General features: G+C 68.1%; 55 protein-coding genes (2 of these 55 cut by a window edge). 36 read left to right on the top strand and 19 right to left on the bottom strand.

The features are described from left to right. Both drmD and MNZ27_RS01235 read right to left on the bottom strand, forming a co-directional pair. A protein-coding gene (drmD, locus tag MNZ27_RS01240; protein WP_242392200.1) for a DISARM system SNF2-like helicase DrmD crosses the window boundary here: on the bottom strand, positions 1-532 show its start. The gene continues 2615 nt to the left of window position 1, outside the view; the window shows 532 of its 3147 coding nt (coding positions 1-532); it begins with the start codon at positions 530-532; its stop codon lies beyond the left edge, outside the window. 10 nt (positions 533-542) lie between these two features. After that, positions 543-1742: a PDDEXK family nuclease gene (locus MNZ27_RS01235; RefSeq protein ID WP_242392199.1), complete on the bottom strand. Its 1200-nt coding sequence runs from the start codon at positions 1740-1742 to the stop codon at positions 543-545. A 189-nt stretch (positions 1743-1931) separates the two neighbouring features. Here MNZ27_RS01235 and MNZ27_RS01230 point away from each other — a divergent pair, with 189 nt between their 5' ends. Then, positions 1932-3404, top strand: coding sequence for a DUF2779 domain-containing protein (locus MNZ27_RS01230; protein WP_242392198.1), 1473 nt, complete (start codon positions 1932-1934; stop codon positions 3402-3404). Positions 3405-3642: 238 nt separating this feature from the next. Here MNZ27_RS01230 and MNZ27_RS01225 read toward each other — a convergent pair whose 3' ends face one another. From MNZ27_RS01225 to MNZ27_RS01205, 5 genes are read right to left on the bottom strand one after another with little or no spacing between them, the layout of a single operon-like run. Continuing rightward, positions 3643-4869, bottom strand: a complete 1227-nt coding sequence (locus MNZ27_RS01225) for a beta-ketoacyl-ACP synthase (protein ID WP_242392197.1) — start codon at positions 4867-4869, stop codon at positions 3643-3645. Between the two features lie 29 nt (positions 4870-4898). Beyond that, entirely contained in the window at positions 4899-5624 is a 726-nt protein-coding gene (gene fabG, locus MNZ27_RS01220) for a 3-oxoacyl-ACP reductase FabG (protein ID WP_242392196.1), read from the bottom strand. Continuing rightward, entirely contained in the window at positions 5621-6058 is a 438-nt protein-coding gene (locus MNZ27_RS01215) for an ApeP family dehydratase (protein ID WP_242392195.1), read from the bottom strand. The genes fabG and MNZ27_RS01215 overlap by 4 nt, the downstream gene beginning before the upstream one ends. Next, entirely contained in the window at positions 6055-6774 is a 720-nt protein-coding gene (locus tag MNZ27_RS01210) for a beta-ketoacyl synthase chain length factor (protein ID WP_308197889.1), read from the bottom strand. Before MNZ27_RS01210 ends, MNZ27_RS01215 begins: the two co-directional genes overlap by 4 nt. A gap of 20 nt (positions 6775-6794) precedes the next feature. Further along, entirely contained in the window at positions 6795-7943 is a 1149-nt protein-coding gene (locus MNZ27_RS01205; protein WP_242392193.1) for a beta-ketoacyl-ACP synthase, read from the bottom strand. A 210-nt stretch (positions 7944-8153) separates the two neighbouring features. On the opposite strand from MNZ27_RS01205, the gene acpS reads away from it, so the two are divergent. From acpS to MNZ27_RS01135, 14 genes are read left to right on the top strand one after another with little or no spacing between them, the layout of a single operon-like run. Beyond that, complete coding sequence (gene acpS / locus MNZ27_RS01200; protein ID WP_277957438.1) at positions 8154-8588, top strand: holo-ACP synthase; 435 nt, start codon at positions 8154-8156, stop codon at positions 8586-8588. Next, a complete protein-coding gene (locus MNZ27_RS01195) occupies positions 8588-9451 on the top strand; it encodes a lysophospholipid acyltransferase family protein (RefSeq protein ID WP_242392191.1) in 864 nt (287 codons plus the stop codon). Before acpS ends, MNZ27_RS01195 begins: the two co-directional genes overlap by 1 nt. Further along, positions 9403-9672 carry a phosphopantetheine-binding protein gene (locus MNZ27_RS01190; protein WP_242392190.1) on the top strand — a complete coding sequence of 90 codons (270 nt, stop codon included), beginning with the start codon at positions 9403-9405 and terminating at the stop codon, positions 9670-9672. Before MNZ27_RS01195 ends, MNZ27_RS01190 begins: the two co-directional genes overlap by 49 nt. A 5-nt stretch (positions 9673-9677) precedes the next feature. Next, positions 9678-9935, top strand: a complete 258-nt coding sequence (locus MNZ27_RS01185) for an acyl carrier protein (RefSeq protein ID WP_242392189.1) — start codon at positions 9678-9680, stop codon at positions 9933-9935. Between the two features lie 10 nt (positions 9936-9945). Next, the gene (locus tag MNZ27_RS01180) at positions 9946-11307 is read left to right on the top strand and encodes a B12-binding domain-containing radical SAM protein (protein WP_242392188.1); all 1362 of its coding nucleotides are present in this window, start codon (positions 9946-9948) and stop codon (positions 11305-11307) included. Next, positions 11307-12761 (top strand): polysaccharide deacetylase family protein, encoded by a 1455-nt coding sequence (locus MNZ27_RS01175; protein ID WP_242392187.1) that lies wholly within the window; start codon positions 11307-11309, stop codon positions 12759-12761. Before MNZ27_RS01180 ends, MNZ27_RS01175 begins: the two co-directional genes overlap by 1 nt. Next, on the top strand, positions 12758-14443 hold the full coding sequence (locus MNZ27_RS01170) for a class I adenylate-forming enzyme family protein (RefSeq protein ID WP_242392186.1): 1686 nt from the start codon (positions 12758-12760) through the stop codon (positions 14441-14443). Before MNZ27_RS01175 ends, MNZ27_RS01170 begins: the two co-directional genes overlap by 4 nt. Further along, positions 14440-15180, top strand: a complete 741-nt coding sequence (locus MNZ27_RS01165; RefSeq protein ID WP_277957453.1) for a glycosyltransferase family 2 protein — start codon at positions 14440-14442, stop codon at positions 15178-15180. Before MNZ27_RS01170 ends, MNZ27_RS01165 begins: the two co-directional genes overlap by 4 nt. After that, a complete protein-coding gene (locus MNZ27_RS01160; RefSeq protein ID WP_242392184.1) occupies positions 15177-16082 on the top strand; it encodes an LpxL/LpxP family acyltransferase in 906 nt (301 codons plus the stop codon). Before MNZ27_RS01165 ends, MNZ27_RS01160 begins: the two co-directional genes overlap by 4 nt. Further along, positions 16079-17638, top strand: a complete 1560-nt coding sequence (locus MNZ27_RS01155; RefSeq protein ID WP_242392183.1) for an HAL/PAL/TAL family ammonia-lyase — start codon at positions 16079-16081, stop codon at positions 17636-17638. Before MNZ27_RS01160 ends, MNZ27_RS01155 begins: the two co-directional genes overlap by 4 nt. Then, a complete protein-coding gene (locus MNZ27_RS01150) occupies positions 17635-18087 on the top strand; it encodes an acyl-CoA thioesterase (RefSeq protein WP_242392182.1) in 453 nt (150 codons plus the stop codon). Before MNZ27_RS01155 ends, MNZ27_RS01150 begins: the two co-directional genes overlap by 4 nt. Then, positions 18084-18641, top strand: a complete 558-nt coding sequence (locus MNZ27_RS01145) for a LolA family protein (protein WP_242392181.1) — start codon at positions 18084-18086, stop codon at positions 18639-18641. The genes MNZ27_RS01150 and MNZ27_RS01145 overlap by 4 nt, the downstream gene beginning before the upstream one ends. Beyond that, positions 18638-20755: an MMPL family transporter gene (locus MNZ27_RS01140; RefSeq protein WP_242392180.1), complete on the top strand. Its 2118-nt coding sequence runs from the start codon at positions 18638-18640 to the stop codon at positions 20753-20755. Before MNZ27_RS01145 ends, MNZ27_RS01140 begins: the two co-directional genes overlap by 4 nt. Then, positions 20752-21264, top strand: coding sequence for a hypothetical protein (locus tag MNZ27_RS01135; RefSeq protein WP_242392179.1), 513 nt, complete (start codon positions 20752-20754; stop codon positions 21262-21264). The genes MNZ27_RS01140 and MNZ27_RS01135 overlap by 4 nt, the downstream gene beginning before the upstream one ends. 15 nt (positions 21265-21279) lie before the next feature. Here the strand turns inward: MNZ27_RS01135 and MNZ27_RS23840 are convergent, their stop codons facing one another. Beyond that, positions 21280-22386 carry an esterase/lipase family protein gene (locus MNZ27_RS23840; protein WP_242392178.1) on the bottom strand — a complete coding sequence of 369 codons (1107 nt, stop codon included), beginning with the start codon at positions 22384-22386 and terminating at the stop codon, positions 21280-21282. A 551-nt stretch (positions 22387-22937) separates the two neighbouring features. Between MNZ27_RS23840 and MNZ27_RS01125 the strand changes: the two genes are divergently transcribed. Both MNZ27_RS01125 and MNZ27_RS01120 read left to right on the top strand, forming a co-directional pair. Continuing rightward, entirely contained in the window at positions 22938-23186 is a 249-nt protein-coding gene (locus tag MNZ27_RS01125; RefSeq protein WP_242392177.1) for a hypothetical protein, read from the top strand. A 455-nt stretch (positions 23187-23641) separates the two neighbouring features. Then, positions 23642-24535 (top strand): alpha/beta hydrolase, encoded by an 894-nt coding sequence (locus MNZ27_RS01120; protein ID WP_242392176.1) that lies wholly within the window; start codon positions 23642-23644, stop codon positions 24533-24535. 390 nt (positions 24536-24925) lie between these two features. Here MNZ27_RS01120 and MNZ27_RS01115 read toward each other — a convergent pair whose 3' ends face one another. Next, positions 24926-25396, bottom strand: coding sequence for a YajG family lipoprotein (locus MNZ27_RS01115; RefSeq protein WP_242392175.1), 471 nt, complete (start codon positions 25394-25396; stop codon positions 24926-24928). A gap of 461 nt (positions 25397-25857) precedes the next feature. On the opposite strand from MNZ27_RS01115, the gene MNZ27_RS01110 reads away from it, so the two are divergent. Both MNZ27_RS01110 and MNZ27_RS24180 read left to right on the top strand, forming a co-directional pair. After that, positions 25858-26202, top strand: a complete 345-nt coding sequence (locus MNZ27_RS01110; RefSeq protein ID WP_308197888.1) for a tyrosine-type recombinase/integrase — start codon at positions 25858-25860, stop codon at positions 26200-26202. A 435-nt stretch (positions 26203-26637) separates the two neighbouring features. Continuing rightward, entirely contained in the window at positions 26638-27165 is a 528-nt protein-coding gene (locus MNZ27_RS24180; protein ID WP_408629668.1) for a transposase, read from the top strand. Here the strand turns inward: MNZ27_RS24180 and MNZ27_RS01100 are convergent. Next, a complete protein-coding gene (locus MNZ27_RS01100) occupies positions 27068-27637 on the bottom strand; it encodes a TIGR02265 family protein (RefSeq protein WP_242392173.1) in 570 nt (189 codons plus the stop codon). The two genes, MNZ27_RS24180 and MNZ27_RS01100, sit on opposite strands and share 98 nt — an antisense overlap. Before the next feature lie 313 nt (positions 27638-27950). On the opposite strand from MNZ27_RS01100, the gene MNZ27_RS01095 reads away from it, so the two are divergent. Continuing rightward, positions 27951-28235 (top strand): helix-turn-helix domain-containing protein, encoded by a 285-nt coding sequence (locus tag MNZ27_RS01095; protein ID WP_242392172.1) that lies wholly within the window; start codon positions 27951-27953, stop codon positions 28233-28235. 99 nt (positions 28236-28334) lie between these two features. Here the strand turns inward: MNZ27_RS01095 and MNZ27_RS01090 are convergent, their stop codons facing one another. After that, positions 28335-28586 carry a helix-turn-helix domain-containing protein gene (locus MNZ27_RS01090; protein ID WP_242392171.1) on the bottom strand — a complete coding sequence of 84 codons (252 nt, stop codon included), beginning with the start codon at positions 28584-28586 and terminating at the stop codon, positions 28335-28337. Positions 28587-29143: 557 nt separating this feature from the next. Between MNZ27_RS01090 and MNZ27_RS01085 the strand changes: the two genes are divergently transcribed. The 11 genes from MNZ27_RS01085 (at position 29144) to MNZ27_RS01035 (ending at position 45698) form a co-directional block, all read left to right on the top strand. Next, on the top strand, positions 29144-29563 hold the full coding sequence (locus tag MNZ27_RS01085; RefSeq protein WP_242392170.1) for a hypothetical protein: 420 nt from the start codon (positions 29144-29146) through the stop codon (positions 29561-29563). 477 nt (positions 29564-30040) lie between these two features. Continuing rightward, positions 30041-30361, top strand: a complete 321-nt coding sequence (locus MNZ27_RS01080) for a hypothetical protein (protein WP_242392169.1) — start codon at positions 30041-30043, stop codon at positions 30359-30361. Between the two features lie 11 nt (positions 30362-30372). Continuing rightward, complete coding sequence (locus MNZ27_RS01075) at positions 30373-30750, top strand: hypothetical protein (protein ID WP_242392168.1); 378 nt, start codon at positions 30373-30375, stop codon at positions 30748-30750. Further along, on the top strand, positions 30747-33341 hold the full coding sequence (locus MNZ27_RS01070; protein WP_242392167.1) for a TraG/VirB4 family ATPase: 2595 nt from the start codon (positions 30747-30749) through the stop codon (positions 33339-33341). The genes MNZ27_RS01075 and MNZ27_RS01070 overlap by 4 nt, the downstream gene beginning before the upstream one ends. Before the next feature lie 24 nt (positions 33342-33365). Continuing rightward, positions 33366-34355, top strand: a complete 990-nt coding sequence (locus MNZ27_RS01065) for a hypothetical protein (RefSeq protein WP_242392166.1) — start codon at positions 33366-33368, stop codon at positions 34353-34355. Positions 34356-34384: 29 nt separating this feature from the next. Continuing rightward, positions 34385-35617, top strand: coding sequence for a hypothetical protein (locus tag MNZ27_RS01060; protein WP_242392165.1), 1233 nt, complete (start codon positions 34385-34387; stop codon positions 35615-35617). Positions 35618-35659: 42 nt separating this feature from the next. Then, positions 35660-36394, top strand: a complete 735-nt coding sequence (locus MNZ27_RS01055) for a hypothetical protein (RefSeq protein ID WP_242392164.1) — start codon at positions 35660-35662, stop codon at positions 36392-36394. Further along, positions 36384-37313, top strand: a complete 930-nt coding sequence (locus MNZ27_RS01050) for a DUF2381 family protein (protein WP_242392163.1) — start codon at positions 36384-36386, stop codon at positions 37311-37313. The genes MNZ27_RS01055 and MNZ27_RS01050 overlap by 11 nt, the downstream gene beginning before the upstream one ends. Before the next feature lie 8 nt (positions 37314-37321). Then, positions 37322-39610, top strand: coding sequence for a protein kinase domain-containing protein (locus MNZ27_RS01045; RefSeq protein WP_242392162.1), 2289 nt, complete (start codon positions 37322-37324; stop codon positions 39608-39610). 76 nt (positions 39611-39686) lie between these two features. Next, positions 39687-44570, top strand: coding sequence for an Ig-like domain-containing protein (locus tag MNZ27_RS01040; RefSeq protein WP_242392161.1), 4884 nt, complete (start codon positions 39687-39689; stop codon positions 44568-44570). Between the two features lie 465 nt (positions 44571-45035). Next, entirely contained in the window at positions 45036-45698 is a 663-nt protein-coding gene (locus MNZ27_RS01035) for a hypothetical protein (protein ID WP_242392160.1), read from the top strand. A 135-nt stretch (positions 45699-45833) separates the two neighbouring features. Here the strand turns inward: MNZ27_RS01035 and MNZ27_RS01030 are convergent, their stop codons facing one another. Both MNZ27_RS01030 and MNZ27_RS01025 read right to left on the bottom strand, forming a co-directional pair. Continuing rightward, positions 45834-46184, bottom strand: coding sequence for a hypothetical protein (locus MNZ27_RS01030; RefSeq protein ID WP_242392159.1), 351 nt, complete (start codon positions 46182-46184; stop codon positions 45834-45836). 1352 nt (positions 46185-47536) lie between these two features. Further along, positions 47537-48475, bottom strand: a complete 939-nt coding sequence (locus MNZ27_RS01025) for a GGDEF domain-containing protein (RefSeq protein WP_242392158.1) — start codon at positions 48473-48475, stop codon at positions 47537-47539. Positions 48476-48596: 121 nt separating this feature from the next. Here MNZ27_RS01025 and MNZ27_RS01020 point away from each other — a divergent pair, with 121 nt between their 5' ends. The 5 genes from MNZ27_RS01020 to MNZ27_RS01000 all read left to right on the top strand — a co-directional run bounded on the left by MNZ27_RS01020 (position 48597) and on the right by MNZ27_RS01000 (position 53268). Continuing rightward, on the top strand, positions 48597-48920 hold the full coding sequence (locus MNZ27_RS01020) for a hypothetical protein (RefSeq protein ID WP_242392157.1): 324 nt from the start codon (positions 48597-48599) through the stop codon (positions 48918-48920). A gap of 22 nt (positions 48921-48942) precedes the next feature. After that, positions 48943-50799 carry a type IV secretory system conjugative DNA transfer family protein gene (locus tag MNZ27_RS01015; protein ID WP_242392156.1) on the top strand — a complete coding sequence of 619 codons (1857 nt, stop codon included), beginning with the start codon at positions 48943-48945 and terminating at the stop codon, positions 50797-50799. Positions 50800-50900: 101 nt separating this feature from the next. Next, positions 50901-52259 (top strand): DNA primase, encoded by a 1359-nt coding sequence (gene dnaG, locus MNZ27_RS01010; protein ID WP_242392154.1) that lies wholly within the window; start codon positions 50901-50903, stop codon positions 52257-52259. Next, on the top strand, positions 52256-52699 hold the full coding sequence (locus MNZ27_RS01005; protein ID WP_242392153.1) for a ParD-like family protein: 444 nt from the start codon (positions 52256-52258) through the stop codon (positions 52697-52699). Before dnaG ends, MNZ27_RS01005 begins: the two co-directional genes overlap by 4 nt. After that, positions 52696-53268, top strand: coding sequence for a zeta toxin family protein (locus MNZ27_RS01000; RefSeq protein ID WP_242392152.1), 573 nt, complete (start codon positions 52696-52698; stop codon positions 53266-53268). The genes MNZ27_RS01005 and MNZ27_RS01000 overlap by 4 nt, the downstream gene beginning before the upstream one ends. A 43-nt stretch (positions 53269-53311) precedes the next feature. Here MNZ27_RS01000 and MNZ27_RS00995 read toward each other — a convergent pair whose 3' ends face one another. The 6 genes from MNZ27_RS00995 to radC form a co-directional block, all read right to left on the bottom strand. Then, complete coding sequence (locus MNZ27_RS00995) at positions 53312-53848, bottom strand: lytic transglycosylase domain-containing protein (protein WP_242392151.1); 537 nt, start codon at positions 53846-53848, stop codon at positions 53312-53314. 37 nt (positions 53849-53885) lie between these two features. Next, positions 53886-54380, bottom strand: a complete 495-nt coding sequence (ssb, locus tag MNZ27_RS00990) for a single-stranded DNA-binding protein (RefSeq protein ID WP_242392150.1) — start codon at positions 54378-54380, stop codon at positions 53886-53888. A 4-nt stretch (positions 54381-54384) separates the two neighbouring features. Next, a complete protein-coding gene (locus MNZ27_RS00985; RefSeq protein WP_242392149.1) occupies positions 54385-54684 on the bottom strand; it encodes a hypothetical protein in 300 nt (99 codons plus the stop codon). Between the two features lie 315 nt (positions 54685-54999). Beyond that, positions 55000-55929 carry an ATP-dependent DNA ligase gene (locus MNZ27_RS00980; protein WP_242392148.1) on the bottom strand — a complete coding sequence of 310 codons (930 nt, stop codon included), beginning with the start codon at positions 55927-55929 and terminating at the stop codon, positions 55000-55002. Positions 55930-56292: 363 nt separating this feature from the next. Continuing rightward, complete coding sequence (locus MNZ27_RS00975; RefSeq protein WP_408629672.1) at positions 56293-56448, bottom strand: JAB domain-containing protein; 156 nt, start codon at positions 56446-56448, stop codon at positions 56293-56295. A gap of 126 nt (positions 56449-56574) precedes the next feature. Continuing rightward, a protein-coding gene (gene radC, locus MNZ27_RS00970; RefSeq protein WP_242392146.1) for a RadC family protein crosses the window boundary here: on the bottom strand, positions 56575-56707 show its 3' portion. Its footprint extends 536 nt past the window's final position; 133 of the gene's 669 nt are visible here — the last part of the coding sequence; its start codon lies off the right edge, out of view; it ends in the stop codon at positions 56575-56577.

The following is a 56707-nucleotide window of genomic DNA, read 5'->3' as shown; positions in this document are numbered from 1 at the left end:
GGAGCTGCAGTCCGGCCGGGCAAACCACGAGGACGCTGCGGGCGCGGTGCCGGAGCAGCAGCTCCTGCACGACGAGGCCCGCTTCGATGGTCTTCCCGAGGCCGACGTCGTCCGCGACGAGCAGGTTCGCGCGCGGCATCTGGAGCGCGCGGACGACCGGATCGAGCTGGTAGTCCTCGATCTGGATGCCACTCCGGTACGGCGCGTGGAGGTGCTTCTGGTCCGCGGAGGCCACCGCTCCCCAGCGGATCGCGTCGAGGAAGGCGTCCAGGCGGCGCGGCTCATCGAAACCTTTCGGCTCGGGGAGCGTTTCCTCCCCGATCACGCGGGCGCCAGGCTCGAGCTCCCAGATGACGCGCAGCTCCTCCCCGTGGCCATCGTCGTCGACGGACGAGAGTTGTACGAGGTGCTGCGGCGGACGGGGAACCTTGAGAGGCGGAGGCGGAAGGGCGCTCTCCGCGATCTCCTGGACGACGTAACGGCGCTGGCGGACTTGGACGAGCTGGCCGGGGGCGAGATCGGACACGGGCATCGGTGGAATCCTACCGCGTCCCGGGAAGACGCTCGGTCTCGGACTGCTCGAGCACTCGATCGACGAGCGCGAGCAGCTCTTCAAGGCGAGCTTCCGGCTTCGAGTGCCAGATCAACGGCTGACTCTGGTTCGCCATCAGCTCGGGATAGAGCTTACGGAGGCCGTCCATGTAAGTGAGCGCCGCTCTGTCACCGAGGGCGGTCGGGAACGACCGCGGAGTCAGCTTGATAAAGCGGTCCAGGCAGAGCTTCAGAATGGTGGCCTGGTTCTTCTTCAGGAGAAGGGTTCCGTACTTCCCCTCCCCGCCCTCCAACTGGATGGTCGGGTGGCGCTGGATGAGGGTGCGAAGCCCGCGCCCGAATCGCTTCACGGCCTCTGGCACCGCTCCTGCGTCGAGCTCTGCGAAGAACTGCGGGACAGACCACGCCGGCTCGGCGCTGGCGTCCTCAAGCAGGGGTGCGGCAGCGGCTACGCGCGGCGCGGAGACGCTCGCCGCCTGCGGGGTCCCACCGGAGATGGCCGCTCGATGGCGCCCGTCGGAGTCGACCGTGACCTTCAGTACTTGCCGGATCTCGTGTTCGAGCAGTCCGCGGAGGTGCGGAACGAGGAGGTACCCAGCGCCCCCGTTCTTCACGAGCGGCTCGAAGATCGATAGCTCGACCAGCGCCAGATCCCACGTGCTAAGCATGTGCTGCGCAAGGAACGCCTGGCTGAGCTTCACGGCGCGCGAGTCTAGGCTGTCACCGGCGACGACGAGGAGGAAGTCGGCCTCCTCGATCCGCCGCTCCACCTGATGAACCGTGATCCCGGAGTCCGCGGGCAGCCCGGGTAGCTGGTCAGAGCGGAGTTCCGCAAGGTGAGCTGCGTAGTCGAGAAGCTGAGCGACGACTTTCCTGCGCCCCTCGGGGTTGTACGCGAGCTTCGTCTCCACGATGCAGACGCGTCCTGATTCAGAGACGAGCAAGACGTCGATCGGACCGACCTCCGTCTCAACCTCGCGGCCCCAAAACCACCAGTTCTCGTCTGTGAGGCCTGCCTCGATGCAGGGCTCGATTACGAGGCGAGGATTCGTCGCGATCGCGTTCTGGAACCAGTCTTCTTTGAGCTTTAGCTGTGCAGCCGTCCGTCTTTCGTAGGCAACCTGAGAAGACTTGGCACCGGTCTGAAAAACGCTCGCGGTGAAAAGCAGCGGACTCACAGTTCGCTTCATCTTTGAACCTCTGGCTGGTGCTTCGCCCGCCACCGCGGCAGCATAGTCAGCGTAGCATCGTGAGAACGCCGAGGGCTTGATCGCGGTTGTCGCCAGCTTCGCGTCGTGCTTCAGACAACTGCGGCATCTTGGCCGAGGGCCTCCTCACCGGGGCGCGCGTGTCGGCCCACGGTGTACGCTGTCTTCCGAATGCCGCGCCGCCGCAACATCTCCAAGTCCCGCTTCTGCGTCGGCCTTCAGTGTCTGCGCCGACTGTGGTGGGAGGTCCACGAGCCCGACGCGCCTGAGCTCAACCCCGACGGTCGGTTGCAGGCCATCTTCGATCGCGGCCATCGCGTCGGCGAGCTCGCGCGCGAGCGCTTCGCGGTCGGAACGCTGATCGACTTCGAGCCGTGGAAGGTCACCGAACGCCTCGAGGCCACAGCCGCAGCGCTCCGAGACGGCGCGAACGTGGTGTTCGAGGCGAGTTTCGCCGCGCGCGGCGTGTTCGCGGCGCTGGACGTGCTCGAGAGGCAGAGGCGCGGCTGGGGCCTTGTCGAGGTGAAGGCCACGCTCGACGTGAAGGATCAGTTCCTGCCCGATGTCGCTGTCCAGCTCTACGCCGCGCGAGCATCGGGCGTGGACGTCCGTCGCGCGGAGCTGATGCACCTTAACCGCGACTGCGCTTACCCTAACCTGGACAACCTCTTCGTTCGCGAGGACGTGACCAACGATGTCGAGGAGCTGATCCCAGCGATCCCGGGGCAGGTCCGGAACATGCGTGCCACGCTCGACGGCAAGCTCCCGGAAATCGAGCCCGGGGCACAGTGCAGCTCACCGTACGACTGCCCCTTCGCGCAGCGTTGCCATCCCGAGCTGCCCGAGCACCACGTTTCGACTCTCTATCGCCTTCACGCGAAGCGGCTCGCCGAATTCATCGGGGCGGGCATCGAGACGATCCACGAACTTCCAGAGGATGTCCGTCTGTCGGACGTCGCGGCGCGACAGGTTCGCGCCGTCAAGGCGGGCGAGCTCGTCGTCGAGAACGGACTCGCGGACGCGCTCGCAGCCATCGAGTACCCCGCCGCGTTCCTCGACTTCGAATCGATCAACCCGGCCGTGCCGGTCTGGAACGGTTGCCATCCCTACGAGACCGTGCCGGTCCAGGTGAGCTGCCACGTCGCTGGCGCGCGCGGCCGAGCCGAGCACTACGAGCACCTCGCCGAGGATGCCGACGATCCCCGGCCCCTGCTAGCCGAGGCGGTCGTACGTGCGTGCGGGAACACCCGGACGGTGGTCGCTTACAACGCTGGGTTCGAGGCGAGGTGCCTCGAGCACCTGGCGGAAGTGGTCCCGAAGCTCAAGAAGCCGCTCCGCACGATCCGCGGCCGGCTCGTGGACCTGCTTCCGATCGTGCGCGATCACGTCTACCATCCCGCGTTTCATGGCGGATTCGGTCTGAAGGCCGTCCTGCCCGCGCTCGTGCCCGCGCTCTCCTACGACGATCTCGAGATCGCCGACGGCGACGCGGCATCGACCGCTCTCGAGGCGCTCATCCTAGCGCCTGATTCGATCACAGCACCGGAGCGCAGGACGCTTCGGAAGCAGTTGCTCGCGTACTGCGAACGGGACACGCTCGCGCTCGTGAAGCTCACAGAGCGACTGAGACAGATGACGACTTGACGGTCGCGCTCGCTACCGAACCGTGGGCTCACCGTCGTCGACGTCGCCCGATCGGCTATGTTCGTCGCCCGTCGCCCCGTGCCACTCGCAGTGGTACTCGCAGCAGGGTGCGCCAGCCGCGCGGCACGCCGTTTCCGTGACGAGCACCGTTTCCGCACCGGATAACTCAAGCCCGCGCTGCAGACATCCGGCAACAACCGTCCAGCAGTGATCAATGAACGACGTCGTGACACGATAGCTAGACGGCCTTGAAGACGAGCGAGGTGTTGATCCCGGCGAAGGCGAAGTTGTTGTTCATGACGAGCGCTGGCCCCGCCGCGCGCGGCGCGCCGATGACGTAGTCGAGGGAGGCGCAGTCCGGGTGCGGGCGGGCGAGGTTGCGGTTGGGCGCGAGAAAGCCGTCGCGTATCATAGCAAGGCAAAACAGCGACTCGATCGCGCCGCACGCGCCGAGGGTGTGCCCGGTGAAACCCTTCGTCGAGGAGATCGGGACTTTCGCACCGAGCGTCCGCAGCACGGCACGGCTCTCGCAGACGTCACCGAGGTCGGTCGCGGTGGCGTGGGCGTTTACGTAGTCGATCCGGTCGGGCGCGAGCTGCGCGTCGGCAAGCGCGAGCTCGATGACCCGCGCCATGCCATCCTCGGACGGCGCCGTCATGTGCAACCCGTCGCAGTTGGTGGCGAACCCGACGATCTCGCCGTACACGCGCGCGCCGCGCGCCCGGGCGTGATCGTAGCGCTCGAGCACGAGCGTCGCGGCGCCCTCGCCGACCACTAGGCCGTCGCGGTCGGCGTCGAACGGGCGCGGCGACTCGGTGGGCTGATCGTTGTAACGGCTTGAGGCGGCATACATCACATCGAAGATGGCTGCGTGGACGACGTCCATCTCCTCGGCCCCGCCGCAGATCATGACCTCCTGCTGGCCGCCCCGCACCGCCTCGTATCCGGCGCCGATGGCCTGGCTTCCCGAGACGCAGGCCGAGCAGGTCGTCACCACCCGGCCGCGGATGGCGAAGTACTGCGCCAGGTTGGCGGCGCAGGTGTGGCTCATAAACTTGAGGTAGGTGGCCGACTGGATCGCGTCGAGGCTGCGGTTGAAGTAGAGCTTCTCGACAAAGTCGACCACGGCCGCACTTGTCCCGCCCGTCGAGCCGTACGCAAGACCAACGTGGCCGGACGAGAGCCGCTCCGGGTCGAGCCCGGCGTCCGCGATCGCGTTCTGGGTCGCGAACGTGGAGAGCAGCGCCACCCGCCCCATGGTGCGCGTCCGCTTCTTGGGGAACGGCGAGAGGTCGACCTCGGCCGGTGCGCCTAGCCGCGTCTTCATGTTGGCGATCTCGCCCAGCGCCGGGATTTGGCGCACGCCGCTCCTCCCCTCGCGGAGCGCGGCGGAGATCTCGTCCAGCGAGTTGCCGATCGGGCTTGTGACGCCGACGCCCGTGATGACGACGCGATGCCCGCCCATGCGCTCCGATCCTCGATTCTGGCCGCCGCTCAGGCGAGCCCACCGTTGATGCCGATGACCTGCCCGGTGACGTATGCGGCCTCGTCGCCCGCCAGGTACGCCGCAAGCGCCGCGACCTCTTCCGGCCGCCCAAAGCGACGCATCGGGATGAGCTTCAGGATCTCGTCTCGCGGGACGCGGGCCGTCATGTCGGTCTCGATCAGCCCGGGCGCGATCGCATTCACCGTCACGCCCCGGTGAGCCACCTCGTAGGCGAGGGCCCGCGTCGCCCCGATGAGACCCGCCTTCGCCGCCGCGTAGTTCACCTGGCCGCGGTTGCCCATCACGCCCGAGACGGAGGAGACGTTGATGATCCGCCCCCAGCGGCGTCGGACCATCGGCATGACGAGCGGGCGGGTCACGTGGAAGAACCCGTCGAGCGTGGTCCGCGTGACCTGCTCCCAGTCCTCGCTCTCGAGGGCGGGGAACGCCGCGTCGCGCGCGACGCCGGCGTTGTTGACGAGCACGCCGATGGGGTGCTCCTCGTCGGCAGCGAGCCGCTCCACCGCCGCCGTGGCTGCGGCCGCGTCCGCGACGTCGAAGCGGGCCAGCTCCACTGAGCCGCCCGCCGCCTCGATGGCGGCCTGCGTGGCGCGTGCCGCGGCGTCGTTCGACTTATAGTTGAGGACGATCGGATGGCCGGCGCGGGCGAGTGCGACCGCGATGGCGGCGCCGATGCCCCGGCTGCCCCCGGTGACGAGCGCGCGAGGCTTCATGAGGTTCGCTCCTCGATGGGACCCTGGTACACGTTCAGCGCCGCCGAAGCGACCTTCTCGCCGCCACGCGACACGGTGCAATCGAAGACGCCGAGCTGATCCTCGCCCCAGACGTGGGCGACCTCGACCATGAGCTCGTCCCCCACCGCGAAGCGGTCCACTGACAGCACGAGCTCGCGCGTGCCGAGCAGGAATCCGATCCGGGGGGGCCGGCCGGCGGCGCGGCCGCGCATCCCGGCGAAAGCCGCCACCGCCTGCGCCATGTACTCGAGCGCGATCACTGCGTCCACGGCGCCGCCCTCGACGAAGGTCGAGTCTCGCTGCAGCCGGACGCGGCATAGGGCGCGCTGGCCGTCGAAGGCGACCAGCTCGTCGAGCAGGAGCATCCGCCCGCGGTGCGGTACGAGCTCCTCGATGGGCGGCAGCGCAGTCATGAAGCCCCGGCCTCCACCTCGACCACCCAGCCGTCGGGGGGCGGCCCGATCGACACCGGCCCGGAGCGGCCGCGCCGCACTGCCTCGACCAGCGCGAACGCGCCGGCGCAGGGGTGTGCCTCGAGGGCGGGGGCGAGTGCCGCGGCCGCGGCGGACCCGCGCCGGGGCACCCCAAGCCGCGCGCGGGGCGAGGCGAGCGGCGCGGTGGCGAGGTGGAGGGCCGCCGCCGCGGCCACCCAGGGCCGCGCGGGCGCGAACGGCTCCGGCAAAGGCTCGTCGGCGAACACGACCAGCGCGTCCCCGCCGCGCTCCGCGAGGAGCGCGGCGGCCTCGACGAGCGCCATTGCCACCGTCTCCGGCCCGGCGGCGAGCGCCGTCGAGAAGCCGCGGTTGCCGCGCCCGATCGAGGCGTACGCCACCGGGGTATTGTGGACGCTGTTGTGGAACCGGATCGGCGACGGCAGGCCGGCGCCGTCACCGAACGAGCGCATCATCTCGACCGCGGTGCCGATCTCGCCGTAGGCGCTGCCGAGCAGCACGGGGATCGCGGCGAGGTCGGCGCCCGCCTCGGCGGCGGCCTGCGCCAAGGCATCGCACACGAGCAAGCTGAGCGGGCTCGCCCGGCGCCGCAGCGCCGGCGGCAGCGCCTGTGCGCCCGTGTCCGCCGCGGCGCCGCCCCCACCCGCGCCGCTAAGCCCGGGCGCGCTCAGCCCCACACCACCGACGTAGAGGCTATTCACGGTGCCGCCCCCAACAAAACGCTCACGTTGACGCCCCCAAACGCGAAGGAGTTGCTAAGCGCGGTCCGGAGCCGGCCGCTCCGCGCGCGGACCGCCACGTTTGCCCGGACGGCCGGGTCAAGCGGCTCCGCGCCCAGGCTGGCCGGCACGAAGCCGCGCTCGAGCGCGAGCGCCGCGAAGACAGCCTCGGTGGCGCCGGCGGCGCCGAGCAAGTGGCCCGTGTACCCCTTGGTCGACGATACCAGCGGCGACGTCCCGAGTAACCCCACGATCGCGCTCGACTCGGCGGCATCGTTGGCGGGGGTCGCCGTCCCGTGCGCGTTGACGTGGTCGACCTCCTCCGGCGCGACCCCGCCCTGCTCGAGCGCCTCGCGCATCGCCCGCGCCGCCCCGCGCCCTTCCGGGTCCGGCTGAGTCATGTGGTGTGCGTCCGAGGTCTCCCCGACCCCAAGCAACCGCACTGGCGCCTCGCCCTCCCGTTCCAGGAGGAGGAAGGCTGCGCCCTCACCGATGCTGGTGCCGTCGCGCGCGGCGCTAAACGGTCGACACGCGGTGCGCGACAGGGCCTCGAGGCTGGAGAACCCCCGCAGCGTCGTCTGGCAGAGTGTGTCGACGCCGCCCGCCACCACCGCGTCGGCGACCCCGCCGGCGATGAGGCGGCGCGCCGACCCGAGGACCTTGCCGCTCGACGCGCAGGCCGCCGAGACCACGTAGGCGGGCCCGCGCGCGCCGGTGAGCGCCCGCACCACGTCGAGCAGTCCGTGGAACGCGTGCTGCCGGTCGAAGTCGAACCTCGCCGGCAGCCGCCCCGTCCGCCGGTGCGCCGCGTGGGCGCGCTCCGACTCGGCCACGCCGCCGGTGCTCGTCCCCACGACGAGAGCGACGCGCTCCGGCCCCCAGCGCCGGACCGCGCGCTCCAGCTCGCGTGAGACGCCGGCCAGCACCTGCGCCGCGATGCGCGAAACGCGTGAGTCGTGGCTGGCGAGCGCGGCTGGCAGCGGCGCCGGCTCGCCCGCGAACGCGCCGCAGACCATCTCGCGCGGGACGTCGAGCGCACAGGGCCGGAGCCCGGAGCGACCCGCCTCGAGCGCGGCGACGACGTCGGCGGTGCAGCCCCCGAGCGCGTTCCCCACGCTGACCGCCATGATGGGGATACTTATCGGCGGCCCCGAGCCAGGCATGACCGCCGTTCATATCCGAGGCGGTAGACCCGGGTCAAAGCGGCGCGAAGCGAGCGTCGCCGGGGCGGTTCCGTTCCGAATTCAAGTATTTGTCGGCGGGTATCGCACTTGCCCACCCGCGTCCCCGTCGGGTACGCTCGGAGTCACTCGGGGTATCTCTCCCGCCACGACCTCATGCCGGCAACTACCCTTCTCACGGGAGCCCTTCCGGCGCGACCGCCCACCGCCTCCGATAGCTGGGGCCCGACCGGCATCGGCGCTGACGTCGTCGACGTGGCCCGGATCGAGCGCAGCGTCCGGCGCGCCGGGTTCGTGAGCGAGGTTTTCAGCGATGAGGAGCGGCGCTACTGCGAGGCGCAGGCGCGCCCGTCGCAGCACTACGCGGCGCGGTTCGCGGCCAAGGAGGCGTTCCTGAAGGCGCTCGGACTCGGCATCCTGAGCGGCGTCGAGCTGCGCGAGATCGAAGTCGTGCGCGACGCGGACGGCCGGCCCGGGCTCCAGCTCGGCACCTCGGCGGCTTCTGCCCTCCGGCGCGCCCGCGGCGGTCACCCGCTGCTCAGCCTGTCGCACGACGGTCCCTGCGCGCTCGCCTTCGTCGTGGTGCCCTGATGCGCTGGCTCGTCCAGATCGTCCGGCGCGTCGTCTTCACCGGCGGTGCCTTTCTCCTGTTCTTCGCCGTGGGGGCACTGCTCTCGTACGCGGTGCTGCCGCTGGCGCGGCGCCGGGCGGGCTCCCCCGAGCGCGGCGCTGCCCGCTGCCGCCGTATCGTTAGGCGCACCTGGATCGCGTTCCACGACTACATGCGATGGTGCGGCCTGCTCCACTACGAGCCGCGCGCGACGCGGCTCGAGCTGCCCCCGAGCGGCGCCGTGCTGGTGGCGAACCACCCAACGCTCGTCGACGTGACGGCGCTCGTCACCGCCGCCCCGGACCTCGTCTTCGTCGCCAAGCGCCAGATGTTCCGCAACCTGCTCGTCGGCCCGCTGCTGCGCGCCTGCGGGCACATCGAGTCGGACGTCGGCATCTTCTCGGGCGCGGCGGTCGTCGAGGAGGCGGTGGCGCGCCTCGAGCGCGGCTGCTCGGTGCTGGTGTTCCCAGAGGGCACGCGCTCGCCGAAGGGCGCGATCGGCCCGTTCTTCTCCGGCGCGTTCGAGATCGCCGTCCGGGCGAACGTCCCGATCGTCCCAGTCCTCATCCGCTCCGACCCGCCGGCGCTCATCCGGGGGCAGCGCTGGCACGAGATCCCGGAGCGGACGGTCCGGCTGACCGTGACGCAGCTCGCCACGGTTCCGCCGCCGCTCGGCCGGGCCGCCGTGGCGCGCGACCAGGTGCGGTCGATCTACGTCGAACTGCTTCAGCGCGCGGCCTCCGGCGAGGCGGCAGCGATCCCGCCGCCGTCGCCGGCGGCACTCGAGGAGACCACGTGGAAGAGCTGGAGCGTGAGATCAAGCAGCTCATCATCGAGAGCCTGAACCTGCAGGACGTGACCGTCGATCAGCTAGGCGCGACCACGCCACTGTTCGTGGAGGGCCTCGGGCTCGACTCGATCGACGCGCTCGAACTCGCGATGGAGATCCGAAAGCGCTATGGCGTACGCGCGAGCGGCGACGAGGCGAGGAACCGGGAGATCTTCGCCTCCGTCCGGAACCTGGCGGCCTACATCGCCGCGAATCGCAACGTCAACGCAGGGTGAAGGGCATGGACGAGAGCGCCATCTTCGAGAAGATCGCCCAGGTGATGTCGGATCTATTCGATCTGGATCGCAGCCAGATCACGCGGGAGTCCCGCTTCCAGGACCTCGGCATCACCAGCATCGACGCGATCGACCTGGTCGTCGAGCTGCAGCGGGTGACGGGCAAGAAGCTATCCGCGGAATCGGGCATCAAGGACGTCCGAACCATCGGAGACGTCGTCATGCTCGTGCAGCGCCACGTGGCCGGCGTTACGCAGCCGTGAGCCGCCGCGGATGCGCATCCTGCTCGTGTCGTTGAACCGGGTGCGCTTCCCTTACCCCGTGTACCCGCTCGGCGTCGACCACGTGGCTGGCGCCATCTCGCCGCCGCACGAGGTGCGGATCCTCGATCTGTGCCCGCTCGACCCGGCCGAGATCGGGCCAGCGCTCGCGCGCGCCGTGCGCGAGCTCCAGCCGGGCGCGGTCGGGCTGTCGATCCGGAACGTCGACAACGAGGACCAGCTGAGCGTGGGCGCGTTCCTCGACGACTTGCGGCATGCGGTGGCGGCCGTCCGCAGCGCGACCGCGGCGCCCGTCGTCCTGGGCGGATCCGGGTTCACACTGTACGCGGCTGAGCTGATGGAGGCGCTCCGGCCCGACTATGGGCTGGTCGGCGAGGGCGAGCGAGCGCGCGCGCTGTTCGACGCCATCGCCCGTGGCGCGAGCGCCGAGCGCTTACCTGGGGTTGCGCTCCCCGGGCGCCCCCCGCCGCCCCCACGACCGGTCGAGGGCGGCGCGCGCGCGCCGCGTGCCCCAGCCGGCGGAAACCCCGCGCTAGACTTCTACCTGCAGCGCGGCGGGATCCTGAACCTCCAGACACGGCGCGGCTGCGCTTTTCAGTGCGTATACTGCTCCTACCCGCTCATCGATGGCCGGGCCTCGCGCGCAACGCCGGCCGACGCCGCAGCCGCCGAGGCGAAACACCTCGAGGCGGCGGGCGCGCGCTACCTGTTCATCACCGACTCGGTCTTCAACGGCGACCCGGCGCACGCCCTGGCCGTGGCCGACGCCTTCCGGCGGGCGCGCCTCGGCATACCGTGGTCGGCCTATTTCGCGCCGCTCGCGCCGCCGCCCGGTTTCTACGACCGCATGGCGGAGGCGGGCTGCACGCACGTCGAGTTCGGGACGGAATCGCTCTCGCAAGCTATGTTGCGGAGGCTGCGCAAGGCCTTCCGCCCGGAGCACGTCCTCGCCGCACACGAAGCGGCGCGGCGCGCCGGGCTCCACGTGGCCCACTTCCTGCTGCTCGGCGGCCCCGGCGAGACCGCCGCCACCGTCGACGAGACGCTCGATGCTGCCGAGCACCTCGATGCCGCGGCGCTCTTCTTCTTCTGCGGCATGCGCATCCACCCCGGGACAGAGCTGGCGGTCCTGGCGCGCGCCGCCGGGCAGATCGCGCCCGGGCAGAACCTGCTCGCGCCCGTGTTCTATGAGCCCGCGGCCATCTCGCTCGCCGCGATCGCCGAGCGCGTCGCGCGGCGAGCCGCGGGGCGGCGGGGCTGGATCGTGGGCAGCGGCTCGGAGCGCGCCGCCGCGCTCCAGCGCATGTATGAGCACGGGCACACCGGCCCGCTCTGGGAGAAGCTCGTCGCGTGATGACGCGCGCTCTTCACCGCTGCCCGTCCCGCGCGCATCTCACCGGCGCGATCGCCTTCGCGCTGGCGGCGCTCCTCGCCGCGCGCGCCCCGGGCGCGGCAGCGCTGCCGCTAGCCGCGTTCGTCGCCGCTTGTGCGGCCGCGCCGTTCTTTCCGTCCTTGCAGTTCTTCCTCCCGAGCATCCTCCACGGCCCGCGGTCCCGTCGCGAGGTGGCGCTCACCTTCGACGACGGTCCGGACGCGCGGACCGTCGGTCCGCTGCTCGCGCTGCTCGCCCGCGAGGGCGTTCCGGCGACCTTCTTCGTGGTGGGCCGGCGCGCCGCCGCCGCACCCGACGCCGTGCGCGCCGTCGTCCGCGCCGGCCACGAGGTCGGAAACCACACTTGGTCGCATGATCCGCTGCTGATGCTGCGCAGCGCGCGCCGCATCCGCCACGAGATCGTCCGCGGCCAGCAGGCCGTGGCAGAGGCCGCCGGCGTGGTGCCGCTCGCCTTCCGGCCGCCGGTCGGGATCACGAACCCCTACCTCGGCACGGCGCTCCGGGCGCTGGGGCTCACGTGCGTCCTGTTCAGCTGTCGGCCGCTAGACTTCGGCAACCGGCGCTTCGCCCACCTCCGCCAGCGCGTGCTGCGCCGGGTGCGCCCAGGCGACGTGATTCTCCTCCACGACCTGCTCCCCCCGGACGTGGCGGTGGAGGCCTGGCTGGGCGAGGTGGAGGCGATCCTGGCGGGCCTGCGGGCGAGGGGCCTCGCCGTCGTGCCGCTCTCCCGATTCGTCGGCCGGCCCACGATGTGCGCGCCCGCCTCGGCACCGCAGGACGCCGCGCCCGGCGGAGCGGCGGCGGCGACGCACGAGCGCCGAGCGGCGCTGGCCGGCGTCGCCCGAGCGATCTTCGCTGTCTCGTACCCAGTCCTGGTCGCGGTGGGGGTCCCTCGGCTCGGACCGCGGCGCGCCGCGGCGCTCATGCTCGTCCTCCTCCTCGCGGTCGCAGGTCGCCTGCGCGCGCTCGGCGGCGGGACGCTTGCGTCGGCCGCCCTCCTCCTCGCCGGCGCCGTGGTGCTCGACGACAGCCGGCTCATGCTCTTGTATCCGACGGCCGTCAACGCAGTACTGCTCGGGCATTTCGCCTGGACGCTGCGCACGCCAGTCCCCATGGTCGAGCGCTTCGCCCGGATGCAGGTGCCGGATCTCCGCCCCGACGAGATCCGGTACTGCCGCACCGTGACCTGGGTTTGGGTGACCTTCTTCGCCGCGAACGGCGCGACGGCGGCGGCGCTCGCGCTGTTCGCGCCGCGCAGCTGGTGGGCATTCTACACCGGCGCCCTCTCCTACGGACTCGTCGGCGCTCTCTTTGCGGCAGAGTATGTCGTGCGCAAGGCGCGCTTCGGCCGCTTCGGCCGGCACCCAATCGACCGCGTCCTGGCACGCGCGCTGAAAGCGGGCGGCGCGCCATGATGCTCCCCGTCACCACCCACGCGCCGGAGCACCCGGTCGCGCTCGGCGCCGCAGGCGCCCGCACCGCCGCCGAGCTGCTGACCGACGCCAGCCGCGTCGCCGCGGCGCTCGCGCGCCGCGAGCCAGGGGAGGTCCTCCTCGTCTGCGAAGACCGCTATCTCTTCGCGGCCGGGCTGCTCGGCGCGTGGACGGCCGGCCACGCCGTGCTGCTGCCTCCGAACGGACAGCCGGAGGTACTCGCGGAGCTCGCTTCCGGCCCGCTCGTCCGCGCCTTCGCCGACGACCGCGGCGCCGGTGACCTCGACCTGCGTCAGGCGGTGCAAGGACCACCCGGCCCGGCGGTGCCAGCTGCGCTCGACGCGCGGCGCGCGCTGGCAGTGCTCATGACGTCCGGGTCGGCGGGGCCACACCAGCGGTGCCGGAAGTCGGCCGCGCAGCTGCTCGGGGAGGCTGAGACGCTCGCCCTCACCTTCGCCGTCGGCTCCAGCGCCCGGGTGCTGGCTAGCGTGCCGCCGCACCACATCTACGGTCTGCTCTTCGGCGTCCTCCTGCCGCTTCGCGCCGGCGCGGCGTTCGTCCGCGAGACTCCGCTCCACGCCGAAGCGGTCGCAGAGGCCGCCCTGCGCGCAGGGGCGACCCACTTCGTGAGCGTGCCCGCCCACCTCCAGGTCCTGGCGAGGGCAGAGGCGCTCCCCGCCTTCGTGCGCGTCTTCTCGTCCGGCGCGCCGCTCCCGGCGGAAACGGCTCGCGCCCTCCGCGGCCGGCTGCGCTGGGACACGGTCGAGGTGTTCGGCTCGTCGGAGACGGGCGGCATAGCGTGGCGCGGTGGCCCGGACGAGCCGTGGCGCCCCTTTCCCGGGGTGACCGTCTCGGCCGGCGAGGATGGCGCGCTGCTCCTCGACTCGCCGCTCCTACAGGCCAAGGCGCCGCGGCCCCTCACCTGCGCGGATCGCGTGGCGCTGCGCGGCGACGGGGCGTTCGAACTGCTTGGGCGACGTGACGGGATCGTCAAGGTGGGCGGGAAGCGCGTCTCGTTGCGCGAGGTGGAGGAGCGGCTTCTCTCCGTCCCCGGCGTGCGCGACGCCGCGGCGCTGGCGCGGGACGGCGACGGGGCGCGCGGTCAGGAGGTCTGGGCCGCCGCGGTGGCGCCGGGCTGGAGCGCCGGACGCCTGCGGTCAGTCCTCACCCGCTGGCTCGACCCGGTCGCGGTGCCACGGCAGCTCCGGCTCGTCGCGGCGCTGCCGCGCGACGGGTCCGGGAAGCTGCCGCGAGCGCGCCTGCTCGCGCTGTTCGAACGGCGGGCGGAGATCAGCGGGTTCGAGGTGGACGCCGAGGCGGCGCACACCGACGACCGCGGCCGCGAGGTGCGCAGGCTCGAGCTGACGGTCCCGCTCGAGCTGGTCTTCTTCGAGGGTCACTTCGACGCGCAGCCGGTTCTTGCGGGGATCGTGCAGCTCAAGCTCCTCGTGCTCCGGCAGGCGCGGCGCCTGTGGCCGGATCTCGACGCACTCCAGAGGATCCTGCGCCTGAAGTTCAGCAGGATCATCGGCCCAGGGACCCGGATCGTCCTCACGCTGACGCGCGCCCCCGCCGCTCCCGCGGTGGAGTTCACAATCGCGAGTCCCAGTGGGCCGTGCGCTTCGGGCACTCTCCACTTCCGCGCTCAACGGCCTACCGCATGATCGCTCTCCGTTTCTGCGCGCTCGTCCCGACCTACGATAACCCGCTCACCATCGGGCCGGTCGTGGATCGCATCCGGGAACATCTCGCGGAGGTCCTCGTCGTGGACGACGGCAGTGCCGATGCCGGCCGACGGGCCGTGGAGGCACTCGCGGCCACGGGGCGAGCCCACGTGCACCGCCTCGAGCAGAACCTCGGCAAGGGCGGGGCCGTGAAGGTGGGGTTCCGCGTCGCGCGAGAGCTCGGGTTCACGCACGCGTTCCAGATCGACGCAGACGGGCAGCATGACGTGACGGAGATCCCGCGGTTCCTCGTCGCAGCGAGCGAGCAGCCCGACGCGCTAGTGCTCGGCGTCCCGGTGTTCGACGAGACCGCTCCTGCGGGACGGCTTCGCGGGCGCCTCATCAGCCGCTTCTGGACGGATCTCGAGACCGGCGGGCGCGTCATCGAGGACCCGCTCTGCGGCTTCCGCGTGTACCCACTGGACGCCGCGCTGCGCGCCAACGCGAGAGCAAACCGGATGGAGTTTGACCCCGAGATCGCGGTCCGGATGATTTGGAACGGGTGTCGGGTGGTGAACCTCCGGACCCGCGTCCGCTATCTCTCGCCGGCGGAAGGCGGCGTATCCCACTTCCGCATGTTCCGGGACAACGTCCTCATAAGCCTCTGCCACGCGCGGCTCTTTATCACCGCTGTCTTCAGAGTACTCACGCTTCGCCGGCTGCGGAGGCGGGAGTGAATGTCGAGGTGCTGCCCCCGTGGCGAAGGATCACCGAGAAGGGCGGAACGCTCGGGATCGCATTCCTTGTTTTCATCGGCACGCTCCTGGGCCGCCGAATGGCTCGCGTCTTCCTGCGGTTCGTGGTCGCCTGGTATGTGGTCGTGCACGCTTCCGTTCGTCGGGCGTCACACGCCTATCTCGTGCGCGTCCAAGGCCAGGCCACATTTCGCGACGTCTATCGCCATGTCTTTGCCTTCGCGCAGGTTACCCTCGACCGGCTCTTCATGGTGCGCGGCGACTACCGTCCCTTCGAGATTACGTGCCATGGCTACGAGCACCTGCGCTCGTTGACGGACGCCCGGCGCGGCGCGGTACTCATTCTCGCCCACCTAGGCAGCTTCGAGGTGATGCGGAGCGTGTCCGTCGTTCAGGCGCTGCCGATCAGCGTGCTCGGTTACTTTCGGAACGCGGAAAGGCTCAACGCAGCGCTACGCAGGCTCAACCCGAGTGTCGACGCGCGGCTTATCGAGATCCGGCCACACGATCCGACTTTCATTCTCGAGGTGGAAGACCGGATTGCGGCGGGTGAGATGGTGGGCACGATGGGCGACCGAGTGGGCCATGACGGCAAGGCTGTCATGGTCCCGTTCCTTGGCGGCGAGGCCCCTTTTCCCACGGGCCCATACCTGCTCGCGTCGGTCCTTCGCTGCCCCGTGTACCTCGCGTTCGGCCTGTACCGCGAGCCGAATCGGTATGAGCTGCGATGCGAGCCTTTCGCCGAGCGGATCGAGTTACCGCGGGCCGGCCGCGAGGATGTGCTGAAGGGTCTCGCCGCCCGCTTCGCGGCACGCCTTGAGCACCATTGCCGGGCCGCGCCCTTCAATTGGTTCAACTTCTATGACTTCTGGACCACGCCATGAAAGCTGACGCGCGCGCCACACCCGAGACGGCCGTTTCGATCGGAGAGCGACCGCTCACCATCGAGGACGTTGTCGCGCTCGCGCGCGGATCAGCACACCCCGTGTTGGACACTTCGCCCGCCGTGATCGGCCGGATCCGGGCGTCCGTGGCGGCGCTGGATCGCCGCTTCGAGCGCGGCGAGACGATCTACGGAGTGACGACTGGGTTCGGAGAGTCCTGCCAGACGGGCGTTCCCGGTGAGCACGCGCTCGAGCTGCCCCGCAACCTCGTACGGTTTCACGGATGCGGCACCGGCCGGACGCTCGACGACGGGGCCGCCGCCGCCGTTATCGCCGTCCGGCTCTCCACGCTCGCGCGCGGCCACTCCGGGGTCCGGCAGGAACTCGTGGAGTTCCTGTGCGCGCTGCTGGCGAAACGGGTGCTGCCGGTGATCCCCGAGGAGGGGTCGGTCGGCGCGAGCGGCGATCTCACCCCCCTCTCGTACCTGGCTGCGCTCGTCATCGGTGAGCGCCAGGCGCGCTACAACGGTGAGACATTACCCGCCGCTGAAGCACTGGCGCGCGCGCGACTGTCACCTCTCCAGCTCCGGCCGAAGGAGAGTCTGGCGCTGATGAACGGCACGAGCGTCATGACGGCGCTCGCGTGCCTGGCTTTCGAGCGCGCGCGGCTTCTCGCACGCGCCGCGTCGACGATCACCGCCATCGCGAGCGACGTCATGCACGGGGACCCGGGTCACTTCGACCGGAGGATATTTGACGCCAAGCCGCACCCCGGGCAGGCACTGTGCGCGCGCTGGATCCGCGAGCACCTCGAGCCGGATGCGCCCAACGGCCGGCGCCCGGCCCGCGTTCAGGATCGCTACTCTATCCGCTGCGCGCCCCACGTAATCGGTGTCCTGCTCGACGCGCTCCCCTCATACCGAAGGATGATCGAGATCGAGGTGAACGGCGCGAACGACAACCCGCTCATTGACCCGGAGACCGGTGACGTTCTTCACGGCGGGAACTTCTATGGCGGTCACATCGCGTTCGCGATGGACGGGCTCAAGACGGCCGTCGCGAACGTGGCCGACCTGCTCGATCGGCAGCTCGCGCTGCTCTGCAACGAGACCACGAGCCAAGGGCTCCCCTCGAACCTCGTTGCGCGCACGACGGCCGACCGCGTCGCCCACCACGGCTTCAAGGCGATGCAGATCTCCGCGTCCGCTCTGACCGCGGAGGCACTCAAGCTGACGATGCCGGCGAGCGTGTTCAGCCGCTCGACTGAGTGTCACAACCAGGACAAGGTCTCGATGGGTACGATCGCGTCGCGCGACGCGCTGCGCGTCCTCGAACTCACCGAACGTGTCACCGCGATAGCGCTCCTCGCCGTGTGCCAGGCGGCGGACCTGCGCACCCCGGAGACATGCCGTCCGCGTACTCGCGAGGTACTCGCCGAGGTCCGCCGCACGGTCCCGATGAACACCGCCGATCGCCGCCAAGACGTCGACATCGAGGCCGTCGTCCGACACATGCTCGGCTGCGAGCTGCAGCTGGGATCGCCGGAGGAGCCGTGAGCCTATACGTCGCCCCCCCTCCGTCGGCGATCGCGATCGAGCTGGAGATCCCGTTCCACGACGTGGACGCCCTGCAGGTCGTTTGGCATGGGCACTACTGCAAGTACCTCGAACTCGGCCGGACAGTGCTCTTGCGGAAGCTCCGGCTCGATGCGCCCGATCTGATCGAACTCGGGTACCGGTTTATGGTCGCCGAGACGCACCTCCGGCACGTATTCGCGCTGCGCTACGGCGATCGCTGTCGCGTCTCGTCCTGGGTCACCGAGATCGAGAACCGCATCCGGATCCAGTACGACGTCCACAACGCGACGCAGGGCTGCCGCGCTGCGCGGGGGATGACCCTGCTCATCACGACGCGCGCGGACGGCACGCTCTGTTACGAGACGCCGCCGCCGATCGTCGATCGACTGCAGCGCGCGATGACGTCAGCACGGGAGGGACGGCCGTGATCACCGCGCTGCTATCGCTCGTGCTCACGGCCGGCGCGCCGGTGCCGCTGAGCCTGAGCTCGGACGCGCTCCGCGCCCACTACGCCGGCGTACGTTCGCTTCGCGCGGACGTGGTGCAGGTCAAGGAGGGCAAGTACTGGGCGCGGCCGCTGGAGAGCCGCATCCGGCTCCAATACGTCCCGGGCCGGGTCGTGTGGGAGACGCTCACTCCGGTCCGGTCGACCGTGGTGGTCAGCGACGCCGGGATGACCGTGACCGGCCCCGACGGGCGGCCTCGAGACATGGGGCCCGTCACGAACGACCCGCGGTTCGCCGCGATCATCCGGTTCATCCGCGCGCTCTTCGCGGTGGACCTGCCGGGGATCGAGCGCGACTTCGAGCTGTGTTACGCGCCCGGACGACTCGTCGCGAAACCCCGACCCGGTTCGGACGTACAGCTGTTCCGGGAGGTTCGGCTGGAGTTCGACGACGCCCTCGAGCTGAGGAACGTCGAGCTCGACTCCGCGACGGAGCGGACGCGCCTCACCTTCTCGCGCATAGAGCGTGACCGGTGAGATGGCTCGTCCGGTTCAGGCGCGAGGCCCTACTTCTAGCGATCACCGGCGTGCTGGCCTGGCTCGCGCGCGGCATCGTGCTCGAGGACGACCCGATCCGCTCACTCACCCACCCGGACGGAATCCGCGCCGCGCTGTTCGAGCATTACCAGGAGAAGAGCGCGTTCCGCGGCAAGGTCTTCGTTGAGAGCAGCGACCTCAGCGAAGGCGAGCGCGGTACGCTCGCGACGGCGCTCCGCGCGGGCGGCTACGAAGAGGTGCCGTTCTTAGAACCGCCGTCGCCGAAGCAGCTGCTCGCGCTCGCGACGCTGCTCCCGGCCGAGGATGCACGCCGCCTGACCGCTGACGACGCGCTGCGAGCGCGGGCCCAGCAGGTGCTCGCGGTTGCGACGCTGCCCGGCGGCGACGCCTACATGGGCGCCGTGCAGGCGGATCCGCTTGGGATGGGAACGACGCTGCTTGGCCGCCTCGCGGGAGGCGGCGCGAACGACGGGCCAGCCTCGGGCGCGCTGCACGTCTACTTGAGCCCGAAGCCCCTCGATTACGAGAAGGTGGGGCAGGTGTACGACGTGCTGGCGTCGCTTTCGCCGCGCGTGCACTTCATAGGCGGCGACTTCTTCGCGCTCGAGAACTACCGGGCGGTCAAGCACGACATCGTCGTGTGCTCCACGCTGAGTCTCGTCCTCACGCTCCTCGTCTTCTTCGCCCTGACCGCCCGCTGGGTGCTACTCGGTCTTCTTTTTTTGGGCTCGGTCGTCTCGTATCTCACCGGTGTGCTCGCGATCCGAATGTTCTACGGCGAGATCTACGCGGTCGTGCTCGCGTACACCTCCACGTTTGTCGGGTTCAACAATGAGTCGCTTGTGCACCTCGCCGGCGTGGACCTCGCGCGACGCGACCGCTCCGTGCTCGCGATCTGGTCCGCGATCGGGACGACGTTCATCGGATTCGTCGTCTTGCTGCTCGGCCGGTCGGTCATGGTGCGCCAGATGGCCCTCGCGTCGCTCGGCGGAATGGCTGGCTTTCTCGCGTACCTGTACGCCTACCGCCCGACCTTGCGGGACGCGCGCTTTCGCGGGTTCTCCTGGCCCAAGCTCACCCTGCGCCCCGCGGCCGTCGTAGCCGTATGTATCGCGTCGGTCGTGGGGGTCGTGGTCATCGGCCCGCCGCGCCTCGAAACGCACATCGACGCGTTCCGGTACAGCACCCCGATGCTCGACGCACAGGTCGAGCACTTCTCGCGCCGGCTCGACGCCTTATCGCTCGAGAACGTCGTCGCCGTCGAGGCGCGCGGGTCGCCGGAGGAGGCGCTCGCGCCGCTCGCGGCGGCAGGGGTCGTGGATCTCCGCGCTCACCCGCTGTTCGCCTTCCGCGGCGTGGCCGAGCAGGAGGAGACGCTCGCCGTGCTGCGCCGGACGTACCCCGCCGCAGCGGCGCGCTTCCGGGCGCTGCTTGAGGACGGCGGGCTCCGTCTCGATCCCGCCGTCCCCATCGCCGACCAGGCTAGAGTGCAGGACGGGTGGGACTACCTGCGCGCCGTCGGAGCGATCGGGCCCGTGCGATGGATGGACGAGGTCTCGGGCCGGCGCTGGGTGTTCGCCGGGTTGCGGAAGGGCGCCACCGCTCCGCCGGACGCCATTCAGCTCAGCCCCCGGCACTACTACGATACGCTGCTTTCATCATACTCCCGCGAGCTCGGGTGGCTGTTCCTCGCCGGCCTCGCGGCGATGGCGGTGTACCTCGCATGGCTGCAGCGGAGCGCCCTGCGCGTGCTGTACGTTTTCGCGCCGCTCTTCCTCTCCACGTTCGCGTTCTGTGCATACGCGCGCTTCACCGGGACGACGGTCACGATCGTCCACGTGATGGGCGCCTCGCTCATCATCGCGCTCGCGACCGACTACACCGCCGTAGCCGTATCCACGGACCACGGCGAGGTGGAGCTCTCGAAGGTGCTCCTGACCGGGCTCTGCACGCTCGCGAGCTTCGGGGTGCTGCTCGTCGCCCGCCACCCCGTGTTGCGCGACCTCGGCGCGGTCGTCACGCTAGGCTGCGGGCTGGCGCTGCCGTTCGCGCTCTTCCTCCGGCTCCCGCCCGGCCGCGAGGGCCAGGCGTGAGCGCGAGGATTGCCGCCGCCCTGGTGCTCGGCGCAGCGTGCGCCGCCATTCCACGCGGCGAGCGGCGCTCGTACGAGTTCCCTCCGTCCTTCGACGCAACACAGGCGGTGACCGTCACGCTCGAGGGCCGGACCCAGGAGCTCGTCGCCAGTCTTCGTAGGCGCGGGGACGACTTCGACCTCACCCTCTTCGACCCAGTGTTCTCATTCCCGCTGCTGACGTCGTCCTCGCACGGCGGGGTGGCTACCGAGGTCCGCCATGTCGAGCGCGTCCGCCCCGGCGACGGGAAGCGCCTCGTCGAGCTGCTGGTGCTCGTCTACGAGACGCGCTACCCGCTCCCGGTGGCAGGTGCGGCTGAGGCGTCGGTGGGGGCCGTGCGGAGCCGGCTTGAACAGCTGCCGGGCGACGCGCCGTGCCAGTTCCCCGGCGTGATCCTCGTTTCGCCGCGGTTCGGGGCCGGGCCGCAGGTCAGCGTGCGCACGGTCGAGGTACTGTGCGGCGGGCCCTGAGCGTACCCGCAGAGGTCACCGCGGCGAGGTTGCGCCGTCGAGGAGCCTGCGCAGCGTGTGCGTGACGTCCTCGCTCGTCAGGATCCCCTCGTGGTCCTCGTCGAAGCCGTAGACCTTCGTCGCCTCCTCCTGGGCGGCGGGGTCGAGCATGCTCTGCACTGTCACCTTCCGGTCGGAACTGCCCGGGGCGACAATCGACCCGCCGCCGCGGTAACCGAACAGCAGGTCGTAGCGGGTGCCGACGGGCAGAGCCCCACTGCGGACGGAGCGCAGGAACTCCGAGCCGGGCGCGATGTCGATCCACGAGCCGACGACGAATGGCGCGTGATCCACGCCGAGCCTCGCCATGGCCTGTCCTCGCCACGGCGTGGATATCGTGACGAGGAGGCACACGCGCCGCGCCCACGACAGCGCCGACGGCTGCCCCACTGCCGCCCTCGCCAGGAGACCGCCGACGCTGTGCGCGACGATCGCGAGTCGGCCGTAGTGATGCCGCGCCTCGAGCTCCTCGAGCATGTCGCCGAGCGTGTCGACCGCGAGCTGCAGCCGCGCCCCGGAGGGATATTGGAAAGCCCAGACCTGGAACCGGGAACGGTCGATCTGCGACACGACCCGCGCCCACTCCCGCGCATAGCCGCCTGCGCCGTGGATGAGGACGACCGGCATCCTGCGCGGATCGTAGGGCTCGAGGAAGTACAGCCCCCACCCGTATTGCTCGGCGAACAGCCCGGGGTTCCATAGCCCGACCTGCCCGGCGTGCGGAGAAAACCGCTCGTCGTCGAGCGACGCCAGCTCTCCCACCCGTCGCGCCGTCAGCGCGAACCGGACACTCGGGCCGCGCAGCACCTGCTCGAGCCGAGCGGCGTCTCGCGACGAGCGCCGCCCGGGGCGATAGTCGACGTCGATCCCTGTCGCGCTCTCGCCGCGGCCGATCCGCAGGGCCGTCGGCTCGCCGTACCACGCGACCGGCCGCTCCGCGTGATGCGGGTCCACCGGGGCCGCCGCGAGGGCCGCCAAGTAGTACGTCCCCGGGTCGACGAAGAAGGAGAACGTGCCAGGGCGGAACGTCGACCAGGATGCGACGACCGAGTCCTCGCCGACGTCCTCGCGGATGAGGAACACGGTCGACCTTGCCCATCCGTCCGTCGGAACGCGCAGGGTTCCCGAGATCGTGCCGCGCTCGAGCGCGCCGAGGTCATCGGCGATTATGCGGAGCGCGCAGGCGCCACAGAGCAGCGAGATGCTGACGACACCGATGATGCGGTTCAACGTATCGCTCCAGGCTCGAACGCGGCGGGAACTGCCATGCGGCGCTGGCTCCGCCCTCGGAGCAATTGCGCGATCCGCGGCCGGACCAGCGCGACAGTACCATCGATACGGGACGCGACTCCATCCGACGTCGAACTGCGGTCACCGGGCGCACCCGCGCTCCGCGAGAGGACCGGTGCCCGGTGTGGCCAGCGTCGTGCCACCTCGCACACTTCCCCACGGCCGCGGCCCACGCTCCCGCGAGCGGCCCGTCCGGATCGGGTAGAATCCGGTGGCGAGCGCTCGCTTCGTGGTCGAGCACGCGTTCGGCGCTCGACCCTGCGGGGTGCCGCGTTCCGACTTGAAAGGCGGCGAGTTCGCAGCACCTTGTGCCGCTGCCGTCCGGCGGCTCGCCTGGAGGATCGATGCGCACCTCGCTTGCCGCGCTCCTCGTCGCCGCGATGGTCGGGGTTCCAATCGTCGCCCTCGCGGGCGACGCCGCGCCCCCGCGCAGCGAGACCAAGGACGCGGCGCGCGACCTGGGCCGCGCGGCGAAGAAGACGACGCGGACCATCGGCCACGCCACCCGCGATGCGACCAAGGCGATCGGCCACGGCGTGCGAGACACCGTGAAGGAGGTCGGGCACGTGGTCCGCGACGCCGTTAGGGACTGAGGCGCGCGCGCCGTCCGCCGACGCGTCGGCCTCGACGCGATGACCCCGCCATGAGGCCACGCCGACGCGAAATCGCGCTGAGCCGCGGCGCCGCGCCCGCGCTGCATCCTCGGCCGGCGGTTGGGGCAGCGCAGGCGGTCCGCCCACGCTCCCTCGGCCGGACGAAACCGAAGGCCCCTGAGGACTGCGCCGGTGACATCTACGCGCTGCCGCAGCTGCGGACGAGGTTGATGCGCCACGGGAAAGTGCCCTCTCTGCGTCCACGCGAAGACGCGAGGAGTAACCCTTTTGGATGCACACCCCGGCCCTCAGCCAACTAGCGGCGATGATGGAAGGATTCATCGAAGTGGCGAGACTGGCCTAAGCCAGCGGCCCCGCTAGAACCTCTCGCCTCCGGGGGATAGGCCCCACGTCGACTAGGACTCTATCGAGCCTGACCCACTAACTACGCCTTGATGCCACAGGTTTCCGGTGCGCCTCGCGTCTCGCGCCAAGTCGGGCTCACATCCCTTCTCGTTGCCCTGTTCGCACAGGCCGGATGTCTCCCCGCCGGAATCGGCGCTCGCCTGATCTTCGAGACGCAACACAACCCCGTTTATGCCCGACCGCAGCTATCGTACGAAGAATGTTCCGTCCCAGGCGAAGGCGTGGTGATGCGCGGGTGGCTGTTCCACGCCGTGGGGCCTCGACGCGGCACCGTAATTGTTTTGCACGGCCGTAATCAGAACCGCTACAACGTATTGCCAGTTGCAGCTCGCTTTGTGCCGCGCGGGTATGACGTGCTCGCCTACGACCTCCGCGCGCATGGAGATTCATCGGGCAAGTACTCTACCTTCGGATACTTCGAGAAGCGTGATCTCTCGCGAGCGATTGATTATTTGGGTTCAGTTGAGGTGGTGGTGGTTGGTGTCTCGCTTGGCGCAGCGGTAGCGTTGCAGGCTGCAGCTGAGGATCAGCGCATCGTGGGTGTCGTCGCGGTCTCGAGCTTCACAACGATCGAGCAGATCGTGCGCGATCAGGTCCCGTGGTTCATCCCCACGCCGCTCGTCCGGGGTACGCTCCATAACGCCGAGACGCGGATCGGTTTCCGAGTCGAGGACGTCAACACCGTCGAAGCGGCCCGGCGCATCAAGGCTCCCGTCTTGCTTCTCCACGGTGCCAACGACGATTTCACTGCTCCCGAACACTCCCGGAAGATCTACGCTGCCCTTAGTGGCCCGCGCGAGCTCGTCATCATTGAAGGCGCCGGCCACACTGACGTACTCGCACACGACCGAGCCTGGGACCACGTCTGGAGCTGGCTTCAGGCGCAACGAGTGGTGGATGCAGCAACTGCAGGGAACCATTGAGGGCGGCGACATTCGAAGGTGCGCCATCGGCTCGTGACGTTGTCGCGGGCCGCCGCGTACCGCCGTGTATGGTGAGCCCTCGCCGGCTCACTCACAGCGAAATTCGATCGTGCACGCGACAACCTGCGCTCCTGCAACGAGCCGCGATTGAGACCGCGATCCGCCCGGGGAAACGACAAGCGCTGTTGCGAAGTCTGGGATGGAATCCGCAACATCCGGTATCGGAAGCCGCCGGAGATCCTTCAATTTCGCCGCCGGACAGTGCCTCGAGTCAGGGACCATGTCCAAGCCGTCAGTTCCACGCTCGTGTTCGCCAGCGCGTCGCGTGCGGACTGCAGATTAGCGCTATAACTCGACCATGCCGCGGTTCTCCGAACTCGGCCAGACGCGTTAGGAACGACGCAGCGAGCCAACGAACTCGGGATTTGAAACCAGCCCTCGAGCCGCGCTCTCGAAAGCGTTGGTGAGCGCCTCGTAGTAGTTCTGGAGGTTGTTCGTCCTGCCCCAGCGCTTGGATCTCCCGGAGAGCGCGCCGCGCCACAGCGTCGCTCCGCTCGCATCCTTCGCGACGACGGCGAACTCGACATCGCCATTGAAGAGGCCCGCCTCGACGACCTGGAGTTTTAGGATCTCGACCTCGAGCGTCACCGTCGCGCCCTTATCGACGAGGTCCATCCCCTGCCTACGCAGCACGTGGATAAAGCGCTCAGTCGCCCACACAGCGACGTCATCATTTGTCGTGACCTGCAACGGATGGTCGGGCCGCTTTACGTTGACGCCGATCACATGTGGTTCTGCGCGGCGGTCCACGAACAATGCAACCTTGAAATGGTGCGGGGCGAGGCTCGTCTTAGTGGCCACCGGCGATTCCTGATCCGCGAGCCATACGAGCGGGACACCGCTGTGCTCGGTACGAGCGCCGGCACATCCCGTAAACAGCACACCTGCTACGATTCCCCACCAAATTGTGCCGCGTCGAGCCTGCATGGCATGCCTCGTTTCCCAAGCGCAACAGACGGTAGTCTGCGTCACGCTGCGCGCCACGTTCCCGAACCGAGCGGAGGGTGTCAAGACGTTTCCCGCGTACGGCCCCGCAGCCTGACTCGATGTGTTCGCTGTTCGAAGGGCGGCTGGATGTACGACGTCCGCTTCAGGTGGCCGTCCGGGAAGCAGTACCGGGAGAAGCGGCAGATGCCGCTGCCCGGCAAGCTCACGGAGCCGAGAGCTCTCGCGTGGGCGAACGAGCGCTACCGCCACATCTTGCCCGCTGGTGAAGCGAAGCCGGACACGGGTAAGGAGGTGAGGGCCCCGACGTTGGCTGAATTCGAGGCACCCGCCACAAGAAGAATCAGCGCCTGAAGGCGAGCACCGAATATCAGCGCGAGGGCATCCTCCGGAACTGGATCATCCCGCTGCTCGGCACGTACCGCTTGGATGAGATCGACGTGGCCGCAGTAGACCTCCTCAAGGAGGCCATGGAGGAGCGGTCGGAGAAGTACGTCAACAACGCCCTCGCCATCCTGTCGAACATGGTGCGGACGGCGAAGTCGCTCCGGGTCATCGAGGAGCTACCGCTCGGGACCTTCGGACTCTCAAGGTCGATACCTCCAAGACTCCGCCGTTCTACACGGAGGAGGAGTACGCCCGACTCATCGAGTCCGCCCTGAAGCTCGACATCCGGGTGGCCGCCGTCGTCCTCCTCGGCGGCGACGCTGGACTCCGCTCCGGCGAGATCCGCGCCCTGCCCCCCCCTACGGCGTGATGTGGGTCACGAACCAGTTCCACATCGACCGGCAGGTCTGGCGAGACGTGGTGGAGTCGCCAAGAGCGGGCGCGGCCGGGTCATCCCGATGACCAACCGGCTCGCGTGGGTCCTACGAAAGCTCGGCCGCGCGTGAAGGGGGACACCCTCCTCCTCGACATGCCGTGAAGCTCGCCAGGCTCGACCGGGCGCGCGAGTTCACGCCGATCCACGTTCCAACCCCGAAGGATGAGGCTGGTCCGCGACTTGGTCCGTGCGAGAGAGGACGTGAGGAAGGACCTCGTCGCTGCTCGAAATCGCATGAGCAAGTTCCTCCTTCGCCACGGGCGCGTATTCCGAGATGGGAAGAACTGGACGGTACGTCACCGGAACTGGCTCATCTCGCAGACCTTCGAGCACGCTGCCGAGAAGGCGACGTCGATCACTACCTCGCCGCGGTGGACCACCAGGAGGCGTCACAGATGCACCTCGAGAAGGAGATCGTGTCGATCGCACCCAGCCGGAATACGCAGAGACCGTAGCGAAGCTGTGCTCGCTGCGCGGGATCGCGGTGCTTTCGGCCATGGTGCTCATCACCGAGAGCCAGGACTTCCGGCGATTCAGCCGACCGCGCGAGCTGATGGCGTACCTCGGGCTGATACCAAGCGAGCACTCCAGTGGCGCCACAGAGCGACGTGGCGGCATCACGAAGACTGGGAACTCTCACGCGAGGCGGATTCTGGTCGAGGCAGCGTGGCACTACCGACATCCGCCGCTGGCGCGGCACCGCGTCAGCAGTTCGCCCCTACGGTCGTCGCCTCCGCGCCATGCCACTCGCACCGGTACTCGCAGCAAGAAGCGCCAACGGCGCGGCAAGACGTCTCCGTGACGAGCACGGTATCGGCGCCGGACAGCTCGAGGCCGCGCTGCAGGCATCCCACCACCGTCCAGCAGTGATCCATGGGGACGCGCCAGTTCGCATCGAACGTACGGATGATGCCTGCGTTTTGGCCGACAGGCTCGTACTCGCGGTGCCCCGCCGTGTGGTAGGCCCGGTACAGGCGTGGCAACGATTCCAGGAAGAGCTTCGGCGCGGTACTCGTCACGTTCTGCCGCTGGGTTCGATCGAGTATCGCGTCGGCGTAGGCGCGGCCCACCTCGATGAAGGCGTCTGAACGCTCGCCAGGCGATACGACAGAGGCGATCGCGTCGTCTAGCCGGAGTTGAAGGCTGAGCGGATACCAGCAGTCTCGCCGAATCGGCCTGCGCAGCGTGACCGCGTCAGCCGGCGGGAGCTGCGCGAGAACGTGCTCCAGGGGGCCTTCGCCTCCCTTGCTGCGAAGATACTTCAGGCGGGCCAAGAGAAGCTCGCCTAAGACCTGCGATTCGGAATCCAGGTTAAGCACGCGCGGACCCCCCAGCCCGTGTTGACGGCACCGCATATAGCAACACTCACTGTCAATTCCAACTGGGTAGAGCCATACCTACGGAACCGGTTGGAGCGACCGAGCCGCTGATCCGGCGGCTCCCGAACTGAAACCCGTCATATTTCCTAACCGTGAACGGCCCTGCCCGCAACTGGGGCGATCCATCGCAGGCGGGACGCGAGGGTGATCATAAACCCAGCACTAGACTGCACTGTTTTTGCGGCAGCACGCGGGCTACCGGGCTTCAATGCCGGAGCTCTCGCTGGCCGAGATCCAAGCGTATGTTGGAGCGAACTTGCGCCGGCTGCGCGCCGCCCGGAATGTCACTCAGGAGGACTTCGCGTCGGTGACGGGCTTCACCGTGCAGTACATCGGGAAGATCGAGCGAGGCAAGACGAACAGCACGCTGGACACGCTTCGTAGGCTCGCGAACGCCTTGAGCGTTGCGCCGGCTGTTCTGCTGAGGAAGGCGACACTGCGGCCGGCCAAGCCCGGCCGCCCACGGAAACGCCGACTGCGCCGGAACGCGTAGGCACGCGGGCAGCAACCGGTCCACACGTGAGCGTCGCGATGGTGCAGGCGGGTGGGTCGAGTACTCGCTGTCGCCGCGTGTGAGGCGTGCCGCGTCGCCCTACCCGCGCCGTCCGCGTTTCCGAGGACGAGATGCCCCGAGAGCCTTCTCCTGTATGAGCGAGAGAGGGTCTACCTTGAGGGCTCTGGCGACGCTCTCAAGCGTGGCGAGCGGCGGAATCCGCTGGCCGCGTTCCAGCATCGAGATATAGCTGACGCTGACGCCAGCTCGGCTTGCGAGGACCTGTTGCGGCACGCCCGCGGCGATGCGCAAGACCCGGAGATTGTGAGCGACGATGTCCGCGAGTGTCATGGGCGCATGATAGCGCGATCGTTCGCCGCTTGGTGAATGCCTGATAGTGCGCCAGGGTGTAGGACACGCACCGTCCGAACACCACTCGGACCGGCGAGCGGCTAACAACCGCGATGGTCGAGGCGGGGGCCTCCCAGCTCCCACAGATCGACGACGGCTGCGATTCGCGACCGGCACCTCCTGCGCCGTGCGCCGCTCATCATGCTGCCAGCTGCGGCGCTAGCGCGATCTCGTCGCCGCAGGACGCGATACGAGCCGGTATCCGCGCCAGTCGCTCCGAATGGGAGCCGAGTGCCGCCGGGCGGGTGGTGGTGGTCGGCAGCGCTCGGCCCGGAACCCAGGCCCTCAGAGCGACCGGTTTTCAGGCACTTATGCTAGAGATCGAATCACCGAAGCGTCGCCATCTGGCCGCCAAAACGCGCGGGGCTCGTGTCGGGTCCACATGTGGTTTCGAATCAGCTTAGATGCGGTTGGAATGACGCCTGACTTCGATCTGATGGATCGGCAGGACGAGTGATTACTAGTTGCCTGTAGATCAACAGTCAAAAGGATGCTACATGCCTTCCAAGGACAAGGGCGGCGAGCCGCGCCGCACTGGAGAGAGCACGCCGCGCACGGGTGAGAAGGCCGTGCTCAGCGTTCGGATGCCGATGGAGCTCGCGATCTTCATTCAGGAGGAGGCGCGCGCACGCGCGCTGGCCGCTGGGGTCTCCGAGAAGGAACTCCCGGAGCCCGGCGAGAGGGCGCTCAACCTGACGAGGATGGTGAACACGATCCTCGACGCGTTCCGCACCTACTTCAACCTGCCTGTCGTGCTCGTGGAGCGGCTCGAAGCCGACCGCAAGGCTCTGAAACTGAGCCGCCTCGAGTACTTCCAGCACGTCGTCTACATGCGCAGCGAAGCGGTCATGAAGAACGGACCGGGGTTCGACAAGAGCGGAGCTCCCGGCGCGAAATCTGGCGCAGGCCGGACGTAGCGGGGGCTCCGGAGGTGATGCAGTCTGGACAGGAAGCGGCCCACATGGCCTGAGCTCACGGCGAGAGAGCGGCTTCGTCTGCTACCTCGTTCCGTGCGCCACTTCCTCGTAATTGTCCTCGTCTCTGTCGCGTACCCAGGACTCGCAGCGCTCTACGGCGCGCTTCATGGCGCTGGAGCGGGCAGCGTCCTGGCCTGGTCCTCCCATCATCTGCCGCTCGTCTGGGCTGGAGCAGCGATGGTTGTGTTCGTCGCCCTGCTCGCCCTCGAGCGGCCGCGAATCCACGCAGCTCGGGGGTACGTCGCCCAGCTGCGGGACCGCTTTCGCTCCGTTCAGGCCGAGTTCGAGCGCGCCGTCGAGGCTGCGCTACCTGACCGGCAGCGTAGGGACCTTGACCAGCCGGGACCCGAGGTCCCGGGCGCCGCACCAGAGCGACTCGACGGCATCCAGGCCGCCGAGAACACGAGGAGGTAGCCCATGCAGCAGAATGTCAGTCTCTCCGCGCGTCCCGAGTTCTCGATGGCGCGCATCGCCCTCGCAGCGTTACCCGCCGTCGCCGTCTTCGTCCTGGTCGTGCCGTCGCTCGCGCTCGCGTATCCAGGTCAGACGCTGCTCGAGTACGGCCGGAACTTCATCATCGCGCCGCTCGGACTCTTTGCGATCGTGGTCGGCGTCGGCGCCGCCATGTTCAAGCCCGACCTCGTGAAGGGCGCGATCTGGACGGCGGTCATCTGCGCCTTCCTCTTCGCGATCATCAGCGGCGCGCCCGCGATCATGAGCGCGCTCCAGAACAGCTAACGAGCCGGCCCGTGCGCGCGCCGGTGTACCGGAGCCTCGAGGCCAAGAACACGGTTCTTGGCCTCGCCTTCCCCACCGAATTCACGGTGGTGCTCTCCGCCTGGTGGGCCGGGATGATCGCCGCCGGCGCTTTCGTCGGCAGCGGCATCGCCGTGGCCGCGTACGTCCTCGTCCGGGCGGCGAACTACGGACGCGCGGAGGGGTTCGTGCAGCACTTCCTCCAGTTCAAGGTGCGCCAGCTCGTGAGCGGCAGCCGACTCAGCGCCGCGGCGCGGGTCAGCCTCGCTCGGGCGCCGAAGTTCCCTCATGGCGAGTACGGCTACGAGGGCCACGACCTCGCCGCGCGTCTCTTCGATCTCGTCCGCTCGCGAACGGGAGGGAGGCGGTGATCCGAGAGACTCCGCTCGCGGACCTCGTCCCCTTGTGGAGGACGCTGCGCGAGGACAGCGTCACCGTCCTCGTCACTCCCGCGCTCGACTACGTCGGGGCGCTCGAACTCGGGACGCTCGACGTCCGCTTCAGCGCTGACGAGCAAGCGTTCAACATCGGGGAGGGCCTTCGAAGCCTCGTCGGGTCCCTGGAGGACGAGACGACCCTCCACTTCGTCTACAGGGTCGACACGAACATCGAGCAGGTCATCCGAGAATACGAGGCGACCTGTCGAGCCGAGGAGCCCGCGCTGCGCGCGTATGTCGCTGGCCGCGCCCGGTGGCTGCGCGCTCAGCGGGTGCGGCGTACGCGCGTGTATCTCTTCTTCTCTGAGGCCTCGCCGACGGGCGGTGGGCTCGCGCGCGGGCAACTTGGGCTGCAGCTGCTCTACTCCCGCTCGCCGGCGAAGCTCTTGGAGGGGTTGCACCGGGCGCGAGTGAAGAAGCTCGGCCAGCTGAGGGACCGGCTCGCCGGACGATTCGCGCAGCTCGGCATCTCGACGCGAGAGCTTGACCTCACGGACGTACGCCGCATCCACTACGAGCTCCTCAACCCGGGCCGCGCCCGCGCTGGCGGTGCGCCGCCGAACGCAACCGTCCGAGAGCGGATGTGGAGCCCGGAGACGATCCGGCGGTACGGGAACCACGTTCTCGAGCTCACTGAGGCCGAACAGCTCTGCTTCGAGGACGTGGAGGACGGGCGGGGAACGTTCCGGCACGGATCACTCATTCGACGGGTCTGCACGCTCAAGGTGCTCCCGGAAGCGGGTACCTCCTACTTCTCCGCGGATCCGCTGCTCCGCCTCGCGACGCGCGATCCGGGCGGAGAGCAGGCTCCGTTCCCGTACACGCTCGCCGTGACGGTGCACGTGAAGCACCAGGGCAAGACGCGCTTCGCGCTCGACCGCTCACACAGCCTCGTGAAGCACATCAAGAACGCGCTCCCGTTCCTGCAGAACGAGAGCGTCGACCAGGACGAGGCCGAGCGCGCGAAACGCGAGAGCATCCGCGGCCTCTTCGAGGAGCTCAACAACCTGAGCTCCAAGATCGTGGCGCTTTCAGCGAGCCTCTTGCTCGAAGGCAAGTCGCTCGAGGAGGTCGACGCACAGACGGAGGCCGCCCGCGTGGCTTTCTCGCAGTGCGGCAACTCCGAGATGCTCGTCGAGGACGTCACGCAGATTCCCGCCTTCCTTTCCATGCTGCCCGGAGCGGGCCCGTACCAGCTCCGAAAGAAGGGTTGCACGAGCCGGAACGCTGCGGACTTCCTCCCCGTGTTCGCAGCGTGGAACGGGACGGCGAAGGCCGCCTCCGTCCTCCTGACGCCGGGCGGCGACTTCTTCCGTCTTCATCTCGCAGACAAGCGGCTCTCGACAGCGCACCACGGCCTCGTGGTGGCCGACACCGGGAGCGGCAAGTCGTTCGCCTTCGGCAACCTCGTCCTCGACGCGCTCGCTGCGGGCGACGAGGCGATCCTCATCGACAACGGCAACTCATGGGAACCGCTGACCGCGCTCCTCGGCGGAATCCACATCCCGGTCGACATCAAGACCTCGGTGAGCCCCTTCGTCGAGTACGCCGCGATGCTCGACCCCGAGAGCGGTGAGTTCTCGAACGAGGAGCTCCAGGACGTTGTCGCGTTCCTGCAGGTGTGCGCGACCGAGCCGGGCCAGCCCGGCTTCGACAAGGTCACGTTCGACGCCGTCGCGCGGGCGGTGCGCTGGTCGTACGAAATCCAGTTCCGCGAGCGCCCATCGGAGCGTCCGCTTCTCGGCCACTTCCGCGATGCGCTGAAGAGCTACCCATGGGAGAACGCCGACGACCGGGCGATCGCCGACCGCGTCTATCGCAAACTCGGCCCGTTCGCCGACGGGATGTACGCCGATTTCGTGAACCGGCCATCGAGCCTGCGATTCGACGCGAAGCTCCTCACCTTCGACCTCCAGCGCGTCTCGCAGGATCCGGTCCTGAAGCAGCTCGCCATGGCCTGCATCATCCAGGCGGTGACGAACCGGGCCTCGAGCCGGCGCGCCCACACCATCGTAGCGGTGGACGAGGGGCACGAGCACCTCGGCCAGGACGACGTGGGCGAGCGCTTCCTGGCGGGCTGCTACCGCAAGATGCGCAAGTACGACGTGTCCATGTGGATGATCAGCCAGGCGCTACGAGACTTCGTCAACGCGAAGGCTGGCCCCGCGATCATCGCGAACAGCGCTCTCAAGATCTTCCTCTGGCACAACCGCGGGCACGAGGAGGTCGCGAGCTACTTCGGCCTCTCTCAAGGCGCGCTCGAAGCCTTCCGGCGTCTCGAGCGCAAGCCGGGCCACTACTCGGACTTCCTCCTCATGTACGGGAAGGAGGTCACGACCGTCCGCCTCGCCCCGCATCCGCTCGCGTACTGGATTCTGACGACGGACCCACAGGACAAGGAACTCCTCACACGGGCCCAAAAGAAGAACCCGATGCTCGATCGGCTGCGGCTGCTCGAGGAGCTTGCCGCGCTGTACCCGCACGGCGTCGTGGGCCAGGGGGTTCGGTCTCGTTCAGCTGCATGAGTTCTGGTGAGGGAGGGGGCTCCTATGCTGCGCAGATTTCCGCGGTTCGTACTCGTCGCCGTCCTGTGTATCGCGCTCTCGCTCGGGGTCGGTATCCACGCCGCCTACGCGGACCTTTTCGGAGCTGACCTACCAATCCTGACGGAAATCCTCTCGACCGCGCTCAAGCAGCTCGACACCGCAAGCAAGACGTTCGAAACACTCGGGAACGCTTACCGCGAGACGAAAAAGATCGCGACCTACGCAGCCGATGCGAAGGCGGCGTTCGACGAGATCCAGTCCTTCAGTGGCAGCCGGCTCGCGAACAGCGGCCTCCAGGCCATCTACCGCGCGTACCCTGAGGTTTCGTTCCTACAGGGAGAGGCTCAGTACGGTTACCGGAGCTGGGGCCAGAGCTACGGCGGCCTCTCCCCCGAGCTGCAGCGGTGCCTGCAGGACATCACGAGGGACACGGTTCGCGCGGCTGGTTCGGGTACGAACGCCGGGGTCGCGCCGGTCGCCGGGAGCGGCTCCGCCTGTGACCAGTGGCAGCGGACGGTCACCGCTCAGAAGCTCGACCAGGATCTCCGGCGAACGTTCGGCGATCTGCCGCAGGGTCGCCCCGAGCTCGCCCTGGTCCGCGCCGACGACATCGCGCGGGAACAGCGGTACCAAGCCGAGCTCCTCAAAAAGGCCTCCGTCGAGAAGCAGGTCTACGACTCGAAAGACGGGATGCTGCAGAAGTGCCTGACCGCTCACGATCCGGTCGTGTGCCAGACGCTCGCGGCTCAGGCGCAGATCCAGACTTTCGAGCAGCAGGCGGAGACGAACCGCAAGCTCGAAGAGCTCATCCACCAGCAGACGGTCGCGAACGAGCTCAGGATCGCGGACGCGAGGCGAGTCGAGGACGAGGAGCGGGCGCGGCGTGCCTCCCTCATCGACGGCCTGCGGGCGTTCGGGTGGAAGGGGACCTCCGGCCAGACGAGCTCGAACCCATCCTCGCCAGCGGCCGCGACAACTGGGAGCGCCCAATGAGACCGCACCTCCTAGCGCGCCTCGCTTCCTTGGCGACGCTCGCGTCGATCGTGGCCCTGCCCGCGACTGCCGCGGCCCAGAACGCCCCGCCCGCCACCTCCTGGGCGGATCAGGGGTGGGATACCCAGGCCAGCCGCGAGGGCCTTCTCGGCGGTTTCCATTGGAACTTCGAATCCACCGATCCGAAGCAGGCGGCGATGCACGACCTCATCGTGAAGGTCCGCCACATCGCCTGGGAGTTCTTCCCGCTCGCGCTCATCCTCGGACTCATCATCGAGGCGTTCGGGCGAGCGCCGGGACAGGGACGCGATCTCACGGTCGTGGTCTGGCGGGCCATCGTCGTGATGTTCCTACTCTTCTTCTACGTACCGATCTTCAACGGCCTCATCGTCAACATCTTCGACCCGCTAGCGGACAAGGTGACGCCCGTGAGCGGCATGGGCGAGTTCCTCGACCGCGCTGCGAAGGCCGCGCAAACGATGCCGACGAGCGCGACGGCCGGCAGCACTTTGCCGCAGCCGCCGGGCTCGAGCAGCGGGGGCGTGTTGAGCGGGGTCACCTCCAAAGTCGGCGGCTTCTTCTATGACAGCCTCGTCGCGTTTCTCCTCCTCGTGGCCGAGGGGCTCATCATCGTCCTCGTGAAACTGGGGAAGATCCTCGCGGCCCTCCTCTTCTGCATCGGGCCACTCGCCCTCGTTGCTGCCATCCCACGCCCATCGTCGACCGGCACGAGATGGTTCGGCCATTTCATCACGGTGCTGTCCTGGCCGATCTTCACGGGCCTCCTCCTCAGCATCATGGTCGCGATGGGCAGCGAAGGCGCCGAGACGACTGGGTACATCGCCGCTGTGATCGCGTCCTTGCTGATGGGAGCGATCGCTCTCTCGACGCCGAGGCTCGCCGCTCAGGTCGTAGGTGGCACGCTCGAGAACCTCATGGCCACCGGTTACCGATCCGCGAAGGACGTCCAGAGAGACGCCGTGGGCGGTGCAAAGCATACCGGCTCGGTCGTGGCGCACACGGCAGGTGCCGCTGGCGCTGCGGCGGGTATCGCCGGCACGGCCGCGGGAGCCGCGGCGAAGGCAACGGGCGCAGCGACCGCCCTCGGCATGGGACCTCGCATCGATCCAGAGATCGTGCTGGGCGCGATGAGGTCGGCCGGCTCAGTCGCGTCGAATCCGCCCGGCGGCGGAACTGGCATCGCGGAAGAGCCTCCACACCCCTCCCCTCCTCCGCCGAAGACCCCACCAGCGCGCAGTTAGACCGGACCCGCTCACCCCCGTTCGGGGAGAAGGGAGCCCCTCGTGGCCAGCTCATTGCCCAAGCTCAGGACGGAGGCCTCTGATCCGCGGCCGCCCGGCGCGCCGGGCGCTGTTTGGGACGCCTTCGCACGTCAAGCCGCGTGGAAGAGCTGGGCGCTCGTCTTCCTCTTCGGCCTGCTTCTCCTGTCGCTTCTCGTGAACGTGCGGCTCGCGGCGCGACCGCCCGAGTTCGTCGTGGTCGAGAACCCCGGCGGGAAAACGACTTACGTGCGCCGAGGCGTCGCGACGGACGCCCTCCTCAAGTTCCTCGCTAACAAAACGAAGCCCCCTGAGATCGCGGTGGTCCGCTTCACCCGCGATTTCGTCCAGCTCGCGTTCGGGATCAACTCGTCCACGATCGACGCGAACTGGCCGCAAGCCCTCTCCATGATGACGGGCCCGATGCGGGAGCGGGTGACGAAGCAGACCGAGGCCGCGAAGCTCCTCGAAACGTATCGAGCCGCTCAGGTGCGGAGCGACCTCGCGATCGACGACATCCTCCTCATCGAGGAGACCCCCACCCTGCTGCACGTGAAGACCACCTTGAGCCGCCGCAAGGGCCCGCTCCTCGGCGGCGGCCCCTTCACCACCGACCGGCTTGCGGTGGATCTCGTCGAGGCCGTCGTCCCCGTTTCCAACGAGCACACCGACGGGCTCGCCGTCGCGGAGTGGCAGATCCAGGAACTCCCTGCCGACGCGCCGACCGCGCCGAAGAAGGAGGCCAGCAATGTTCCATAGCGTCGCTCTCGCAGCCCTCGTGTCTTTCGTGCCGGCGAGCACGCTCGCGGCCGGCCGCGGCAAGTCCTCCGACCCTGAGGCTGTTCTCGCGAGACGAGAGCTCCGCCGCCGGTCGCTCACGATCACGGACAGCAACGTCTCATCGCTGCCGGAGATTCACGTCGCAGGCGGAACGGCGACCATCTTGAGCTTCCAGGTGCCGCTCAGGGACGGCGGCGCCTTCATCGCAGACGTTAAGAGCCTCATGAACCCGCTCAGCCAGAGCGAGAAGTTCGTGGTCCTCGTTCCGAAGAGGGACCTCCCTGGCGCGCTGCCCCTCAACGTCTCCCTCGCCGATGGGACGGTCCTCACGTTCAAGCTCATCACGATCGCCACGGAAGCCGATGCGCAGGTCGACGTCGTACTCGACCTTCAGAAGAGCGCAGCGCCCGACTCCGCGGCTGCCCTCAAGACGAGCCTCGTCTCGGTGCGAGCGCAGCTGGACGAGTGCCAGGCCAACTCCGCAACGGCAGGCGTCGCGAGTGTCGCCTCGCTCTTCATGCAGCAGAATCTCGATGCTCCTCACGCCTTCGAGCGCCATGCGATTCATGGCGGCGACAAGCAGAGCCGACTCCTCGTCGAGGCTCGCTGGGTCTATCGGCTCCTCGGCATGACCTACCTCGTCCTGACGGTCGAGAACCGCGATCCGACGAAGTCCTGGGCGCTTGACCGCGCTGAGGTGAAGCTCCTCGGCGGTAGCAGCGTGGACGTGAAGGTGCTCTCGATCCAGACGGAGCTCGGGACACTGCCGCCGGACGTCACCGAAAAGGTTGTGGTGGCGTTCGCGACACCACCGCAGAGCGCACACCAGAGAGTGAGCCTCTCGCTTCTCGAGAAGGAAGGCGCGCGCCACGTCGTGCTCGACGCGCTCGATCTCTAGGGGGTTCCATGGCCGCGCACGTCGATCCGGACAACCTCCAGTCCGGCACCCTCGTTGGTGTTTACACCGTGGTCCGGCGTATCGGCGCCGGCGGCTTCGGGACGCTCTACCAGGTCGAGCGAGACGGGAAGCACTACGCCCTCAAGCTCTCGCGTGAGCGGCTCGGCTCGCTCACCCCGGAGAAGCGGAAACGATTCGAGGACCGCACCGACCGCGAGGTGGCCGCGCTCAAGTCGCTACGCCATCCGAACATCGTCTCGATCTACGCCGTCGACCGCTGGCCCGAGCTCGAGACGGGCTACCCGTTCCTCGTGATCGAGTTCGTCGAGGGTGAGCGGCTCGATGGGTGGTGCAGGTCGAGTTCGCCGTCCCTCCTGCGAATCTGCGAGGCGTTCGAGAAGATCGGCCGCGCCGTTCACTACATGCACGAGCGGCAGCTCTTCCACCGCGATCTCAAGAGCGAGAACGTCCTCGTCAGGAGCGATGGTGAGCCTGTCCTCATCGACTTCGGGATCGCAAGAGCTCGAGCGTCGTATCGAGTGACACGTCAGCTCGACGTGGTCGGCACTTCGACCCACTACGCCCCGGAGTACCTGGAACACGTCTACTCAGAAGCGTTTGAGCGCGGCGTGGACTTTGAGTGGACGGCGGCCACGGATCTCCACGCTGTCGGCTACATGCTGTACGAGCTCCTTGCTGGCAGGCCGCCGTTCAGCGGCGACAGCGAGCCGGAGATCTGGCGAGCGATCCAGACGGTCGTGCCGCGGGCGCCCTCGCTCGTGAATCCAAGGGCACCGGGAGCGCTCGACAACGTCGTCCTGAAGCTCCTCGAGAAGGACCCGCGCGATCGCTACCAGAGCGGCGCCGAACTCGCTGAGGCGATCCAGCGCATTCGCGAGGATCGAGCTGCGGACCCCGCATGGACAGGCCCGTTCGACATCCCAACCGAGATGCCTGGGGCCGTCGTCACGACAGCCGCGCGACCGCGGGGACCTCGGGCACGCGGTGATGAAGGCGAGATCGAGCCCATTCGGTCATCTACGGAATCGAAGCGGCCGACATCGGACGTTGACCACTTCCTGTCGACCACTCCCCTCATGCAGGCGCTCGAGAAGGGCGCTCGACCGGGCGCCGCGCCTGCCGGGCCGGTCGTGGACGACGTGCCGTTCGCGCCGCCTACAGTCGTGAAGCCGCTCTTCGTACCACCCGGCGCGGAAGCGGCAGCGCGAATCCCGCCGCCGAGCCCGAACGCTCCGCCGACGGTTCCGTCGGTCATCCGGCGCGTCAAAGAGCAGATCGAGCGGGGCGACAAGGCGAAGTCAAAGAAGCTGCCCATTCCCGCCACGATCGGGCTCGCGCTTGCCGTCTTCCTCTTGGCGTTCTTCGCAGTCGTCGGGAGGACGGGCCAGGCCGAACGGAATCCGAGCAGCCTCATCGAGAGGGTGAAGAAGGAGTCGGCTACGTCTGGGACGGCAGCGCAGGCGGACAGCGCGCCGCCTCCCGCCACGGCCGTGACGAACATTTCCCTTCCGCCGCCTCCTTCGCCTCCCCGACCGCCGGTCTCTGCACCAGCCGCACCGCCGACGAGTGCTCCGAGCGCGGCGGACGCACGCAGCATCGACCGCGAGCTCGTGGCCCACTACGGCGGGCGGCCGACCGTCCCCAGTACCGCGGATCACCCCGCCGATGGAGGCGTTGAGGCCGGCGCGGCTCAGGAACCAGCTTGGATGCGGCGGTCCCAGCCGCTCCACGCGCCGGCACGCGTCGCCAGGACAAACGCGCCCTTGGGCATTCCGACCGGAGCACATATCCCGGTGCGGCTCCTCACGACCCTCGACAGCCGGACCGTCGGGAACGGCCCCGTCGAGGCGAAGCTCTCACGCCCGTTCGTGGTCCGCGGTGAGGTGGTACTCGCGGCCGGAACCCTCTTGTTCGGCCAGGCTTCCGCCACGGACGGCCGCTTCACGATCCGGTTCGCGAAGCTGCGGCTCCCGGATGACCGCGAACTAGACTTCGCCGGCCTCGCGATGGACCGCGAGGACGGGAAACCCGGACTCGCTGCGAGCCGTCGGAGCGCGGCCGATCCGGTGCAGGGCGAGGGCCTCGGAACCGCCATCGCCAAGAACACGGCAGGCGTCCTGCTCAACACCGTCACAGGAGGCGTCGCACAGGATGTCGCGCGTGGCGCGGGCCAGACCGCCTTGAATCACCAGGACGCGACCGCCGCCGGACGGGGCGACACGCAACTCCTTGATCCAGGCGTCCTCTTCGACGTGTGGGTGGAACGCGCCTTTTAACGCCCGCTCCTCTGTCCTTGACATGCACCCCTAATGTGGCAAGCATCTGGCATCTATGTAGATGCCTATTGGATGCATGCTCTGGAGGGGGATCATGCAAGGGATTCTTCGCGTTCTCCGTCTGTCACTGGTGGCTTCCGTGTTCGCGCTCGGCGCATGTGGCGGCGGCGATGCGGTGAAGGGCACCGGAAGCGGCACCGGTACCATCAACGGCGTCGTCGTGAAGGGCGCGGTCAATGGCGCGACCGTCACCGCTTACAAGGTCGGCGACGATGGGAAACGCGGGGCGGCCCTCGTCAGCGCGAGCACGGGCCCCGACGGCTCCTTCGCGCTCAAGCTCCCCGCGTACAATGGAGTTCTCGAGGTGGCCGCAACCGGCGGCGTCTACACGGAGGAGGCGCTCCGAACGCCGCTCCAGCTCACCCGCGAGCTCGTCGCGCTCGTCGGGAGCTACAAGGCAGGGGCAACTGTCTCGCTCACGGTGAGCCCCGTCTCTACCGTGGCAGCTGCGCTCGCTCGCTACCACGTCGCGCACGGGTCGCCAGCGGCGACCGCCGTCGACGATGCGTGGACGCACGTCAACGGGCACTTCGGCAACATCGACTGGCGGACGACCGTCCCTGCCGACCTGAGCTCCCCCAGCGTCGTCACCCTCTCCCACGAGGCCATCGCCGGGCTCGTCCTCGCTGGTCTTTCGCAACAGGCCAAGATCATGTCTCAGAACAGCGGCGTGACGCCCGGAACGGTCGTGAGCGCAGCGACCCTCGGAGACGCGGCTGCGCTCGATGCAGGGGACGGCACCCTCGACGGCATCGCTCCGACAGGAGCGCTCGCGCAAGCTGGGACCACTCTGGATGGACAGACGTTTCGGCGCGGGCTCGGCCAAGCGATGCTGCTCTTCCTCGGTTCGGCCCAGAACGGCTCGGCGATCGCCTCGGCCGACGCGGAGACACTGGCGAGCAACCTCGCAGCGAACAGCGATCCCTACCTCTTCTGCCCGGGACAAGTCTCGGCGGCCTCGTGCGCCGGCAGTGGCATCGACCTCCAGGGCCCCGGCATCGCGTTCGTGACCCCCGCCGCGAACAGTGGCGTCACCGGTGCGGCCGTTGCCATCCACGTGACGGCCACTGACGCGAGCAAGATCACCGCGCTCCGGTTCACGGCACCGGTCGCGCTCATGGGCGAGATGGCGGTCCTCTCGAACACGACGGCCGAACTCAGCGCCACTCTCGACGTCTCGGCCTTCCCCGATGGCGCGCTCACCATCTCGGTCGAAGCCGAGGACGAGTTCCACAACAGCTCGACGAAGGACCTCACGGTCGTGGTCGCGAACCACGGCCCGACCATCAGCGTGAGCTCGCCCATGAACGGAGCGGTGGTCTCCGGCAACCTGACGCTCACGGCGCAAGCGATGCCCCAGACGCCTGGCGCCTCCGTGACGAGCCTCCTGCTCGTGAATCCGCCTCCGGGCGTGGGCACAGACCAACTTCCTGCGGCGGACGCGCTCGCGATGAGCTGGGATACGACGCAGGCTCTCGAGGGCCCGACGACGCTGCGGTTCCGAGCTGTCGATTCGTACGGGTCAGCGACCGAGACCACGGTCACTGTCACCGTGGACAACGTTCCATTCGGCGTCGTCACGATCGCGCTCAACGCCGGCACCCCGATCTCGGGCGCCACGGTCAGGGTCGTGGCGGTCGACCCAAACACCGGCGCCATCCGAACGGACGTCGGAGTGGGTGGCGTTCTCGGTGAGGGGGGGCCGACGAGCGCGGCTGGAATGTATGCCCTGACGCTCAGCGCAGAGAACTACCAGGGGCCGATCCGGATCCTCGCCGTGCCCCCCGCGGGATCGTCGCTCTGGTATCTCGATCCGACAAACCCCGCGTCGACCATCACGATCCCCTCGTCGATGGGCCTCACTTGCTTCCTCGCGAGCTACACGACCGGCACGGCCATCACCGTCCCGGTGACCCTCTGGACGACTCTGGCCGACGCTGAGGTCCTTGCGTATCTCCGTGGAGATCATCGCAAGTACCCCGTCCCTCACACGCTGCAGCAGGCGCTCACCTTCGGCGACCACCTCTTCACCGATCACGTGGATCCGATTCGCCCTTCCTACGGGCTCCGAACGACGGTCCCCGTCTCGCTGACGCAGCCTCCGACGCACAATCTCACCGAGGTCGTCTACGCCGCTTTCCCGGATGTCGCCCTGAACCAGCTCGCTCATGACGTGGGCGTCTGGGCCGGCCTCGGCTCGAGCGGCGTCATCACCGCGCCTTCGCTCGTCGCCCTACTGCAGCAAGACCTGCTCGCGGACGGCCAGCTCGACGGGCTCGGCGCCGGCGGCCAGCAGCTCCAGACGCCTGGCAGCCCACCCTACTCCCTCGACGCGAATTTCCTCCGCCTGTACCTGGCGAACGCGCTGGACGAGTTCATCCAGAGCCCGCGCAACATGACGGGCCTCACGAGGACGAACGTCGACAACGCCGGCGTCTACGGCACGATCTCGGGGGATACGTCGGATCTGTTCGGGCCGCTCTCTCCAGCGCCCTTCGACAACACCGCGCCGACCGTGACCGTGAGCGCGACGTACGGCTCTGGTTTCGCCGCTCCCGTCGGATCGACGAACCTCGTGTCCGGCAGCGTCCACCTGACCGTGAACGCGTCCGATCCCTCCGGAGTTCAGGGAATCTCTCTGAAGGCGAACGGCGTGAACGTGCCAGGCACGCTCCAGGCACACGCGGACGGATCCGCGACGTTCACGGCTGACTACAGCACCTCGGCCGTACAAGACGGGGCGCTGTCGTTCCAGATCCTCGCCATCGATTCGCGTTCGAACAGCGGCACGACCACTTTCAGCGTGACGGTCGACAACGCCCCGCCCTCGATATCCGTGACGAACCCCGTCGGCGGCATCTACTACTCGACTTCTATCTCACTCGACGCCAGCGCGAGCGACACGAACGGGGTGGCGAGCCTCGCCGAGGTGGCGAAGTCGGTCCCGGACCAGGACGCGACTCCGAGCCACTTCCTCGGGTCCTGGACCATCCCGGCTAGCGTCCTCGACGGCCCGACCGCGTTCACGTTCAAGGCATGCGACGTGGTGCAGAACTGCGCGAGCCAGAACGTCACCACGAACATCGACCGCACCGCTCCTGGGATCACGGTCACGACCGCGCCGCCCACGTACACGAATCAGGGCACGGTTACGTTCGTCGTGACTGCGGCCGACGGCGGCGCTGGCGTGGCAGCGGTCTATGCCCAGACGCCAGGATGGCCCGCAGTCGCGGGTACCTACTCGGCCGGCGCGTGGACGCTCTCGAACGTGCCTCTCGCGGAAGGTCAGAACATCATCAGCGTCTGGGGCATCGATAACGCGAGCCCGCCGAACGGCGGGCTCGGCAGCGCGACCACGCTCACGGTGACGAAGGACGCGCAGGCGCCGTCGGCCACGGTTCGAAGCACGCCCTCGTACCTCGACGAGCGCACCATGACCGTCGGCAACACCGTACCGGCCGCCTACTCGTGGCCGGCCGGTATGGGTAAGTCGAGCGTGGTCGACGGATCCGCGGTCTTCAAGGCGGCCACCCGGGTCGCGTGGAGTTCGAAGCCCACCACAGCCCAGCTCGAGGGAACGAACCCCGACAACCTGCCGTTCATCCAGTTCGCGGTGGCGACCGGGCCGGTGGACGCACCCATCACCGCGGCGAGCTACTCGATCGCGGTCAACGGCGGTTCGGCTCTCACTGGCGATCTGCTCGCATGGAAGAGTGCGGCCAGTACGGGCTCTACGTCCCTGTTCGACCTCCCGCTTACGGCTGACTTGATCCCGGCCCTGGCCACGGCAGCCGGGAGCTTCTCCTTGAGCATCAGTGCGACCTTCACCGACGCCGCTGGGAACAGCGGGTCGGTTGGCCCGGCGAGCGTCACGTATCACGTGATCGGGCCGCCCATGTACGTCATCGAGGACGTCGCGTACGCCAGCTACAACGATCCCAGGAGCACGTTCCCATACAAGCTCGCGAGCAACACCTACGCGACGCTGTTCGATCCCACTTCGGGCGCCTTCTACGGCGGCCAGGTTCGGCTGCTCCGCTACATCATCACCAACCCCGCCCCGTTCAACGTCGGGATCCGCTTCGACATCACGCAGTCACCCTCGGGCTCTTGGGTTTCCACGGAGACCTGGGATGGCACGCGCACTCGGCTCACCACGCGAAGCCCCGTCACTTACAGCAACTGCGTGTGCGCGTACCCCCCGTGCAGCTTCACGCCTGCCGCGCTCCCGTCGATGGATGGATTCACCTTCACCGACTGCTACCAGGCCGTCGGCGACACCTGCGCGCCCACGCCAGAATCGCAGTCCAATCCGCCGAGTGCGGGGAACATCACCGGCTGGTGGACGCACGTCGCAGGTGACACCACGACGAAGCTGATGTGTAGGCCGAAGCTCTGGTACGCCGGGGCGAATGCGGTAGCGATGTCCAACGTGACCGCACAGGCGTTCAACGGGCCATCTCCGACCGCCGGCGAGGTCATGCCCGCCACGAGCGTCGGCTCGTTCTCGGTGATCCCCGCCGCGAGTGGTGGCGCTCCCGGGACGCTGGTCGTCTACGTCACGCGACCGGTAGCGACTCCACGCACCATCTCGCTTGGAACGTGGAACATGTTCGCGACCGCGAACCGCTACGAGGCGAACAAGGGCTACGTATTCATCCCCGACAGCTACACCGTCTCGAGCTCATACGTCTGGTGGTTCAGTTCCGGCCTTGGCGGTAGCAGCGGATGGGTCGGAGAAGTCGCCGCCTACCAGGAGATCGGGTTCCTCTCAACAGCTACCGAGTCGGTCACGGCATCACTGACGCTCACCACGCAAGGCGTGTCAGGGAGTTCGCTCATCGGCGAAGCCGCGTCGGCCTCTACCGCCACGGTATCGCGCGCGCTCACGACGCACTGACAAACCAACCCAGGAGAATCCCATGCGGCTAACGCTCAGCCTCGCTGTCCTAGTGTGCGCATTCTTCACGTTCGGCTGTGGCAAAGAGGGACCCCAAGGCCCGGCCGGTCCCGTCGGGGCGACGGGGCCTTCAGGCCCCGCCGGCGCGCTGTACGATCGCGCGTCGAGCTACTGCAGCTCGAGCAGCGTCGTGAACGCGGCATCGAGCTGGACCGTCTCGGTCACGTGCAAGAGCGCCGGTGACATCCCTATCAACGGCTCGTGCTATGCCCCGGACCAGCCGGCGAACGCTTTCCTCGCCTGGTCCGAGCCGGTCGACTGGTCCGATACTACGAAGTCCGCCGGCTGGACCTGCACCTGGGGCTGGCAGCCCGGTACCGAACCGACGAGCCCCACGTTCTGGTTCAGCGGAACCGCCGAGATCTGCTGCGCTGCGCCGCAGTAGCAATATCGGAGCCACTTGTGATGCTGAGCTACACTCGCGAAAGGCTCGCGGCGCTCCTCCTCGGAACGGTGTTCGTTTTCACCCCCGGCCCGGCGTCCGCCGACCGCGGCGCCCTCACGCTTGAGGTGGGCGGCTTCGGATCAGTTTCCTCGCTGCCTCCTGGCGTCGGAACTGGGACGCCGGTCACGGGCACATCGCTCGGCGGCGTGCTCGGGGTGCGATACGCGCCGTTGCAGTGGCTGGAACTTTCGGCCGGCGGTTTCTACGAGGCGCCCGCTTCTTACTTCCACGCCGGCACCTCCGTCACGAACGAAAACGGTTCCTTCATCGGAACGCTTCAGAGCCGCGTCGGTTCGTGGGGCATGACCGTTGGCGCGCGCTACGTGCGGGGGCTCGTCTGGCGCTACTTTATCGGCCTGGAGGCCGGATTCGCGCGACGGACCGCCAGCCAGCTCGACCTCATCGATGTGACCGACCCCGCGAGCCCACGCAGTTTCGGGCTCGGCCTCGCGGATGTGACCACGACAGAGCTGCTCCTCGCGCCTCTCGTCGGCGTCGAGTGGGCAGTCTCGGATCACGTGACGCTGGGGCTCTCGTCGCGCCTACAGATTCACCTGGCCGAGCGTAGCAGCGTCGAGTTCATCGTTCCGATGACTGTGTCCTACAGCTGGTACGTGCTGTAGCCCCGCATCGTCCTCGGTTCCTGCCGAGTTCTCGATGGGGAACGGAGGAAAGCTTGCAACGCCATCACCGCGCTCTCCTCCGCGTCCCCTCTCGGACAAGGCCGGCGTCTACCCGCGAAGCCGATGAGCGGTTTGCTACGCGGCCTTGGAAGTCTTCGGCAGGGCCTTTCCCTTCTCGAAGACCGCGTCCTCGCCGAACTTCGCCACGATCTTCTTCTTCGTGTCGAGGCCTGTGGCCTCAATGACGAACTTAGGGACTCGCCGGGCGCTCTTGTCGGCGACCCACTTCGTCATGTCCGCAGGGCGCCGGCGGGGCCGACCAGCAGCACGAGCGGCGCGCCGTGTCCCTGTGACGGCCAGTCCTCGCTCGAGCTCCGCGGCGGCGATTTCGGCTACCTGGCGCTGGATCGCCGGAACGACGTTGCGAATCGCCGATGCAATCGCGTTCTTGAGTAGCTCCTCGATCGACTGTTGAGCAGGCATCATGACTCCTGAAGGTTAGGGTTCCCGAAGTGTAGCGGCCGGCAACGTCGTTGCCAGAAAACCGGCGGCCGCCATGGATCTCGTTCGGATCGGCGGCGATATCCTGACGTAAGTCGCGCCACTGCCGTGGCAACCGAGGGTCATGCCGTGCGTCGTGAGCTCTGCGCTGCACGGGAGGCTGCGAGCTCGTCGGCATACTGCTGAACCCTCACCCTGCACGCCGGACAGGCCCTCGCCTTGCGATACGTGTTGTCGTTCGCCGGTACAGCGTGTTGGCACACGAGGACGTCGTACCGCCTACTGCCCTGGCGCTCATTCTTCTTCACGATGCTGCGCCAGACTTCCGGAACCGTGAACTTTCGCGTCTTCTGCTGCGGCTTCGGCAATTCTCTTCTCCTCTGAGATGCTGCCCCCGCGGGCGAACGGCTTTACCACGTTTGCCGGCTTGCTGCTGTTCTAAATGGCTCCAGCAAGGATGCCACCTTCTGTTTGCCCGGTGTCGGCCCTTCTGGATTGCGTGGTCCTTCGCCAACTCTTGTCATACCGGCGGGATACCGTATCCGGCGCATGCTCCCCATCATTCTTGCCGCCTTCGTGGCCGCTCTGCCCTGCCAGGGGGCCGGACAGCATCGGAATCCCGCCGCCAAACGCGCCTTCAAGAGGGAACATCCCTGTCCGGGAGGCCCTGACGCCGGAAGCCACAGAAGGTGCCAAGGCTACATCATCGACCATGTCTGCCCGTTGGCCTGCTGTGGCCTAGACGCGCCCCAGAATATGCAGTGGCAAACGAAGTCTCAGAGCAGGGCGAAAGATCGCTGGGAGTTGAGCTGCGTGACGTGCCGGCCTGGATCGCCGACAGGTCAGGACGGGCGCAGGCCGTAGTTTCTCGGCCGGACGGCGCCTCAAAAGGGCGCCGGGAACTACTGCCTGTCGTTGTGGAACCGAAGCTGCGCCGACTCGATGTCGCCCAACAGTTGACCGTACGTGGCGGCGCCTGGCCTACTCAGCGGGTGGTATGGCGATGCTCAGAATGTGGGTGCGATCGAGCGACGGCTCGCCGGCGCCGCGCGCGGCTGAGCCTTCCGGCACTCCGATCCGACGCCATCGTATGCACGCCGAAGTGCATGCGCGAGCGGGAGCGCAAGAGACTGCGTGAGAGGTCCGGGCCAGGGTCGGACTACTACCGGCTGCCCGATGGCTGGCGATGCCGAGTATGTGGCCGGCCAGCCGTCGAGGTCTACGCCAAGCGACGAGCGGCAGGTCTGAGCCTTCCGTCACTACATGCCGAGACGTGCTCGAAAAAGTGCTCGAAGGCCTTGAGGCTGACGCGCTGGTTTGAATCCCGGCTCGTTGCGTCAGGATGAGACGCGATTCCGGCCTGACCGCTTGGAGTTGTACAGCTTGTCGTCGGCGGCCTTGATGAGCTCCTGCGGGCTCTTCATCTCGGCCCCGAGTTCCGCGACACCGAGCGAGATCGTCACCGGGATCACCACTCCCTCGAAGCTGAAGCGGTGCGTCTCGACTGCTGCCCGGAACTTTTCGGCCACTGTGGCGGCGCCCGCGCGTGGAGTTTCTGGCAGGACCAGCACGAACTCTTCACCGCCGTACCGGGCGAAGCACTCCTCGGCCCGGACCTGCGCTCGGATCGTCGCGCCAAGGTCGCGGAGCACGTCGTCCCCCGCGAGATGGCTGTGCGTGTCGTTGATACTCTTGAAATGGTCGATGTCGAACATCACGAGCGACAGGGGCCGAGCGTGTCGCTGCGCACGCACGATCTCGCGCTCGAGCGTCTCGAGGAAGAAGCGCTTCGTCGACGCCTGCGTGAGGGCATCGGTGACCATGAGGCTGTAAATCTCCTCGTGGTACTGCGCTTCCACGTCGCCGCCTGCGAAGAACTTGAAGATGGCCGGGCCGACCTTGAATCGGTCGCCGTCGCGCAGGGTCTGCTCTGAGACAAGCCGGTCGTTGAGGAAGGTGCCGTTCGTCGACTTGGCGTCCACGAGGGCGTAATCGCGGCCGCGGGGCTCGATCCTGGCGTGGGTACGGGAGACGCTCGGCGCGTCGACCACGATCGAAGCGCCGACGTCGCGCCCGATCGTCAGCGTCTCCTCGCCGTTCAGCGTCCACTTCCTTCCGAGGTGGGTGCGATCCTGCGCATGGATGAGGATGAGGCACGCGCCCGCAGGCCGCGCCTTTTCTCCGATGAGCGACAAGCGCGTGAGTCGCGTGCGACTCGGCACGGCCGCCGTGAGTAGGTCCTTCACAACGGGGGGCACGCTGCTGTGCTCATCCATGACCCGCTCCTCCTACAGGCGCCCGGGGCTCTGACGTTCTGCCGTACGCAACCATGTGGATTCTATTTAGATGCCCGCAAGCATCCTAGCTGATCTAGACTCCTCAGTGGAGGCGAGAGCGATGACGAGCACCACGAGGCGGCCGGAGCGCGGTGCGCTCCCCAGAGCCTCCTCGAACGACACGATCGTGGCTGTCGAGTTTCAATCAGATGAAGAAGCGGCCGACGTGCGTGGCGAACTCGAGGCGAGTGCTCTGCGCGTCGAGACTGGCTACGGTTACGCCACCAGCCTCGCCGGTGGCCGCAGCGCCAGCGCTCGGACCCTCAACGTGACGCTGTCGCCAGAAGCGGCGCGGATGCTCGGCTGTCGGCTCCAGGCTCTTGGATTCTCGGTCGACCTCGGAGCCATCGACGGCAAGCCGATCGCGTTCTTCTATCGCCCGTAGCAAGCGTGGTTCGTGAGGCCGCATGGCCGAGAAACCTGCCAGCCCGATGCCTCTGGTGCTGCGGCTCCCCTTGTCGCTCGCTCTTGCCGTCGTCCTGGTGGAGGCTCTCTACCGAGCGCCGTCGACGGGGCTTGTGGCACAGGGGCCAGCTGCGCGCGTGCTCGCGCTGGTCACGGCTCCCCTCCTCCAACGCTACCTGCCCGTCCGTGCGTGGGCCATAGCGCATCCGTGGCTCAGCGCGCTCACCGCGATCATCACAGCTGCGGCACTGCTGCTCATGGCCCGGCAGCTGCTCCTCTGGTGGCGAAATGAAGTCGTGGCGCGCATCGCGGGCACGTACTTCCAGCCGGCTCGTCTGGAGTTCCCTAGCGTCGAGTTGAATCTCATCGACGAACTGCACCTCCGCCCCGCCGGCACGACTTTCGTCGGGAAGTCGCCGCGACGCCGGTGGGGGCGTTGGGACTGGACGCCCGTCTATCTCACCGAGCAGCAGCGAGACTCGCATCGGCACGTCATCGGGAAGACCGGGAGCGGCAAGAGTCAGGGCGTGATCTGGCCACAGGTCTTTCAGGACGTCCTCTCCGGGAAGGGCTGCGTCGTCATGTCCGGCAAGGGCAGCGACGAGGAGATCGCCATCGTAAAGGCGATCGCCAGCGCGGCCGGGCGGGAGGAGGACCTGCGGGTGTTCGCGCTGCCGGCCTGGAATCAGCCACAGCTCTTCACGCACTCCTACAACATGGTCTACGTCGAACCGCGCATGCCCGAAGGCCCTGGCGGCGATCCGGTCCTCACCGCCGAGCGCGTCTTCTCGGTCCTGCCGCTCGGCGACAACGCCTACTACAACACGCAGGCGCAGATCTTCTTTACGAATCTCTGCAAGCTTCTTCACGGCATGGTGGACGGCGACGGGCATGGGTTCCCGTTCACGATGCGCGACATCGGCGTCTGCCTGAAGGGCGTCGGCGATGACGGCTGCTGGAACCGGGCGCTCTCGTGGTGCCTAGAGACCTCGGAGGAGCGCGGCGCCGCGAAGGAGATCAAGTCGCACATCGTGCGGCTTGGGCGCGACATCCACAAGGCGCTGTCCGGTCTCGTCGGTGTCGTCGACAACTTTCAGGCGCCGCAGGTGAACTCGTACGAGCCCGACATCGTGATGAGCGATGTCCTCGAGCAGAATCAGATCGTCTACGTCCAGCTCCCCTCGAACCTCTTCAAGCTGCAGGCCCCCGCGCTCGGCAAGGTCTTCCTCATCGACGTCCAGCAGCAGGGCTCGCTTCGCCAGGTCCATCGCACGACTCGCAACCAGCGGGCGTTCAGCGTCACGGTCGACGAGTTCGCGCGTTTCGCGGACAAGTCGGTGGTCGATAGCCTGAACCAGCTGCGAGACGCGCACGTCCAGTTCACACTGGCGCATCAGAGCGTCGCTGATCTGGAGATCGTGAGCCGAGAGTTCGCGATGGCGGTCTGGGACAACACGCGCTGCAAGGACATCCTCAAGCAGGACAACCCCGCCCTGTGCGAGCTCGTGAGCAAGTCGATCGGCACGGCCCAGGAAGTGCAGAAGACCGTGCGAACCGAGAAGGGTCCTCTGCTGACCACGCTCGCGACGCGCGAGGCCTCCACGCGCCTCGTCGAGTCGTACAAGCTCCACCCGAACGCCATCAAGAACCTGGCCCGCGCCGGCCAGGGCTATCTCTTCAACGACGAAGGGCTGCGGCCGGTCTGCTACGGGATGCTGCCCGCGAACTTCCGGGCCACCTACCCGCTCGCGAGCAAGGACCAGTCGGAAGCGCGTGGCCTCAAGCTGTACGAGAAGTTCGTGCTCGGGTCCCCGGAAGCCGCGGTGTCCGCACCCGTCCCTGGTTTCGGTGGAACCTGAGGAGATCCTGGGAAGCTGCACGCCGCCACCGATTCCGCTGCCCTATCACGCGGCTCGGTCGTCTGGAGGAGCGCCGACGTCGCTGCACCATAGGAGACGCCATGATTCCGGATTCGGTCATCGAAGAGGTGCGAGCGCGCTTGGACGCCGTGATCGTGATCGGTCGCCACACGAAGCTGCGCAAGAGCGGGTCGAGCTTCTCCGGCACCTGTCCGTTCCATGCCGACAAGAACCCGAGCTTCCGCGTCTACGCGGAGAAGAAACGGTTTCGGTGCTACGGGTGTGGAGCTCACGGGGACGTCTTCGAGTTCCTCCAGAAGCTGCAAGGGAAGGAGTTTCCAGTTGTCGTCCGGGAGCTCGCGGCTGAGCTGGGAATCGACGTCTCGCAGGAGACAGCTTCCTCGCAGCTAGAACCGCTTCGTCAGGAGAAGGCTGGTGCGCTCGCCGCGTGCGAGGCGTCCACGGCGCATTGGAGTTCGAATCTCTGGGGAAGCGCCGGGGAGAACGCTCGCCGGTACCTGAACGTTCGCGGCGTCAACGAGACGACTGCCCGGGAGTTCAGACTCGGCGTGGCGGTGAAGGAGTGGCACGACCTGCACCGCGCCGTAGCTGGCAAGAACGGGCTCTCGAACGCGGACCTCGGGCGAGCAGGCGTCGTCGTCGATGGGCGCAAGGGGATCTACGACCGCTTCCGCGATCGGCTCATCTTCCCGATCACCGACCTCGATGGCCGCGTGGTTGGTTTCGGTGGCCGAGCCCTCGGCCACGAGGCCGGGCCGAAGTACATCAACACCCCTGAGACCGCTCTGTACAAGAAGAGCCGGGTCCTCTACGGCATCGGCCAGGCGAAGGATGCGATCCGCAAGTCAGGGGTGGCGATCCTCGTCGAGGGCTACTTCGATGTCCTCTTGCCTCGTCAGGCGGGCGTTCGGAACGTGGTGGCCGTGTGCGGGACCACGCTCACTCCCGAGCACCTCGAGCTGCTGAAGCGCTGCGAATGCCGCGAGCTCGTCATGCTCTTCGACGGGGACGCAGCCGGTGCGGCCGCCCCGCCTCAGCTCGCGGGCGCCATCTTCCAGGCAGGGCTTTCCGCGCGCGTGGCAAAGCTCCCGGGCGATCCGGATGAATACGTGCGTGCGCACGGCCGCGCCGGCTTCGAGGCGCTCGTTGCATCCGCGCCCTCGCTGACCGAGTACCTCATCACCCGGGCCATCGAGAAGCACACAGGCACTGCAGCAGCGACGCATGCATCCGTCGAGCAGAAGCTCGCCATCGTCCGCATGCTGGCGCCGCACGCGTCCGCGCTCCCCGAGGGGCTGACGCGCTCCGCGTTCGAGCGCCGGATCGCTCAGCGTCTGGCGCTGGAGATCGGAGGTGTACGGGAAGAGGTACATCGCCAATGCGCACGCTCAGGCGCTCCCGGACCGCGTGCGGAGCGAAGCCAAGGGGCCGGAACATGAAGCCTTTTGACGGCGACCAGAGCGGGCCTTGCATCCGGGTAGCAAAATGCTACCTTTCCTCGGGCATGGGCCAGCCCGTCAAGCTTTCCGAGAACCTCGTCCTGGATGCTCGCATCGTCGGCGAGACGTCCGAGCGCTCGATCGCTAGCCAGATCGAGTTCTGGGCGCGGCTCGGGCGCGCCGTGGAGCCCGTGCTGCGCACCGAGACCGTCCTGCGGCTCAAGAAGCGCGGGGAGGCCGTTCCTCTCTCGGCTTGTCTCAGCTCCGTCGACACGGCGAGCGGACGCGAGCGGGTGAAGGCTCACCTTGCAGCTGGGCCATATCCGCACTTCGAGCCAGCGCCCGGGCGGCCCGGCTTCATCGTCAAGATCGATGAGGATGGGACGCGCACCGTCGGTCGGTTCGTCAACCGGCAGTTCCGGCCTGCCGGGCGCCAGTGACGTCCCCGTTCGACGCGCGTCCCATCATCGTCGCGCTCGCCGGACCGAACGGAGCCGGCAAGACGACGTTCTACGGCGCGCACCTCGAGGCGGCGGGACTGCGGTTCGTGAACGCCGACGCCCTCGCGCGAGAACTCGAGATCGACGCCTACGAAGCTGCCGAGCTCGCCGATCGCCTCCGCAAGGCTCTCGTCGACGCGCGCGAGAGCTTCGTCTTCGAGACGGTGTTCTCCGACCCGGTCGGTCACAAGCTTGAATTCCTGCAACACGCGAGCACGCTCGGGTACACGGTCGTGCTGTGCTTCATCGGGCTCGAGTCGCCTGAACTGAGCGACGAGCGCGTCTCGATGCGCGTGCTCCAGGGCGGACACGACGTACCGACGGAGAAGCTGATCGCCCGTTATCCCCGAACGCTCGAGAACCTGGCGCGGGCCATCCACGAGCTGCCGCATGTGTTGGTCTTCGACAACAGCGACCTGGCCCATCCGTTCCACAAGGTCGCTGAGTTCGAGTCCGGCACACCGGTACTCGTGAATCGCCCGCTACCCGAGTGGCTGCCTTGGGGCTGATGTCACGCGCACGCGTAGTCTACAGCGCTTCGCCCTGTAGCGCTCACGGTTCAAGCTTCGTCGAACGCAGGAGCGGCGAGCTCCCGCTCGTGTCCCCTACGGCCGGTGCAAGCCCGGGCGGCGCGATGGGGCCGCCGCGCTCCGAGTATCGAGCGTAGTACGCCAGCACTGCCTTCACGTACTCGGGCGTTTCGCCGTTGCGCGGGATGGGCGCGAACAGCTGCCGCGGCCGGGCGTTGTACGCGACGAGCGCGCTGATGACGTCGCCTCGGTAGTGGCGCAGCAGGACCGCGAGCAGCCGCACGCCGGCGAGGATGTTCTTCGCTGGATCGAACAGCTCCTCGCGCGACACACCTACCTTCGCGGCGGTCATGGGAAGCAGCTGCATGAGCCCCAGCGCTCCCGCGCGAGAGGCCGCGCGCGGATTCCAGGAGCTCTCCCGCGCGATGACCGCCTTGACCAGGGCAGCAGGGACGGGATGAACGGCTTTCACGTCTTCGATCGCTTGGGAGATCTGGCGGTCGTACAAGCCGTCGGGCGCGAGGGCGCCGCTGGAGAGAAGAAGCAGGAGCGTGAGCACGTCGGCTACGGGCATTTCCGCGATACCAGTTCGGCCGCTATGGAATCCGCTCGAGGTCATCGAGATCGGGCGGCGGCGTTGGCAGAGGGGCTTCGTCCGCGGGAGAAGGGGGTTCCTCCACCGCGCCCGCCACTGGGGGTGAGGGCGGTGCCGTTGCTACTGAGCGCGTGGCCGACGGCGCGGCTCCCTGAGGAGCGTGGTTGTCGCTGCCACCAAGGAACTCGACGAGCTCAGCGACCACCTTCACACGCTCTCGATCATGGCCCGTCTGCTTGTCCTTCCAGCGGTCCGTCTTGAGCCTCCCCGCGACGTAGACCTGGCGCCCCTTTGCCAGATAGTGGCCGCAGAGTTCGCCATGACGACCCCATACCTCGACGTCATGCCACTCGCGCTCCTGCTTCCGGTCCCCGCCCTTCTTGTCGACCCAGCTCCGGGAAGTCGCGAGGCGGAGGATCGCGACGGTCTGTCCTCCGACCTGGCGCACCTCGGGGTCTCGGCCGAGGTTACCGACGAGGATGACCTTGTTGACCATGTCCTCAGTCCGCCTTCGCCGCCAGCACGGTTCCGACAGCGCCACGCGCGTGTGCGCGCCGCAGCTGTGTCTTGCCAGCCGCTCGGCTCGCTTCGGGTATCTGACCGCTCACCTGTGCAGCGGCAGCGCGTCGCGCCGGTTCCCGCGGCGAGGGGTGCACCAGTTCCAGGAGCACGAGGCCCAGGACGAACAGGACGAGCCCGAGCAACAGCCGTCGCGGGAGTCGGAGGAGAAGTCCGACGACCCCAAACATGATGTGGAACAGGAACATGCGATCCCCCTTCCTCGGGGTGAGTTTCGCCATGTTCACCATCTAGATGTCAAGTGGATGCTATCTGGCAACGAGCCTGCTGCGCCAGCTCGCGCAGCTTGGCAATGGCCGCGCGCATCTCGGCATCGTGGCAGGTCGGGCAGCCGCCAGCCCCGTAGGACTCGACCGCTCGGAGCCGCTCCTCGAGCACTGAGACGGCGTACTCTACGGTCTGCCGATCGAGCGGGGGCGGAGGGGGACGAGTCGTTCGCCGCATCCCGGCGGAGTAACATACTATCTGAACGCCTGTCCAGTGAGTGACGTTCCAACCCTGCCCAGCGGGGGATATGCCGCTTCAAGTCCCCGGCATCACGATGCGCGAAAGACGCAGTCGCGCCACGACTTGTCGGGCCGGAATCGGACGAAAGTCGCGTGCCGCAGACCGCTCCGGCTCGACGCGAGGAATCGAACCTCGGCCACGAGGGATGGCTCCAGCCAGACCGCAGCACGTCCCGCACCTCGGCACGCTGGCGACTCTCGATGGATCTGGAGCAGCGCGGGATCAAGCACCGCCAGTTGCGCGGCGCCGATCCCCACGCGCCCCACGTACCTCAACCCGCCTCCGCCGACCGCCGCCAGGACGAGTCCGGCTTTCCAGAACGTGGCTTCGCTCGGCTCGGCGATCCCTACGATGACGAAGTCCGCAGTCTCCTCGATCTTGAACTTCAGCCAACCGGCGCTGTAGCCGGGCAGGTAATGCGAGTCGGCCCGCTTCGCGACGACGCCTTCCAGCGACAGCTCGCGAACGCCGGCGAGGAGCCGCTCGCCACAACTTTCGACGTGGTCCACGTACACAAGCCCCTGCTCGCGACCAAGGAGGCGGCGGAGGCGGGCCTTCCGCTCTAGCAGCGGCAGCTGCCGCAGGTCATGCGTCGCGTTCGTCCTGCCGCTCGCAAAGGCCCGAGCTCGGAGCCCCTCGAAATCGGGCAGCCCGTCGGCACCGAAGACCACCAGTTCGCCATCGAGCAGGGCGCGGCGTGCCGGAAGGGCACGGATCGCGGCAGCCACCTCCGGGAAGACGCTCGTCACGTCCTTCCGGCTCCTGTAGCGCAGCCGGACCACGCTACTTTCCTTCGAGGCGAGCAGGCGGAAGCCGTCGTACTTCAGCTCGAAAACCCAACCTCGCGCCGAGAAAGCTTCTGCGCGCGCTGTAAGCGCCAGCTCCGCCTCAAGCGGCCCACGCCAGACCGGGAGTTGCCGAACTACCTCGTTCCGCCCTGAGATCGCCGTCGGCGCCACGCCCGATCAACTACGCCGCCGATGTTTCCTGTCGAGGGCGGCTGGGCAGGAGAGCGCTCGATCGAACCGCCGCCCCGTGCGAACCGCGCACTTAACGCAGCGGGGCGGAGAGGCCGTCTACAGTCGGTGGCGAGCACGGCCTTCGACGCCGGCCAGAGTCCACCGGAGGCGCCTCGCGAACGTCGTCGAGTTCGTTGACGGTCACCTTGAGGAACCTCCTCGATTTCGCATCTGGGAGGTCTACTTCACCCTCTGCCCAGCTGCCTCCCGCTTCTGCACCACACCGTGTTACGAGCGAACTTGTTCGTGAGTAACGCGTCCTCACCCAGCGCGGCCCCGACGCGCCGGGGCCGCGCCGCTCGATCATCGCCGCCAGCGCCCCGCCTCGGAGAAGCTGTAGTAGCCACCCGCAGCCACGATGACGTGGTCGCGCGCCAGCACTCCGACGAGCTCGGAAGCCGCGCGCAGTCGCTCAGTCAAGTCTGCATCTTCGGGTGATGGGGCCGGGTCGCCCGTTATGCGCTGCGTTCCATAACCGGCGTTATGCGCGGCGGGTCGTTATGCGCAGCCGCGACGGCGTGACGCTGAGCCGTCGGCGAACCGCTGCTTCGTCGCTACGCATAATGAGGCAGGGAGAGGTCTCTGTCAGCGGCTCCATCGGCCCGCCTCGACGAAGCTGTAGTAGCCCTTGGCGGAGACGATCACGTGGTCGCGCGCCACGACCCCGATCAGCTCGGCCGCAGCCCTGAGCCTCTCCGTCAACATGAAGTCCTCGCTG

Source organism: Anaeromyxobacter oryzisoli (assembly GCF_022690765.1).
GTDB lineage: Bacteria > Myxococcota > Myxococcia > Myxococcales > Anaeromyxobacteraceae > Anaeromyxobacter > Anaeromyxobacter oryzisoli.
The sequence above is the reverse complement of the archived record's forward strand: the minus strand, read 5'-3'. Positions and strand labels throughout refer to the sequence as shown.

Coding starts and splice junctions, on each gene's coding strand:
- MNZ27_RS01035 (WP_242392160.1), top strand. CDS start 45,036: ATGCTGAGCTACACTCGCGAAAGGCTCGCGGCGCTCCTCCTCGGAACG.
- MNZ27_RS00985 (WP_242392149.1), bottom strand. CDS start 54,684: ATGGCGAAACTCACCCCGAGGAAGGGGGATCGCATGTTCCTGTTCCAC.
- MNZ27_RS01230 (WP_242392198.1), top strand. CDS start 1,932: ATGCCGCGCCGCCGCAACATCTCCAAGTCCCGCTTCTGCGTCGGCCTT.
- MNZ27_RS01015 (WP_242392156.1), top strand. CDS start 48,943: ATGGCCGAGAAACCTGCCAGCCCGATGCCTCTGGTGCTGCGGCTCCCC.
- MNZ27_RS01040 (WP_242392161.1), top strand. CDS start 39,687: ATGCTCTGGAGGGGGATCATGCAAGGGATTCTTCGCGTTCTCCGTCTG.
- MNZ27_RS01045 (WP_242392162.1), top strand. CDS start 37,322: ATGGCCGCGCACGTCGATCCGGACAACCTCCAGTCCGGCACCCTCGTT.
- MNZ27_RS01195 (WP_242392191.1), top strand. CDS start 8,588: ATGCGCTGGCTCGTCCAGATCGTCCGGCGCGTCGTCTTCACCGGCGGT.
- MNZ27_RS01185 (WP_242392189.1), top strand. CDS start 9,678: ATGGACGAGAGCGCCATCTTCGAGAAGATCGCCCAGGTGATGTCGGAT.
- dnaG (WP_242392154.1), top strand. CDS start 50,901: ATGATTCCGGATTCGGTCATCGAAGAGGTGCGAGCGCGCTTGGACGCC.
- MNZ27_RS01180 (WP_242392188.1), top strand. CDS start 9,946: ATGCGCATCCTGCTCGTGTCGTTGAACCGGGTGCGCTTCCCTTACCCC.
- acpS (WP_277957438.1), top strand. CDS start 8,154: ATGCCGGCAACTACCCTTCTCACGGGAGCCCTTCCGGCGCGACCGCCC.
- MNZ27_RS01020 (WP_242392157.1), top strand. CDS start 48,597: ATGACGAGCACCACGAGGCGGCCGGAGCGCGGTGCGCTCCCCAGAGCC.
- fabG (WP_242392196.1), bottom strand. CDS start 5,624: ATGAAGCCTCGCGCGCTCGTCACCGGGGGCAGCCGGGGCATCGGCGCC.
- MNZ27_RS01080 (WP_242392169.1), top strand. CDS start 30,041: ATGCAGCAGAATGTCAGTCTCTCCGCGCGTCCCGAGTTCTCGATGGCG.
- MNZ27_RS01030 (WP_242392159.1), bottom strand. CDS start 46,184: ATGATGCCTGCTCAACAGTCGATCGAGGAGCTACTCAAGAACGCGATT.
- MNZ27_RS24180 (WP_408629668.1), top strand. CDS start 26,638: ATGGGAAGAACTGGACGGTACGTCACCGGAACTGGCTCATCTCGCAGA.
- MNZ27_RS01120 (WP_242392176.1), top strand. CDS start 23,642: ATGCCACAGGTTTCCGGTGCGCCTCGCGTCTCGCGCCAAGTCGGGCTC.
- MNZ27_RS01050 (WP_242392163.1), top strand. CDS start 36,384: ATGTTCCATAGCGTCGCTCTCGCAGCCCTCGTGTCTTTCGTGCCGGCG.
- MNZ27_RS01170 (WP_242392186.1), top strand. CDS start 12,758: ATGATGCTCCCCGTCACCACCCACGCGCCGGAGCACCCGGTCGCGCTC.
- MNZ27_RS01225 (WP_242392197.1), bottom strand. CDS start 4,869: ATGGGCGGGCATCGCGTCGTCATCACGGGCGTCGGCGTCACAAGCCCG.
- MNZ27_RS01205 (WP_242392193.1), bottom strand. CDS start 7,943: ATGGCGGTCAGCGTGGGGAACGCGCTCGGGGGCTGCACCGCCGACGTC.
- MNZ27_RS01065 (WP_242392166.1), top strand. CDS start 33,366: ATGCTGCGCAGATTTCCGCGGTTCGTACTCGTCGCCGTCCTGTGTATC.
- MNZ27_RS01125 (WP_242392177.1), top strand. CDS start 22,938: ATGCGCACCTCGCTTGCCGCGCTCCTCGTCGCCGCGATGGTCGGGGTT.
- MNZ27_RS01215 (WP_242392195.1), bottom strand. CDS start 6,058: ATGACTGCGCTGCCGCCCATCGAGGAGCTCGTACCGCACCGCGGGCGG.
- MNZ27_RS01235 (WP_242392199.1), bottom strand. CDS start 1,742: ATGAAGCGAACTGTGAGTCCGCTGCTTTTCACCGCGAGCGTTTTTCAG.
- MNZ27_RS01175 (WP_242392187.1), top strand. CDS start 11,307: ATGACGCGCGCTCTTCACCGCTGCCCGTCCCGCGCGCATCTCACCGGC.
- MNZ27_RS01085 (WP_242392170.1), top strand. CDS start 29,144: ATGCCTTCCAAGGACAAGGGCGGCGAGCCGCGCCGCACTGGAGAGAGC.
- MNZ27_RS01090 (WP_242392171.1), bottom strand. CDS start 28,586: ATGACACTCGCGGACATCGTCGCTCACAATCTCCGGGTCTTGCGCATC.
- MNZ27_RS01005 (WP_242392153.1), top strand. CDS start 52,256: ATGAAGCCTTTTGACGGCGACCAGAGCGGGCCTTGCATCCGGGTAGCA.
- MNZ27_RS01095 (WP_242392172.1), top strand. CDS start 27,951: ATGCCGGAGCTCTCGCTGGCCGAGATCCAAGCGTATGTTGGAGCGAAC.
- MNZ27_RS01025 (WP_242392158.1), bottom strand. CDS start 48,475: ATGGATGAGCACAGCAGCGTGCCCCCCGTTGTGAAGGACCTACTCACG.
- ssb (WP_242392150.1), bottom strand. CDS start 54,380: ATGGTCAACAAGGTCATCCTCGTCGGTAACCTCGGCCGAGACCCCGAG.
- MNZ27_RS01155 (WP_242392183.1), top strand. CDS start 16,079: ATGAAAGCTGACGCGCGCGCCACACCCGAGACGGCCGTTTCGATCGGA.
- MNZ27_RS01165 (WP_277957453.1), top strand. CDS start 14,440: ATGATCGCTCTCCGTTTCTGCGCGCTCGTCCCGACCTACGATAACCCG.